The following is a 55,509-nucleotide window of genomic DNA, read 5'->3' as shown; positions in this document are numbered from 1 at the left end:
GCAGTCGAACGACCATTTCCATCTCCAGCTGCAAGTCGGGCGCGGCGAGGGCGGCAACGCCAATGCCGGTCAGGCTCGGCTGTGCACCGGCAAACATGGCGGTGAGATGCGGCATCACCTCTTCGATCCGCCCGGGGGTCAAGTCGACCATGTAGACGCGCACCATGACGAGGTCTTCCGGCGACGCGCCGATGGCATCGAGGGCTGCCTTCGCATTGGCGGCGACGAGTTCCGCCTGTTCCGCGAGGCTGTCCGGCGCGGGCTCGCCGCCTGGCCGCCAGGCAACCTGCCCGGAAATGAAGGCAAGCCGGCCCGGCTCCACGGTTGTGATCTGCGAATAGCCGAGGGCACCGGCATCGGGCAGGGTGGGCGGGTTCAAACGCGTAAGTGACTGTGCCATTTTCGTTTTCCTGTCGTTGTAAAAGCGCCGCGGCGGTGGCTCGAAGCTGCAAGCGTCCGCCACGAGGTGCTGGTATCCATAGCCGGTTGATTGACGAATGGACGTCGATACAGAAGCGAAATGCGCGACGCAGCCTGCGCCTTGTCCGGGGTTGCCGATCCGAAGCCTTGAATCGATTGCATCGACAGGTCGTACTATAGGTACGCTCGGCAGTATGAAGCCTCTGCCACGCCCGAGTTGCTGGAGTTGCGTAATGCTGCGTGCGAATCTGAACGATATTCAGGTCTTCATGGCCGTCGTCGATGCAGGAAGCTTTGTTGCCGGAGGGCAGGCCATGGGCCTCTCCCGGTCGGCGGCCGGAAAAGCCGTCATCCGCCTGGAAGAAAGGCTCGGCGCGCGCCTCCTCAATCGCACGACAAGAACGCTGAGCCTCACCGACGAAGGGCGGATGTTCTACGAGCGCGGGCTGGAGATCCTTGCCTCGATCGACGAAGCGGAGGCGAGCGTAGCCGGGCGCAGCGGCACGCCGCGAGGCGTCCTGCGGCTCACCGTTCCCGATGCCTTCGGGCGGCTCGTGGTCCTGCCGCTGATCAGGAAATATCTTCAGACCTGGCCCGAGATGCAGGTCGAGGTGAGCTTCACCGATCGCGTGGCCGACCTCGTCGAGGAAGGCTTCGATCTGGCGGTAAGGATCGGGGTCACGACCTCGGACACGCGGCTCGTCTCCCGCGTGGTCGCCCGGTACAGGGCCGTGCTCTGTGCCTCGCCATCCTACATTGCCGCGCGCGGCGAGCCCATGGACATGGATGATCTCGCCGCCCACGACTGCCTGATCTTCAGCAGCCGCAACCAGAGGCAAAGCTGGCGCTTTCGCGGGGAAGGCGGTGCCTGGATCAAGGCGCCGGGTCGCAGCCGCCTGAGGCTCGACAGCGGAGAAGCGATCCGGGATGCCGCCATCGCAGGGCTCGGCATTGCGTTTCTGCCGGAGTTCCTGGTCGCGGAGGACCTCGCGGCGGGCCGCCTCCGGCAGGTTCTGTCCGACCTCGAGGCCGACGACGCGAAGATCGTGACGCTCTATCCCAACAAGCGCCTGCTGGAGCCCCGCGTCCGGCGCTTCATCGATCTCATGGTCGAAGAGCTTGGGACGTGATGTGAGCGGGGCTAACGTATGACGCAATCCCGGAGGGGAAAACCGTTACACTTTTCCTGAAATTGCTCTAGCGACCGGCGCGCGCCAGCCCGTGTGCCACCAGCCGGTCGATGACCTCGGCATAGCCGACGCCGCTTGCCGCCATCGCCTTGGAATACATGCTGATATCGGTGAAACCGGGAATGGTGTTGAGCTCGTTGACGAGGAAGCGCATGTCCGGCGTCAGGAAGAAATCGACGCGGGCCATGCCGTCGCAGCCGACCGCCCGGAAGGCCTTTGCGGCCACCGCGCGGATATCGGCTTCGACCTTTTCCGGCAGCTCCGCCGGCACTTTCAGGGCGGCGCCATGCTCGTCGATATATTTGGCGTCGTAGCTGTAGAAACCGTGGCTTTCGGTCGGCACGATCTCGCCGGGGCGGGAAACGAAGAGGCCGCCTTCGGTATCTTCCAGCACGCTCAGCTCGATCTCGCGGCCCCGGATGAATTCCTCGGCGATGAGCTTGCGGTCGTGTTTGAAGCCCTCCTCAAGCGCCGCCGTATAGTCCCGCTCGGTCGCGACCTTGCTCACGCCGACGGAGGAGCCTTGCCGGGCTGGCTTGACGAAAAGCGGAAGCCCGAGAGCGCTCTCGAGCTCGGCAAAGGTCGGGGCCGTGCCGTGATGGATCGTGACGGACCGGGCCGTTGGGACGCCTGCCTCGTTCAGGAGGCGCTTGGCGATGTCCTTGTCCAGCGCGGTGGCGGAACCGAGAATGCCGCAGCCGACGAGCGGCACGCGCGCCACCTCCGCAAGCCCCTGCACCGCGCCGTCCTCGCCATGAAGGCCGTGCAGCACCGGGAAGAGGATTGCGATCTCCGGCAGCGCATAGGGCGCGCCATCGGCGGGGATCGCCAGCATTTGCCCCTTGCCGCCCGGCACGAGGCAGACTTCCGTGCCGCCCGAAGGTTTTGCGAGCGTGCCATCCGTAAAGCTGCTCAACAGCCATTGTCCCTCGCGGGTGATGAAGACCGGAACGGCATCGTATTTTTCCGGCTCCAGCGCCCGCATGACATTGGTTGCCGAAAGCACCGAAACGTCATGCTCGGCGGAGCGTCCGCCAAAGAGCACGGCAATGCGCAGTCTGTTCGAGGAAACGGCCATGAAAGGCTCCAGGGAATCGGGTTTTGAACGCCTCCTGCATTTCCTCAAATCGCGACCGATTTAAGGAGATTGGGGCGATTTCAAAGCGCTGTGATCCATCCCGCCTTAACTCCTGTGTTCGTCACAGGAAAGACGGAGCGCTTGGCAGCGCTCTCGGGCCTGTCGCTTGATCGTCGCGCCTATTGGAACAGCGACCTGAGCCTGCCCCACAGGCCGGGCTCCAGCGATTTTGAAGGGTCGGCGAGGCCCTCGAGATAAAGAACCATGTTCTGCGGGTCGAAGCGCAGGCCGTGAAACTTGGCGGCGAAGCGTCCGCCCCGGTCGATGACGTGGGTGACGATTCCGTGCATCTGCTGCCCGTCCTCGACCGGCTCGAAGCGGAGATTGTAGGTTTCCGCCAGCTTGCGCGTCCTGTCCTCCGGCTCGCCGGGCCGCGTGGTCAGGAACATCCAGTTGCGCGCATCCAGCCCATGCGCCGGACCATAGGCCTTCAGCACGTCAGGCGTATCCTTGGCGGGGTCCGTCGTGATCGCCAGGAACTGCACCCGGTTCTTCAACGGCGTGGCGTTGATCTTCTTCTGGATGTCGGCGATCACCTCGGAATGAACCGGGCATATGTCGGTGCAGCTCGCGAAGATGAAATAGAGCACCACGATCTTTTCGGAAAAGTCGGAAAGGCGAACCGCCTTGCCGTTTGCGTCGGCGAGTTCGAAAGGCGGTGCCGGCTTGTCTATCACCTGGAAGAACTTCTCCTCGCTGCCCATCAGCTTGTCGAGGTCGGCGCCCGGATGGTGGGCGACGGCCGGCACGACAAGGGCCGCCAGCAGGAAAACCGTCAGAAGAAACGGGTTGGCGCGGCGCTGCGGGCGCATGATCACTCTCCTTACTCGCGACGGGTCATTTCCGCCTGATACTGGCGCTCCTGTTCCGGCCAGGTGCTCTTGATGAAGGCGAGCACGGCGCGGATCTCGTCATCGCTCATGATGCTTCCGAAGCCCGGCATGTCGCTTTGGTAGCCTCCGCCGACAACCGCCGCCGGTCCTTCCCGGGTAATGCGAAAGAGCACGCCATCCGGATGATGCCAGGTGTGGCCGGATGCATCGTGCGGCGGGGCGGGCATGCGGCCCGAAGGCAGCGGGCTTTTCCAGTCCCGTTGACCTTCGAGCTTGGCGCCGTGACAGGCGGCGCAGCGCTCGGCATAGAGCGCCTTGCCGAGCGCGATCGTGGCGGCCGAGGCATCGCCGCCTGCCGTCCGAGCGGCAAGAAAGGGCGGAGCGGCGAAAAAGGGACAAGCCCAGGCGAGCCCCAGACCTGCCGCAGCCGCGCCGAGCGCTGCGAAAAGCACGGATGTCCTTCTCATTTGCCGCCGCCGAAGAACAGGTACTTGACGAGCGCCGCCGCCCCAAGGGCGAGCACGATGACGGCGAGCAGCCAGACCAGACCCATGCCGAACATCATCATGCCGCCCATGCCGTCCATCATCGCGACCTCCTATTCGCTCGCGTAGACGCCGCCGACGCCGCCGGATTTTTTGATCTCCAGCATCTCGAAGGGGCCTTCCTTGGTGCCGCTCATGCCGGGCGAACCCATGGGCATGCCGGGGAGCGTCACGCCCTTGATGTCGGGCCGTTCGGTGAGCAGCTTGTTGACCGTGCCGATCGGTACGTGGCCGCTCACCGCATAGCCGTCGATCATGGAGAGGTGGCAGCCGTGGAACTCGTCCGGAATGCCGGCCTCGCGGCTCATCGCGGCAAGATCATGCGTCGGCTTGACGGTCACGTCGAAGCCATTCTCGCGCAGATAGTCGGCGTAGCCTTCGCAGCAGCCGCATTCGGGAGTCTTGTAGAGTGTCACGTCCTTTTCGCCGGCGAGCGCCGAGGTGGCGCCGAACAGGACGGAGGCGAGGACGACGGCTTTCAGAATCTTGGACATTGCTTTTCCTTTCAGATTGTCAGGCGACACGGAAGACAGCCATCATGCCGCCGGTCTGGTGTTCGAGAACGTGGCAATGGAACATCCAGTCGCCGGGATTGTCGGCGACGAAGGCGATCTCGACCTTCTCGCGCGGCGAGAGGAGCACCGTGTCCTGCCATTCGCGATGACGGGTGGCCTGGCCGTTGCGGGAAATCACCCGGAACGAATGACCGTGCAGGTGGATCGGATGATGCCACGCGGTGGCGTTGGTCATGGCGATCACGTGGCTCCTGTTCCGTTCGAGCGTCAACATCGGCTTCATGTCGTGGCCGGACTCGTCGGCGGCGACACCGTTGATGAACCAGGCGGCGCCGGAGTTCATCATCCGCATCATCCCTGCCGTCATCGAATGCGCGTGGCTCATCCTGCCGCCCGGCGCGCCCGGGCCCATCATTTCACCGCCCATGGTTTCCCCCATCTCCTCAGCCACCATTTCCCCCATCATGCCACCGCTGAAGAGGACCTCGTTGCGGGATGCCGCCTTGAGGTCCGGTTCCGGCAGCGGGTTGGCGGGCAGGGCGAGCGGCCAGTCCGGCGCGCGCTCCCTCAGGGGCGTGCCGTCGTAGACCAGATCGATGAGCTTGTATTCCAGCCCTTCATAGAACCGGTCGGTGACCGCGTCCCGGCCGCCGGCAGTGCCCGTCATGTCGAGGATCAGGTCGACACGCATCGCCGGACCGAGAACCACCAGCCCTTTCTCCGGCGCATGCGGCGTGACCGGCTGGCCGTCGAGCGCGATCACGATCGGCTCGTGGCCCGCGAAATCGAGGCTGAAGATACGGGCGTTGGCGGCGTTGATCAGCCGCAGGCGGATGCGCTCGCCGTGCCGGACGGCAAAACCGTCCGGCAGGCGGCCGTTGATCGTCACCGTGTTGCCGACGCGGCCATTGTGGTGGATGTCGTGCCGGTTGCCGAAATCCTCGCTGATTCCGCCCGACTTTGTCAGCCGCCAGTCGCCGAGCATCCAGGTCACGTCACGATCGACGCGCAGCGGTTCCGGTTCCTCGACGATCAGCGGGCCGTAAAGCCCGCGCCCGACCTGCTCGGAGCTCCTCTGGTGCGGGTGATACCAGAAGGTGCCGGCATCGATCGCGTCGAACTCGTAGACGAAGCGTTCGCCCGCGCCGATCGGCTTCTGGGTGAGGTGCGGCACGCCGTCCATCGCGTTTGGAAGGCGCAGGCCGTGCCAGTGGACCGTCGTTTCTTCGGCAAGGGCGTTGTCGACCGTGACGCGCAGCCGCTCGCCCTGGCGGAGGCGGATCTCCGGACCCGGAGCAGCGCCGTTGTACAACCAGGCGGCCGTCTCGCCGGGGCTCACGAGCCGGAGGCGCCCGGCGGCGGGCCGCAACGAGACGTCGCGCGTGGCGGCAGTGGCCGGCGAGGCCGGCAAAAGAGGAAGCATCGCGCCGGCCGCGCTTGCGGCCGCCGATGCGAGAAGGGCTCGACGCGTCAGCGCCGGAGCAGGATAGCGGGACATGGTTCAATCATCCTGAAAAGCCACTGCATGATTCCTTAAATCGGGATCGATTTCATGCAGCGATTCAAAGTGCTACAGCGAGCCTGGCGCGTCCGACTGGACGCGCGGCGCCGTAGTGGTGTTTCGCATGGCGCCGGAAGGCATCATGCGAGCCGCGACCACTGGCGGCGGACGGATCCGCCACGCATGATCGTTGGCGCCGGCAACCGGGCGTGCCCGGCTAAAGGATAATGGTTCGAGGGGGAGGAGACTCGGGCGGGCCGATGAGGCCGGTCAATTCTTCTGCCGGCGAAGCGGTAACATCGGCTGCCATAAGGGGAAGCTCGAAGCCCGCGGCTGCGGGAACCGCGATGAAAGGCGCAAGACAGGCCTGAACGCAGAGCGAGGCCTTGCCGTCGTCACCGGGCGGACAGCCATCACAGTCGCCCATATCTCCCGCGCCCATGTCTCCCGCGCCCATATCTCCCGCGCCCATGTGCCCGGCGGCCATGTGCCCGCGGTCCACGTTTCCGGCGGCCATCGCCGCGGGGGACATTGCAAACGACATGCGCGTCGCACTCGCTGCATGCGCGACAGTGCCCGCGGCAAATACCGCGAACAGGACAATCGCAAGGATGCGGCCAAGTCTCTCCATGCCCTCATGCTATTCCGTTTTCGCGGCATGTCCAGTTACAGGCTGTCGCAGCCGGCCCGAAACCGCAGCCAGCCCGAAACACATTGGACGCTTTTGGGCGACATGCCTTTTTCATTGAAGCGCTGAAAGGATCCAACTCTTGAAACGACGCATTCCCGACGGAAACCGCTACACACTTTTCCTGGAATTGCCGGGAGTGGATTCGGCCGCTTCCTTGTCAGCCTCGCCGGTTCCGGCGGCGCTCCATCGCTCCGCGGCAAGCTCGATGAATGCCTTGACCAGCGGCGAAAGGTGCCGACTGCTCGGATAGACGACATAGAGGCCGCCCGCCGGCGTCGTGTAGTCGTGAAGAACGCGGCGCAGCTGCCCGTCATCGATAAGTCCCTCGGCCATCCTTTGGGGCACCTGCGCGATGCCGTAACCGGCGATCGCGGCGGCAACCACCGCCTGCATTTCGTTGGCGGCGAAGCGTCCGGCCACGGTGACCGTTTGCTGGCCATGCGGTCCGTCCAGCATCCAGTGGGCGCTGGCTGCCGACGGACCTGCGATGAGGCACTGATGGCGGGTGAGGTCCGCCGGTTCCTCCGGCACTCCGCATCGCGCGAGATAGTCCGGGCTGGCGCAGAGGAGCCTGTGCGTGGAGCCGAGCTTGCGGGCGATCAGCGTGGAGTCGGCGAGAATACCGGTGCGGAAGGCGAGGTCGATGCCGTTCTCGACCAGGTTGAGGCTATCGTCGGTCAGGCGCAGTTCGACCTTGGTTTTCGGATAGATCGCGAGAAAGTCGACCACGGCGCGGGTCAGGAAATGGCCGCCGAAGCCGACGGGAGCGGAAATGCGAATTGTGCCTGACGGCTCCGCCCTCGCTTCCGCGAGGCGCAGATTTGCTTCCTCTATCGTCCGCAGCGCCTGGCTGCTCTGCTCGTAGTAGAGACGGCCGGCGTCGGTCATGTTGAGGCTGCGCGTCGTGCGCTGAATGAGACGGACCCCGACCTCGCGCTCGAGCGCGGCGATGCGGCGGCTCACGGTCGTCTTGGGCATGCCGAGCAGGCGCGCGGCGGCGGTGAAACTGCCGGCTTCGACGACGCAGGCGAACACCGCGATATCGTTGAGATCGAGCATTGTATCGAGCCACGGGACAAAGTTTCCCAATTATAGGCTATTATGGATCAATGTGGCAGGCCCTAACTTTGCTCCAGTGGAAAAAAAAGGAGCAGACACATGAGCACCAAACGAAACGTTCTCGTTACCGGCGCGACCGGCCAGCAGGGAGGCGCCGTCGCGCATTCGCTGCTCGCCAGAGGACACCGCGTCAAGGCGTTGACGCGCAAGCCTGACAGCGATGCCGCGCGGCAGCTGGCGTCGGCGGGTGCGGACGTCGTGGCCGGCGATCTCGGCGATGCGGCCTCCATCGTGAGGGCCGCAGGCGGCGTCGACACGATGTTCCTGATGGGCAACAGCTACGAGGCGGGGACGGAGGAGGAGACCCGCCAAGGGATCATTGCCGCCGATGCGGCAAAGACCGCCGGCGTCGGGCACCTGATCTATTCATCCGTTGCCGATGCTGACAAGAAGACGGGCATCCCGCACTTCGAAAGCAAGTACCTCGTCGAGAAGCATGTCGCCGGGCTCGGCATTCCCTACACCATCAGCGCGCCGGTCGCCTTCATGGAGAATATCGTCGCGCCGTGGTCGATCGGTGCGCTGCGCCAGGGCACGTATGCTTTTGCGCTACCCGCCAAACGCGCCCTCCAGCTGGTAGCCCTGGCCGACATAGGGGCTTTTGTCGCCGCCCTGGTCGAGCGGCGCGATGATGTGTTCGGCAAGCGTTTCGATATCGCCGGGGACGAGCTGTCCGGCGAGGAGCAGGCGAAAATCCTCTCGCAAGCCGTCGGTCGCCCGATCGACTACCAGGAAATCCCGATCGCTGCGGCGCGCCAGCAGAGCGAGGACGCGGCGCTCATGTTCGAATGGTTCGACCGCGCCGGCTACGACGTCGATATCGCCGCCTTGCACCGGGATTTTCCGGACGTCCGTTGGCACGGCTTTGCCGACTGGGCGCGCGCTTTCGACTGGAGTGTTCTGGAGCGGACTTCGTCGCAAACCTGAGTTCCTCTGCGGCAATCGTCATTCCCGTGCTCGTCAGAGAGAGTGCGATCGAACGTGAAAGTCCTCTGCGCCGTGGACGCGGCGCTGCTGGACTCCTGTGACAAGCACAGGAGTGAGGGGGAGGGTGTTGCTCGGTGCCTGCCAGCCAGCAAACCAGGTACGAGAAAGGCCGCGCAATGATGCGGCCGCCCCTCCCGCCCGTCATCCCTGTGCTTGTCACAGGGACCGAGGCCACGGCGCGTCGGCGCCGTAAATGACTCGGGTTTCGGGAAAGCGCAGACGCGGGGGACTTGCTGCCAGCGCGCCGGCGTCTCTTGCGCCCAAGGACTTGGGCGCGCTGGACTCCTGTGACAAGCACAGGAGTGAGGGAATTCGGGACCATGGCCGAGCCGGACCGCGCCAACTCATTCACTCCGTCGTCAGCCAAGAAAGTCCCGGATGACGGCGGCGATTTCGGTCGCGTGGGTTTCCAGCGCGAAGTGGCCGGTGTCGAAGAACGTCACTTGTGCCTCCGGGATATCCCGCTTGAAGGCTTCGGCGCCGGGCGGCAGGAAGAAGGGGTCGTTGCGGCCCCAGACTGCGAGGAAGCGCGGCCGGTGGGTGCGGAAATACTCCTGGAACACGGGATAGAGCGCGACATTGCTCTTGTAGTCGCCCATCAGGTCGAGCTGGACATCGGTCGCTCCGGGGCGGCCGAGGTAGTGGTCGTCGAGCGTGTAGCCGTCCGGCGAGACCTTCGCGGCGTCGGGCACGCCGTGCGTGTATTGAAAGCGCGTCATCTCCGGGGTCAGCATCATGCGAAGCGCCTGGCGATTGGCGTCCGACGGCTCCTGCCAGTAGGCGCGCAGCGGGTCCCAGCCGTCGCTCAGGCCCTCGGCATAGGCGTTGCCGTTCTGGGAGATGATCGCGGTGATCCGCTCCGGATGGCGGACGGCGAGACGAAATCCGGTCGGTGCCCCATAGTCGAACACGTAGACGGCAAAGCGATCGAAGCCGACGAGCTCGGTGAAGCGCTCGATCGTCTCGGCGATCGAGTCGAAGCTGTTTACCTTCGGATCGTCCGATTGGCCGAATCCCGGCAGGTCGGGCGCGATGATGTGGTAGCGGTCGGCAAGCAGCGGGATCAGGTCCCGGAACATGTGGCCCGACGTCGGAAAGCCGTGCAGCAGCAGGAGCTTTTCAGCTCCGGTCTGGCCCGCCTCGCGGTAGAAGATCTTCAGTCCATCGACGTCGGTGCTTCGATAACGAATGTCGGTCATCATGCTTCTCCTGGATCGCTGCCGCCGGATTGCCCGGCGCCGTTGAGTTCGATTGAGGCAAGATATAATCTTCCGTCATCCGCCATAATCGGCTACTTGCAAGAGATACTATTTTACTGGGTGAGATAATCGTGGACCGTTTCGAAGCCATGTCGATCCTCGTTGCGGCGGTGGAGGCGGGCAGTCTCACCGGCGCCGGCCGGCGGCTGAACATGCCGCTGCCGACCGTCAGCCGGAAGCTCGCCGAGCTGGAGGAGCATCTCGGAACGCGGCTGCTGACGCGCACGACGCGCAAGCTCACGCTGACCGATGCCGGCAACGACTACTTCCACTCCTGCAAGTGCATCCTCGAGGAGGTGGGCGATGCCGAGCGGAAGGCGGCGGGCGAGCAGAGCGCGCCGAAGGGCGAACTTGTGCTGACGGCACCGATCGTCTTCGGCCGGCTGCATGTCTTGCCGGTTGTCAGCGCCTTCCTGTCGATCTATCCGGACATCAATGTCCGCATGCCGCTTTCCGACCGCAACGTGCATCTGCTGGAAGACGACATCGATCTTGCCGTCCGCATCGGCCCGCAGCCCGACAGCTCGATGGTGGCGAAGCGCGTCGGGTCCGTGCGCCGCGTGGTTTGCGGAAGCCCCGGCTGTTTCGAGCGGCACGGGGTTCCCGCAAGCCCCGCCGACCTTAAGCGCCTGCCATGCGTCACCTTCGACATGATGGCGTTGCCGAACGCATGGGCCTTCGGCAAAAGTCCGAACGCGCGGGACCTCAGCGTGGAGATCCGTCCGCGCCTCTGCGTCAACACCGCGGAGGCGGCGGTGGACGCCGCCATCGCCGGGATCGGCGTGACCCGCGTTCTCTCCTACCAGGCGGCCCGCGCGGTGAAGGAGGGCTCGCTGCAGGTGGTTTTGCAGGACTTCGAGCCAACCCCTCTGCCGGTCTATATCCTGCATCAGGGTCAGGGCGAACTGCCGTTCAAGATGCGCAGCTTCCTCGACTTTGCCGCGCCGCGCCTGCGCGAGCGGCTGGAGGAGATCGCGCTGTCGTGATGCGGGGCGGTGGATTTGGACGCTAATCCGAACCATGCTCATCAAACATGTTCCGTCCGATTTCGTCATAGCCATCGAGTATCTTTTGCATCATTCGCTTTTCAGGTTGTTGCCCGAATTGGGTTCGTATGAATGCCGCCTGACTCAAATCCGCTGCATACACAAAGCGCCGCGCGGCATGCACAATTTGTCGATTGCATTGCATTACTACGCTTCTAATGGGTGCTTGCATGAGCCGCTCAATGAAATCATGTGACCGGCTGGCGACAAACAGGCGATGCGGACCGATGGGGAGCGCCATATGCCCATGAGGTAATTGCAATCCGTGTGTACGAACTACCGGATTATCGGACGTCAATAATTGGAACTTCGCTGTGGAGGTATCGATTACGCGCCAGATCAGGTTATTGATGAACTCTCCCATTTTCTGGTTTTCGATGAACAGCTGGAAAGTCTGGAACATATATCTTTCGACTTCAGCCTCTGGCCGCAGTTTGAGCCAATCGGCGAAGGACGGAGGATCATTTTCGCGACGGATCGCCAAATATCTCTCTTCTGCGTAACGATTCGAGCGGATGAAATCGGCCTTGTACCGGCTCCTAAAGATCTCGATATCTTCAGGGCAGCGGGTCAGCAGCGAAAGTAAAAACCGCGTCCATGCGCTTCGCGACGCTGTGGTCCACTTGGCGCGATTTCCTCTGAGCTCCATTTCATTGAGTGCCTCAGCCGCTCGCGTATCGATCGGACGAAAAAATAGTTCTTCCATCTGATGCGCTAGTGAGGGTTCGAAGCCCCGCAGCGCCTACAGGCTATTTTGATATCCGGTCGCATCCGGATGCCGCCAGCGATCGATCACGTCCTTATGCGGGCGGCTAAAAACAACCAGTCTCCCGTCATTGGCCGCCCAGCGCTTCGAATAGAAGACGGGAATGTAATGGTGTTTGGCTGGCGGATTTTGACCAGACCTCGAATCGTGCATCATGCAAGTTAGTTTGCGCGACTCGCTCGCGCTGTGAATGCGAGAACTCGGCCTTTCCCCGCAATTCTCGCGCGATATCCGTTCAATCCTTCTCGTCAGCGCGAGGTGCTGGGAGCTAACCGACTTCATTCGGAAGGCTGGTCAATTTTCGCTACTTTGAGATGTGATGCTTTGGCGGCAAACTAAAGCAAGACGGGAAATTTTCTCCCGCTTTTCGCCCACACCAGGGCCTCCTCCCAATGGGCGACAGACCTTGTGGCCTGCCGGGGCCTTTTTCGTTACTGCATGTTTCCTTAAATCGTAGCCGATCTAAGGAGGCTCGACTCGCGAACCAAAAACGTCTCGACAGCCGGTTGGTCTTCAGACCCGCGCTGCTTGCCCTTCACTCGAAGAACACAAGGCTCGCGGGCGAGGGCGGCAGCGGTTTTGTGGTGGCGTCGGCAAAGCCGGCGCGGCGGGCCATCTCGGCAAGCTCCCTCTCGGTATAGGCTTCGCCCCTTGGGGTGGTGGCGAGCATTTCCCAGGCGAAGGAGGCCGGGAAGGGCGGCGAGACGCGATCCTCGTTCGGCACGAATTCCACCCCGACGACCCGGCCGCCGGGGGCGAGCGTGTTCCTGCATTTCTTGAGAAGCCCGGCGCAGGTTTCGATGTCGAAGTGATGCAGGAAGTTCGGCAGCAGGATGAGATCGTAGTCGCTGCCCCAGTCGACCTCGAAGGCGCTGCCGGGAATGGTGCGGTAGCGCCCGCCGACGCCGAATTGCCTGGCGTTCTGGCTCGCAAGTTCCAGGACGGCCGCCCAGTCGACGGCGACGATCTCGGCCTCGGGAAAGGTTTTCGCGATCTCGAGGCCGAAAAGCCCGTGGCCGGCGGCGATATCGAGCACCTTTCTCGGCTTTCTCGGCCATTCGGCCACCTCCGCTGCCAGCGCCATGGCGCTCGGCGCGACGAGCGGGCCGACGGCGCGGGCGAACTTCACCCAGACCGGATTGTCGGCCGAGATGTTCGCGAGCCCGAGGGCGCCGCCGTTGCGCACGCAGGCCGCCGGGTCGTCGAGGTGCAGCGAAAGCATCTCCGGTGCGGCAACGAATTCGATGGCTCCGCCGATATAGGCCGGCGAGTGGCGGACGAGGAAGGTGCGGCTCGATGGGGTCAGCCGATAGGTGTCGGCCTCCTTGATGAGAAAGCCGTTGACGACGAGATAGTCGCAAAGCACGCGTACGCCGCGCTCGGAGGCCTTCGCCGCCGCCGCGAGCGAGGCCGCCGTGCCGCCGTCGCCGATCAGGGTGAAAAGATCGAGCTCGATCGCCGCCTTCATCGCGGCCGTCTTCCGGCACGCAAACATCACGTCCACAGCGAGATCGGGCGAGACTTCGCTGATGTCTGGGCCCATGTCTGTGCCCATGTCCGTTTCTACCGTCGATGCCATTGAGTTCTCCCCCTTGAGTTCGCGACCTGCAAGGCATCGACTCCAGATTGGCGAAGCCAAACCGCAGGTCGTAAAGCGATCGCTACAATACACTGGGCGACCGCGGCGTCGAAGGAAAAAGCCTCGGCATCGTAGAAGTGCCGGCGCGTCACACTCGATACTGCTAGTGGTGAAGATCCGACGCTTGGTACCCGCCACAGGCTCCCGCCTGGGGTGGAGAGCCGTAGTCCAAACGCAGATGCCGTACGGCAGCCTCGCGCCAAACAGTAGCCATTCCATGACGGCAACGACGCTTCGCCTCTTTGAAGCCGCCGTTGCCGTACTTCAGCGCGTCGCCTCTCTTATGAGGTCATCAAGTCGATGACCCGCATGATCGCCACCGCACTGCTCGAGTTCTGGGTGCCTTCTGTCGTGTCGGCATTAGCGCAGGTCCAAACATCACCCTTCTTGACCGTGAATTTTTTCCCATTCTGAACAACCGAAAGTTCCCCCTCAGTCATGTGGCAGAGCATATCGTTCTTCATCACGTTGTCCGGCGTCTTCGCACCGGGTTGGATAACGACATCACGCAGCTTGACCATTTTGTAAGCTGGTATGACCGAAGCCCTCTCACCAAGCGCGACAACTCTGACACCGGGACCAACCTCCTCACCCTCATCTGGGCCATAAGTCTGGGCGGCCGCTGGCGTTGGCCAAGCGATCAAAGGTGTGGCGGCCATTGTAAGACCGAGTACGAGTGTGGATCTACGATTGACGGCTTCCATTGCTTCCTCCCTAGCCAATTCGTTCTGAAAAAGTGGGAAACCAATCAGTTTTGAGCCGCTGCCACCAAGAGTCAACGGCCATTCCCATTTGGCCTGTCTCGTCGCGCTCGTGGTCCGCGAGAGGCTCCATCAGTACAGCGCCGCGCATCTTATCAGACGCGCAAAACTCGCTGTGGCACTTTGATTTGCGGCATGTTTTTGTCCTTTAATCGGCTACGATTAAAGGAAACAGGCAGTAGGTCAGCGAACGTGTCCAAGCGATATTCTTGACGCATCGTTCAAAGACAAAGATCGGTGCCGACATCGGCAATGTCGTAGCGCGTGACTGCCGTACATGTTGCGCTCAGCCCGGGCTGCCCCGGCGCAGGACCCATAGGAGGGCGGCGGCGATGGCGAGGCCGAGGAGTGGCCAGACGGCCCAGAAGGTTCTGTCGAAGGTGAGGAGGTTGACGGCGACGACGGTGAGGGCGGCGATGGCAAGCAGCCCGCGGGTGCGGTCGATGTCCTTTCTCCGGCGCAGCCAGAGGAGGGAGTAGAAGATCGATAGGCCGAGTAGCGGCCAGACGGCCCAGAGAACACCGTCCCAGGTGAGGAGGTTTATCGCGACGATGGCAGCGACGATCACGGCGATGACGCCGAATTTGCGGTTGCTGAGCGCTGCGGGAGAAGGGGGCGCTTGGGGCCGCGTAGCTTCCGGGGCGGGTTGCTGGTCCCGGTTTCCGGGTGAACGGCCGGCGGGCTCGCCTGCCAGCGTGTCTTCTGTGGCGCTCGCCCGCCCGGCGGGCGCCTGCGGCTGCACCGTCCCGGGCGCTGATTGCCGGCCCCAACTGCCGGAACCGCGGGCGGGCTCCGCCGTTGCTGCTCCGTCCTCCCGAGAGCCGTCTTGCCGAACGCTGCTAGTCCCGAAACCGCTCTCCCGGCCAAGGGCCTCCCGTGCGTCATCCCCGGCGCCGATCCTGACGGCATAGCTCGGGACGCCGCCCTCGATGTTCTTCACCTCGAGCTGGCCGAGGAAATCGAAGCCGACGGCGACCTTGTTGCGCACCTGGTCGTATACGGTGTTGGAGATGACGATGCCGCCGGCCGGCGCGGTCGCCTGCAGGCGGGCGGCGATGTTGACGCCGTCGCCATAGAGGTCGTCGCCCTCGGCGATGACGTCGCCGAGGTTGATGCCGATGCGAAACAGCATCCGCGTCTCGCTGGGGCGCTCGGCATTGAGGCCCGCAAGCTCGTTCTGGACGTCGACGGCGGCGCGCACCGCCTCGACCACGCTCGGAAATTCGGCGATCAGCCCGTCGCCCCAGGTGTTGACGACGCGGCCGTCATGCGCCTCGATCAGCCGCGCCATGGCGTCGCGGTAGCGCTTCAGCGTCGCGAGCGTGCCTTCCTCGTCCGCCCCCATCAGGCGCGAATAATCCTGCACGTCGGCGGAGAAGATCGTCGTCAGCTTGCGACGGATTTCGGACATGATGGTTCGTCCTTGCTTCGGTTCCGCCGGGTGGCAGACGAAAGAGCGGCGGGGCGCTTGCGCACGACGGGCCCGTGCCACCTTGGATTGCGCGCAAGCCTGACCTTACTGCATGTTTGCTTGAATCGAAGCCGATTCAAGAGCGGCAAGTCAAAAGTGCTGCAGCGAGCTTTGTGCGTCTGTAAAGATACACGGCGCTGTAGATCGATTCCGTGGGAAAGGCACTCTGCCTGATTTTGCCCTTAAATCGATTCCGATTTGAGGCATCATGCGGCAGCACAGACGAGGTCAAGGCCATGCACAAGTTCACAGTCACCGTCACGGAAGAGTTCGAGGCCGACACTGCCGAGGAGGCCGCCTTGCTCATGTATCAGCAACTGACCAAAGAGCCGGCCCCTCTGAATTATTCGGTCGCGGACGAGACGAAGATTGCGACCGATCTGACGCTGGACCGGGAAAAGGCAGATGAGTTTGCCAGTGTCGATCACACGGCAGATCCCGGCAACTGGTAGCTCGCGGCGAGACCTGTGACGATGCATGAAGCGTCCAGTGTTCCCGTCGAGGCGCGGCAGGCGCTGCCGGTCATCCGGCCCGCTTTCGGCGCTTCGCTGGTGGCTGCGTATCTCCATGGCTCGGCGGTCTCGGGAGGGCTGCGCCCGGACAGCGATGTGGATGTGCTCGTGGTCATCGACCGGCCGACGACGCATGCGCTGCGCGCGGAGCTCGTCGGCGAGCTGATGAAGATCTCGGGGCGTCCCGGCGACAACGCCTCCCGCCCGCTTGAGCTGATTGTCTTCCACCGCGCCGACCTCAAGGCATCGGCCTATCCGGCGCGCAGCGAGTTCGTCTACGGCGAGTGGCTGCGCGAGGCTTTCGAGGCAGGGGAGGTGCCGGCGCCGGTATCCGATCCCGAATTTACGCTGTTGCTGGCACAAGCCCGGCACGAAGCCCGGTCCCTCATCGGCCCCGATCCGGCGGAACTCCTGCCGATCATTCCGGAAACAGACATACGCCGCGCCATTGGCGACGCGCTTCCGGCGCTCATCTCCTCACTCGAGGGGGACGAACGCAATGTTCTTCTGACGCTCGCACGCATGTGGAGGACCTTGGCGACCGGGCAGTTCGTTCCGAAGGACGTGGCGGCCGAATGGGCCATGTCCCGCTTGCCTGCCGAGTCGGCAATGCTGGTCGCCCATGCCCGGGAGGCGTATCTCGGCGCAACGCGGGATGATTGGCGGCCTCGCCGGCAGGAAGCCCGGCGCGTGGCCGGCGACCTCAGCGCGCGGGTGGTTGCGATGCTCTGACGGGCCTGCCGATTGGCGCTTCCGACAAATGCGACGCTCGTGGGGGAGCGGGCTCAGGCGCGGTCAATAAGCGCGACCACGTCGTCGGTTGAACGCACATCGCCGAAGCTGCGATAGATGTTGTGAAGCGCGGCATTATGGTCCTGATCGCGTCTCGCTGCGGTGGCGTCGCCGACCACGATCACGCGAAATCCCGATGCAAAAGCGTCTCTTGCCGAGGATTCGCAGCATATGTTGGTGACCGCGCCGGTGATGACGACGTTTTCCATACCGCGGTCCCGGAGCGCCGCCGGCAGCGGCGAGGCGCCGGGGTAGAATGCGCTATAGGCGTTCTTCTCGAACAGGAGATCGCCCGCTTCGGGACGAAGGGCGGGCCACAGTCTTTCGGCGATCGGGCCGGACCCGCCGGACGCTCGAAACAGCTCCGCGATATCCTTGCCGAAAAACTCCTCCGCGAGCGCCGGGTGGCGATGCTCCGGGGCGGGGACGATCCAAGAGACGACACCTCCGGCCGCCCGCAGGCAATCGGCGATGCGCAGGATGTTGGGCACGATCCCCCGGCAATAGCCGTTCTGCTCCAGGAAGAACGGCACCATGTCGATCACGACCAGCGCCGTGCGGGCGGGCGCGATGCGCTCGAACGCATGCCGCCGGCCCCTTCGCTCCTCCTGGCGCGCGTATTCGCGCGGCTCGATGGCCCAGTTGTGGTGTTTCGGCGGGGGATATTCCATGGACACGCTCCGGACGGATCGCCTGAGAGTTCGGGGTCGAATCTCGCGGCGGTACGACATCATCGCACAGATTTGACGAGCATCGGGATGAGGGAGGGCGTGGCCACGGCGAGGCATCCCGAGGGTGCCGGTGACCCATCGCAGGCATCAGACCGGCGAAACAACCCGTTCGCCGTAGTGGTGCGTGTACTCGCCCGTTTCAAAGCTGTCGAAGCCCTGGGACCAGCGTTTTCCCGGCCAGATGTAGTCCACCCGGCCTTCGTCGGGCCGGTAAACGGCCGTGTAGAGCGTTGGGGAAGGGCCACGCGCGGAATAAAGCGGCGGCTCGAGAAAACGGTCGGTCAGCGTCGAGAGCGACATGGAAGGGTCCTCCAGCGCTTGCAAAACCGCCAGCTGCCGCGCCAGCGAAGACGACGAGGGTCTTCCGGTCCGCTGATGGTTCGTGCATGCCTTGAGGCGCGAGACGATTGGTCGCTGGCCCGGGCCGAGGAGCAGGGTGGCATAGTGGCCGGAGCGGTCGAGCACGGTCACGTTCTGCGGGAGCGCCACCGGTATCCGGCACAAGGCCGCCACCGCCTCGCGCACCTGGCGGCAGGTCTCGAGCACGTAGCGGATGACGAGAATGATCGAGAAGCCGACGCCCTGGGCGCGGCTTCCGCCCAAGGTCACGCTGGCGACCAGCCCTTCCTCGTTCATCCCGTCCAGGCATCCACCCCAGGGGCGCTGCGCCTTCGCAATCACCCTCAGGCCCGACCACGCGGTGATTTCGAAGCGTTCGGAGACGATATCGGGCGGATAGTCGAAGTTGCGGATGAGCGCCGGACCTTCTTCTCCCAGCCAGACGGCCTGGCTGCAGCCATAGCGCTCCGGCGCCGGGCGGTAATGGCTCAGCACCCGGTGAGCGACTTCGTCATCTCCGACGAGGCCGCAGGCGTCGTCATAATAAGGGATAAGCTCGGGCATGTGCTGCCACAGGGCGGCGCGACAGTCCCTGGCGTTCGGGGTCGATGCCACCGCGCGGCCGAAATACCATTTCTCGGCCTCGGCCCGGCCGGCGGTGAACCGGGACAGCCAAGCTTCCCCGGGCCGGTCCTCCCGCGCTGCGACGAACGTCTTGTACATGGCGGCAGGAGTATAAGGAGGGAAGGGGCCGGGTGGCAACGTGGCCCCTACTGCAGGCCTCCTTGAATCGGGCGGGTTCAAGGAGAAAAAAGATGCAGCAATTCAAAGTGCCACAGCGAGTTTCGTGCGTCTGGGAAGACGCTCGGCGCCGTCGTTGCCAACCGCTGAGCGGAATGTCAATTGAACGTGTGCAGCTTGATTTTCAAGCTGCCATCGGCCTGCCGCTCGAAAACATGCGTGGCAATTCCGCCCCACGGCTGGTCTTTGCCTTGAGCATCCTTGCCCTTGGCCGACCATTTTGCCGCGCCGTAGATCAATTTCTCGTCGCCGTCCGCCCTGATAATTTCCAGTTTGTGACCGGTGGCGCCCATGCCGAATATGCCGCTGAAAAACTTTTCGACGCCGGAAGGTCCTTCGACCACGTCGTGACTGGGGGGAAGAAGGAGCGCGTCCTCGGTGTAGAAGGTGGCAACCGCCTCGGCGTCCCCCTTTCCGAAGGCCTCGTCCCAAGCCGTGTAGGCGGCCTTGACATCGTCTTCAAGGGGACCGGCACGAACCTCCATTGACGCCATGGAGATGGAGCATGCTGCGAGCGCAATTCGCCAACCAACACGTGTTGTGAACATGGCTTACCTCCTCCTGATTGTTATTATGCCCCTGGGAAGTTCATAATATACCTCTGTTCGCATGGAGGCGACGTCAGAGGCACGGATCGTCAAAAACTACATTTCATACGACCAGGCTGCGTTGAGCGGTCTAACGCACTGTATCCCAATATGTCCAAACGGCCGGCCGCTACACAGGCTTTCAAATCGGCTGGGCGCCAAAACAATGGAGATACATGTCGGCCGTCTTTTGTGACCGTAAGTCATCCAGTCACCGAAGAGGTCAACGACCATGTTCATCAGGACGCTTGCGGCAGCCGCCGCTGCCGCCGTGCTCGCCACGAGCGCTTTCGCAGAAGGCTCGGGGGAGGGCCGCCCGGCGCCGGTGTTCTTTCCCATCAAGAACGAGCCGCCGCCGAAGCTGATCGTGGAGCCGCCGCTTGCCGGGGCGCTCGCGCGCGGCGCCGTGCTCATCCCGTACCGGACCGAGAACTTCCGCATCGTATCGGTGTTCGGGGCGGGCGCCAGCACCGTGTCTCCACGGGTCGGGCATCTGCATGTCACCGTCGATGACTCGCCCTGGCGCTGGGCGGAAACGGGCGACACCAGCACGGTCGTCGTGGTCGGGCTGCCGCCCGGCGAGCACAAGGTGCGGCTCGAACTGGCGAGCCCCGAGCACCAGGTCTTCACCGGAGAAACGGTGGCGTTCACCGTGCCCGAGACTGCGGCTCACCCGCATTGAAGACAGTGCAATCGAGATCAACGATAGAGGTATCGGAGACAGGCAATGAGAAGCTTTTTCAGAGCGGCATGGCAGACGAAGAACGGAAGGCGCAGGCGGGCGGAAATTTGGCGGCAGCTCCGACTGGCTTTGACGAAGGCCGAACGGGAGGAGACCGGCGCCGCGGCAAGGCGCCCCGATTTCAATCCGGAAATTCCGAGAACATTCGATCCGGTGAGGGTGCCCACGCCGCCGCTCGCTTTGAATTGCTTGTACTGACCTCGGCAGCCGGCAGCCTACTACTGCAGGATCCTGTTCGTCATCAGCCATTTCGCGGAGCGGGGCCATGCGTGGTTCGCACCCATGCGAAGATTGGTAAAGCCCTGCGAAACCGGTTTCCCGGTTTCAGCGTCGAGGATGCGGATGAACATGGTGTGCTCTGTTCGGTTGACGCGCGTCACGACGCCCAGCAAGGCAAGTGACGCGCCGTGCTCCCTGGCGATCTTGCCTTCACAGCCCCCGCAGTTGCGCAATCCGTGCGGCGCCGCCTGCTCATCCAATTCCGGCGCGTCGATGACGGCAAAGCGCCCGGACTTCGACAGCATGTCCTTCGCAACTTGCTCGGACTCGGACAGATAGCGCCGGTCATGTTCGTCCGGGGGAATTATTCCTGCCCCGGCGCTCTTGTCTTCCAATTCGAAGGGAAACACCTCGATTGCCATCGGCTTTGCCTGCTGAGCCTGCGCAAATGAACAGGTTCCCGCAAGCAGCGTCATCACGACAGTCAACGTGCGAATACGCATGGTCGTCCTCCCGTCAATGTGACCGCCATTGTACACGGCTGCCGCATGTTTCCTTAGCCGTCTCACGGACAAAGGTGCAGCAGGCGCTACAGCGCGTCTGATCCCCGTACAGGGCAGCAGCCTGCCGCGCCTCGTCGGTTGCGTATGGGGCGGGCGCGAGCGCCGCGAAGTGCTTCGTATCAAACTGTGTCCGACCGGCATTCGCCCGGCAATCGCTTACACAGCGACCCCCATCCCGAAACATCCGAGATACGTAAGGAGCGCGATATGTGCTTCGACGGGCGGTTCGGGCAATCAGGCCTCGGCATCGCCCTGGGGGAAGGACGCGGACGGACCCTCCTGACGTCCGCGTCCTCACCCTTGGACCTTAAGGAGCTGTGTCGGCGACGGCGCGTGTCCGAAATCGCTGTATATATGACATTTGAGACATCGGCGCTTCGCCCTAGTATCGAAGCAGTTCAACCAAATGGAGCCTGTCATGACCCAGAACTCGAAAGGTACCGCGCTGATCACCGGCGCTTCCTCCGGCATCGGGGCGATCTATGCCGATCGCCTGGCGCGCAGAGGCTATGATCTGATCCTTGTCGCTCGCAACAAGGCACGCCTCGATCAACTGGCCAAGCGCCTCAGCGACGAGACCGGCCGCTCTGTCGAGGTGGTTGCGGCGGACCTCGGCGACCGGGCCGATCTCGCCCGCATCGAGACGGTGCTTCGGACCGACGCCAGCATCACCACGCTGGTCAACAATGCCGGCGTCGGCGCGACCGGGCCGCTCCTGGCCTCCGATGTCGACAAGATGGAAGAGATGATCACGCTGAACGTCACCGCGCTGACACGGCTGAGCTACGCCGCGGTGCCCGGGTTCGTGGCGCGTGGCGCCGGCACCATCATCAACATTGCTTCGATCGTCGGCATCGCGCCGGAAGTGCTGAACGGCGTCTACGGCGGCTCAAAGGCCTTCGTGCTCGCCTTCACCCTGTCGCTGCAGAAGGAGCTTGCCGACACGAATATCCGCATCCAGGCCGTGCTTCCGGGCGCGACGGCAACCGATTTCTGGGGCCTCGCCGGTACGCCTCTGGAGCATGTGCCGAGCGAGATCGTCATGCGCGCCGAGGACATGGTGGACGCGGCGCTTGCCGGCTTCGATCTCGGCGAGCGGATCACCATTCCCTCGCTGCCGGACGCAGGCGATTGGGAAGCCTACGAGGCGGCGCGCCAGAAGCTCATACCGAACCTCTCCTTGAGCGTGCCCGCCGCGCGGTACCTGACCGTGGGCTGATCCCGCGGCCCACGCCTTCGAATTTCAGGAGTCCCGCCGGCGGCGTGCCGCCGGCCCCACAGAGCATGTCGGCGGCGTGCCGCCGACCCCTCACGGAACAGGAGAATGACCATGTCCGAAGTCTTTTCGCTGATTGGCAAGCGCCATTATCTTGCGGCCATCGCCTATGCCGGCGGCATCATGAACACGGCCGTGTCCTCGGCGCGGCTCTATTGGGAAAACAAGTCCGCGTTCCTTGCTCCGAAGAGTGTTACCATACCCGTCGCTGTCAGAGCGGGACGAGGAAAAGTGTTTGCGGTTTTCCGCCCGCATCCGCGCTGACTTCTTGGGATCGATCACGTTTATGATTTGGGTCGATCCGACCCAAATCATCGTGATGCAGTGCCTTTCCGGACGAAACAAGCACCCGCGTTCCTGGACAGAAAAAGCGTTTCCCAAGCTCATTCACTACAACCGGCTCGAGAAGGGCGGACACTTTTCCGCCTGGGAAGAGCCGGAGGTCTCCGCAAAGGAGATCCGAGGCGGATTCAGGTCGTTGCGTAAGTCGACTTGAGAAAACACGAGTTGAGAAAAACACGAGTTGAGAAAAACAGGGGGGCGCGCGTGTGCGTACTCGCCGCCGCCCTTCCGAATTCAAGGAGAAAACCATGACAACTGAAACCAGCAGCGAGAGAACCGTGGACTTCAAGCTCGAGGTCGTCGTCATCCCCGTTTCCGACATCGACCGCTCGAAACGCTTTTACAGCGATCTCGGCTGGAGGCTCGACGCCGACTTCGTCGTCGGCGACACGTTCCGGGGCGTCCAGTTCACGCCTCCGGGCTCGCCCGCTTCGATCCATTTCGGCAAGGGCATCACGTCAGCCGCGCCGGGCTCGGCAAGCGGCATGTATCTCGTCGTCCCGGATATCGAGGCGGCGCGCGCCGACCTCATCGGCCGTGGCGCCGAGGTGAGCGAAATCTTCCACCGCGCCGGCCCGGGACAGCCGGCGACGAGAGGCCGGGATCCGGAGCGGCGCAGCTACTTCTCCTACGCCACGTTCAGCGATCCAGACGGAAACAGCTGGCTGTTGCAGGAGGTAACGACGCGCTTCCCCGGACGCGTCGACCCGGGCGCCACGACATTCGCCTCGGCGGCTGATCTCGCCAATGCCTTCCGCCGCGCGGAGGCCGCCCACGGCGAATACGAGAAGCAGCTCGGCCGCCGCGGCGAGGACTGGCCGACCTGGTATGCCGACTACATGGTCCGGGAGCAGAGCGGCGCGGCCGCCGCATGACGAGCGTCCGCGGCGGTTCGCCGAGGTGAGCCGCGGTCAACACCCGCGGGCTGCGGCCCGCGGGGAGGGCATGAACATCGACCTTCCTGTCGCGACTGCAGGCAGGCTTGCACAGGGCCGGCATTGCGGAAGTTGCCGGCGAAGTGACCTTCCATCCACCTTGATCCCATTCTGTCGCTGCCAGGAACAGGCGGACCGAGGCAAAGCGCCCGGCCTGCGTGCTGCGGACATCGACACGACCTTTCACTGTGTCCGTCGTCGCCGCGATTACATCCGCTTACAAAAGTCCCGCCCGGCCGACACATCGGCAATACACGCCAGCACTCAAATGACGACGCTCCTTCGAAGACGAAGGCTCGACGAGAAACAATAGCCAGACACAATGGAAGGACGACGCTTATGAAAACCACTCGGATCATCGCGGGTGCGCTGCTGATCGTCGGCAGCGGATTGATGCTCGACGGGGCCGCGGCCCAGCAGCCCGGAATCCACCGCACCGATCTTATCAAGAGCGATCTGGGCGTTCCCGGACGCGAGACCCTTCAGGTGCGCGTCGACTTCGAACCGGGCGCCGTCTCGATCAAGCATTCCCATCCGGGCGAAGAGGTCGCCTATGTGCTCGAAGGCTCGCTGGAGTATCAGCTGGAGGGCAGGGCGCCCGTGACGCTGAAGGCCGGCGAGGCCCTGTTCATCCCGGCCGGCGTGGCCCATGTGGCGAAGAACGTCGGCAACGGCAAGGCCTCGGAACTCGCGACCTATATCGTCGACAAGGGCACGCCGCTCGTCGTTCCGGTCGAGTGAGCTCGTCCTCGATGCATTGTGGAAGCGTGCGGCGCGGCTTCTCCCGCGCCGCGTCTGCGCCGTGAATGACGCGCAATTGGGTAGCAACTGCCACCAGTCCCCCCGGTCGTTCCCTGACAGGCTTGCACCTTCGATCGGTCTTGCTGGCAAAGTCAAAAAGGATCAAATTGATCTTTGATGCCTGTTCATCGGGGAATGTCGGATAACCAGCGCCGGGAAGCCGGCAGCTTTCTGCCTGGCGGAGAAATTACCCGCTTCGTCAGGGAGAAACATTGATGGTGAATGAACTGCGATAATTCTCAGGAGTTCACAAAATGGCAAGCACCCAACGGCCCTATGACGAGTCACTTTTGCGGAAGGCCTTCGATGTGGCGCGGCGTTCGCGCGAAGGCGGGGACCACCCATTTGGTTCAATTCTCGCCGACCGTGATGGCAATGTCTTACTGGAACAGTGCAATGGCTACAGTTCGGAAGGTGGCGACCGCACGGCCCACGCGGAGCGGCTTCTCGCCACGCGCGCCGGCAAGGCCTATGAGCTGGCTTTTCTTGCCGGATGCACGATGTACACCTCCGCGGAGCCATGCGCCATGTGCTCAGGCGCGATCTATTGGGCAGGCATAGGGCGCGTCGTGTTTGGCCTTTCCGAGAGAGAGATGAAACAACAGATCGGCGACAGCCAGGAAAATCCGACGCTCGATCTGCCCTGCCACATCGTGTTCGCGGCCGGTCAGCGTCCAACGGAAGTGGTCGGCCCCATGCTTGCGGACGAGGCGGCAAAACTCCACGAAGAATACTGGTCTCGCCGCTGATGGCCCTTCTGCTTCCTATGGAAGTTCTATTTCGCCGTCGACCACGTGGTTGAGGTCGGTGCCTTCCGCCGTCAGCGTCATGCGGACCTTCAGCTTCTTGCCGCCGGTCCGGCCTTCGCGCACCATCTCCTCGATCTCGCGCTGCGACGTTACGCCGACTTCCTTCAGGAACTTGCGGACCGACATGTTGAAGGCGTCTTCGCTCATGGCGGAACTCCTCTCTATCCGGAAGGGATTGTAAGGGAAGGCGAGTGGTCAAGGAAGCTACGCTTTTGACAATGGCGAGGATCGCGCGTACGGCGAGCGAAGCGTCTCGCCAGCGTGCCGCTCCCTAGAGAGAGTCGAATTTTGAAGCTCAACATCTATAGATCGTGTTTGATTATTTGTGTCGCAGCGGTCGTGTATTACTGCGGAATTAGGTAGCAAATGCCACAAGATTCCGACCGCAGGACGGTCGCACGTCGATCAAAGAGGGCGATAGCGCATTTCAGCCCAAAGATGAATTAGCGGAACCCCCAAGGTCAGGCCGTAGGCCAGGAAACCGAATACCCTCTCGTCGATCAGGTGCATTGCATTATCTGGAAAAAGAGCGTTGGTCGCAATGAGCGGAAGGGCTGCCCATGCAAGGCAGCGCCAGAGTTCCTGCCGATGCCTTCGCAGTTCGGCCGTGCCGCGTCTCACGAAGATCGCCGACAAGGATACGAATTTCACGAGCGCAGTCGCGCCCATACCTGCTAGACCAGCGCCCCCCCCGGAAAGTGCCATCAATAGCAATGCCTCTCCAGGCGTCTGCTGAATGTCAAATAGAGTGCTGGCCGCTAACATGGGAAAGGAGGAAAGAAACACAAACAACGCGCTGCTACCTACCAAAACTGTCCATGCCGCCAGAACAAAGGTCGGAAACGCCGCGAAAAGAACGAGTTCCACGACGTAAAGTGCTCGGCTCGATCTTTCGGAAATGCTCACCACGCCCTCACGCTGTCACTGACGCCTCGCTTCCGCTACCACAACTTGGTGGAGAATGTCAGTATATCCCAAAGCCAGTTGCGCAACTTCAGGGACCGCCCTGCAATGAGGTTAGCTTTTGTGTGTTCACTCCAGAAGGCTTCGCGCGCAAAGTCCGATGTTGCGAACTAACGGTTTCGAGAGCCGTAAATACGGCGAGTCAATCTGCCAGAAGAGCAAACCGAGACGATCATGATCGACGGGCTGCCAACCTTGTGGCATTTGCTACCTAAATTCCGTATTACTGGAACATTGCGGCCATTCTCATCATGGGTTGGTGGGTGGGGGCCTTCATTGGTCTTTTGGTAAAAAAAAGCGATCCCTCACGTGGTAAGAGTTCAACCTTTCAGATCATAAACACCGAATCTCTCGGACTATTGTCGACCTGGCGCGCTCTTTGGAATGGCTTCTACGTCTGGAAAGACCTTGATCACGACTATCATCGTCGAAACCGCGAGTGATCTTCTAAAGCTGAAGTCGGCGAGGGGGCGAATGCCGCTGTTCGTCGCACTCGTGGGAACGAGCAAGGAGCGTAGCACCGGTCATTGCTCCTCCTACAGCGCCGCGCGTCTTATCAGACGCGCAAAGGACGCTGTAGCACTTTGAATTGCTGCATGTTTTTGTCGTTAAATCGGCTACGATTTAACGAAACATGCAGTAGAGCGAATGGGCGCAGAAGGTGATCGGACACTCGCCCGGCGTGTAATTACACCTAACTACACCAGGCCGGCCGCGCGAAGCCCGTTCACGACCAACTCGAAATCGTCAGGGTTCTTGTGGGGCAACACTTTGCGGCGATGTTCCAGAGAATAATCAGGGTTGACGCGGAACACTTCCTGCCACTCACGGCGCGCGTCTTCGAAGCGTCCCAGATGGCCGTAGCTCGACGCTAGGAGCACGCGTGAGACGTCGGTATCAGGGTTACGAATAAGTCGCCGCTTGAGCATCCCGATTGCCTCTTCATACCTGCGCAACTGGAACATCGCTTGTGCCTGGAAGTGGAGGTATATGTCCGGATAATACGGGTTCAGGGCCATTGCCCGATAGAAACACCCGAGTGCCTCCGCAGGCCTGCCGGAATAATGCAGTGCAATTCCGAGATTTTCGTGCCCTTCGGGAAGATTTGGGGCGAGGGCGATCAAGCGTTCGGCCGCGCCGATGGCGACATCGTGCCGTCGCGAATACAATTCGACAATACCCAGCACCCAATGCGCGTAAGGATATCGATCGTCGAGCTCCACTGCGCGTCTTGCAAGCACTTCCGCTTGTTGCATTGATGTCGATGGCGACGGGCTCCACTGGTTTCCATAGTCCAGCATGTTTGCGAAGGCGAGGAATGCGTAGGCGGGAGCGAATTTCGGGTCCAGTTCGATTGCGCGTTGCAACAGTTCCCGACCCTGGATGTTTTTCTCTCTCGTGAACCGCCACAGCTGCTCTCGGCCACGCAGGAAATAGTCGTACGCTTCCAGGTTGTCGGTCTGCTCGGTCGCGAGCCGCTGCTGGTCGCCCTCCGTAAGGTTGAGCGCGAGCGCGCCGACAATTTGCTGCGTCACGTCGTCCTGCACGGCGAAGATGTCGGTCAGGTCGCGATCGAAACGTTCCGCCCACAGATGTCCGCCCGTGGTCGCGTCGATAAGCTGTGCGGTGATCCGTACCCTGTTTCCGGATTTGCGGACGCTGCCCTCCAGCACATAGCGCACGCTGAGGTCCCGGCCCACCTCCTGAACGTTCACGTTCCTGCCCTTGAAGGTGAAGGACGAATTGCGAGCGATCACGAACAGCTGCGACAGCTTTGAGAGAGCTGTGATGATGTCTTCGGAGATTCCGTCGGCGAAATACTCCTGCTCGGCATCACCGCTCATGTTGACGAAGGGCAGCACGGCGACCGACAACTTCGGCAGGGGCGCTGTCGGAGGCAAGGCTGCCGGAGATTCGGGAGCCACTGCCTTCGCGTGAGCCGCGGTTCCGACTCGGAGCGAATAGACCCGGATCGGCTCTGCGATGTTCTTGAGCTGGGTGTTGCCGAGATCGCTGACCGAAAGGTCGAGTCTGGTCTTGACCTGGCGATAGGCATCCTCCGACAGGCAGATGCCCCCTGGGGCAGCGACGCCCTCAAGGCGCGAGGCGATGTTGACGCCGTCGCCCATCAGGTCGCCGTCGCTTTCCTCGACTACGTCGCCCAGATGAATACCGATCCGAAACTCGATGCGGCGGTCCTGCGGCACGCCGGCATTGCGTTCGAGCATGCTGTTCTGCACCTCGATGGCGCAGCGCACGGCGTCTACGACACTGCGGAACTCGACCAGCGCCCCATCGCCTGTGCGCTTGATCACGCGTCCGTTGTGAACGGCGATGGTCGGATCAATAAGATCGCTGCGCAGCGCCCGCAACCTGGCCAAAGTACGGTCTTCATCCGCGCCGGCGAGGCGGCTGTAGCCGACCACGTCCGCGGCCAGGATCGCGGCTAGCTTGCGGTTCTCGCTCACAGGGGGCCATCTCCTCGTCTCCATAATAACAGGAAGACACGGGGAAGAGGAAGTTCCGGTGTCCCGTTCAGAGCGACTTTGGGTGAGATCAAGGCTCGCCATTTGCACGCAGCAATCGTGAATGCTCACAATGTCGAGCACCGATCGGGAGGAGCGGTTGCCCCGCAACCCCGGTGGCATTGAACAGCCGACGTCCTGCCTGGGCGATGACTGCCCTGGCAACTTTGCAAAACGCGTCATTCTGACAGGTGTTGGACAGCTGACAGGTGTTGGACAGGTATCGAGGACGACATCCCGTCCCCGAGCGCGATCTGCTCGTGATCTTTCGAAAGGGAATATGAATGGAAAGGCGTGATTTCCTCAGGGGCTTGGCCTTGCTTGCGGCCTGCCCGCTCTGCGTCAAGACGGCATACGCGGCCGAGGGCGTGCACTGGGGCTATGAAGGCGAACAGGGTCCTGAGCATTGGGGTACCTTGAGCACTGAGAACAGTGCTTGTTCGGCCGGTTCGCAGCAATCACCGATCGACATCCGCGGCGCGATCAGGGCCGAAATCCCCGATCTGGCGACGGACTGGAGGCGCGGCGGCACGATCCTCAACAATGGCCATACGATCCAGGTGAAGGCCGCCGGCGGTACGCTTCGCCGCGGCGACAAGACCTTTGATCTGGTGCAGTATCACTTCCACGCGCCGAGCGAGCATCTTGTCGACGGCAAAAACTTCCCGATGGAAGCGCATTTCGTTCACAAGAATGCGGAGACCGGCGCGCTCGGCGTGCTCGGCGTTTTCCTTGTCCCCGGCGCGGCCAACCCGACCTTCGCGAGCCTTGCGGCGAAGTTCCCGCAGAACGCCGGCGAAGAAACCCGGCTCGATGCCGTCGACCCGAAAGGCCTCTTGCCCGCCTCGCTGAAGTATTGGAGCTATGAGGGATCGCTCACCACCCCTCCTTGCAGCGAGATCGTCGACTGGATGGTGGCGATGGAACCGATCGAGGTCGATCCGGCCGACATCAAGAAGTTCACCGGGCTTTACTCCATGAACGCACGGCCGGCGCTTCCCGGCAGCCGCCGCTACGTTCTGAGCTCCGGTTGATCGATGAGACCAACGGGGGCGCTTCTCCTCACGGCCGCAGGGCCACCTCGGCAAAAGCGTCGCTTTTGTAGAGGTGGCCGCCGCGAGGAGCGGGACCGGGCGAGGGTGCGCAGCGGGAGGAACTGCCCGCGCCTTTGACAATGGCGAGGATAACCGCGCCGCGCGTCCTGTCGCAGAGCGCATCATCTCGACAGCCGCGCAGAGCGGAACTTCGCACCAGCATGCCGAAGGTCGAAACCGCGCCCGAAGCGCTCATTCATACGGTCATGCGCCCTCATGGTTGGACGCGAACGCGCTTCCTTCGGCGGCCGAACAACATCAAGAAGGTAGCTCCAAGGATACCCGAGGCCACCGAGCCTAACAGGATGCCGATCTTGACGTCATCCTGCATTGCCGGATCATCGAAGGCCAATAGCCCAATGAACAGCGACATGGTGAAGCCGATGCCACACAAGAAGGCAGTGCCCGTCATCTGCCCCCAGCTTGCATTGGCAGGGAGATCGGCAAGATCAAGCCGCACGAGAACGGCAACGACCCCCAGCACCCCGATCAGCTTGCCCAAGAGCAGCCCCGTCGCTACCCCCATGGTGAGCGGCTCCGTAAAGACGGCCGTTGAGAGGCCGGTGAAAGACACGCCTGCATTGGCAAAGCCGAAGATCGGGACGATGACGAAGGCTACCGGCTTGTGGAGACTGTGCTCCAGCCTGTGAAGCGGCGAAGCCGCATGATCAGCTTCGGGTCTTCCTGGCGTGGCCTCCAGCGGTATGGTGAGCGCGAGCATGACACCGGCCATTGTCGCGTGGACACCTGACGCAAAGACGAGGATCCAGAGGGCCACGCCCAGCGCGAGGTATGGCCACAGCGCTCTGACGCCCATCCGGTTGAAGATGAGGAGATTGCCGATCACGACGGCTGCCCCGCTTAGCGCGAGAATGTTCAGATCAGCCGTATAGAACAGGGCGATAACGATGACTGCCCCGAGGTCATCAATAATGGCCAATGCCGCCAGGAAAATCTTGAGCGATGCAGGAACGCGGCTTCCGAAGAGGGAAATAACGCCGAGAGCAAAGGCAATGTCGGTTGCCGTGGGGATTGCCCACCCGCGAAGCGCCGCAGGGTCGGACCAGTTGAAGAAGACATGGAACAGCGCCGGGACGAGCATTCCTCCGGCTGCGGCAGCGCCCGGCAGAATGCGTCTGCTCCAACTCGATAACTGACCATCCAGCATCTCGCGCTTGATCTCCAGCCCCACGAGCAGGAAGAAGACCGCCATGAACGCGTCATTGATCCAGTGCTGGAGGCTCAGAGGCCCGATATGAATGTGCAGGGCCTGGAAGTAGCCCTCTGCCAAAGGCGAGTTGGATATCAGCATCGCCAGCACGGCAACCGCCATGAGGATGACGCCGCCGGATGCCTCGTTGTCGAGGAAGTGGCGAAGGGTGGATCGATTACGGCCTTGCGCAGATGTCGAAGACATGGGTTCACACTCCCGGATTGGAAGGTTGATCGAAGTCTCCGTCGATTTCGGGGAACCCGCAGCGCACGCAGCACACGCCGTAACGTCCAATATAGGGCGAGGCCTGCGCTGTTTCCAGTCGAACATTCCAGATGGACAGGGGACTGTACCGACTACGCGGGCGCATGTTTGGCCGCTATGGGCCGGAAGCGAACCGACTGCTCCTGTACTCTCAGGCCCATTGACGGACATTTGTCGTAGTATGAGTTAAGCTGAGCTTTGCGTCCAACATGGCTCACCTGCTCGTATGGGTCTCGCGGAAAAGTCGAGGCGTCACGCCGAAGCGTCTTTGGAAGACCTGCGTGAAGCGTGCGGTCGGCGCAAGTCCCACCCGCCTTGCGATTTCCTTCAACGGAAGTTCTTGGGAGAGCAAGATACGCGCCGCGTCCAGCCGCACGGTCTCGATATACTGTGCCGGCGTCTCGCCTATCGCAGCGACAAACCGTCGGTAAAACGTCCGCTCCGAGAGGCCGACCCTGGCCGCAAGGCTCGGCACATCCAGCGCGGTATCGAGATTGGCCTGTGCCCACACCAGGAGATCGGCGAAAGGACCATCGGCTTTCGCCTGGGCACGCAGCAGCGGGCTGAACTGAGACTGATAGCCGGGACGGCGTGCGTAGAGGACGAGGCGCTTGGCGACCCGGCTTGCAAGCGCGCTGCCGAGATCCTCGCTGACCATGGCGAGCGCCATGTCGATGCCGGTGGTCACTCCGGCCGATGTCCATACGTTGCCGTCGACGACATAGAGTGCATCGGCGTCGACCGTAAGGGAGGGGTAGAGCCGCGCGAGCGGTTCGCAGGCGCTCCAGTGTGTGGCAACACGCTTACCGTCCACCAGTCCCGCCGCTGCGAGCACAAAGGTGCCGGCGCAAACCGACCCGAGTCGTCTGACGGACGAGGCGCTCTGCGACAACCACCGCCCTAATTCCGGCGTCCGGGTTGCTGCGGTGACCGCGCCGGCCTCCGCCCCGGCCACCAGGATCGTGTCAACCTGTCGTGGCACCTTCGCCAGTGCTTTGGTTTCGACGACGACACCGCTGCTACTCGGCACCGCACCGCCTGTCGGCGAGGCCAAATCCACGGCATAGCGTGCAGGCTCTCCATCCTCTGCGAGTGCGTGGTTGGCGGATGCGAAAACGGAAGCCGGGCCGGTCGCATCCAGCAATTCGAAGTCTTGATAGACGGCAATGACGATATGATGCAGCATTGGCAGGAATTACCATTCTTTTGTCATTCCTGCCAACTCTGTGCGCCTGCTAGTGTTCACCTGGTGGTCGGCCCAGGACCGCGCCACCGCAGGAGGAGCAATCATGACTGAAGCATCGGAAGCATCAAAGTCAGTGCCCGAATCTCCCACGTCGGGGTGGCGGTCGATACAATGGTGGCCCGCGGCTATTGGCCTGGCATTCGCGGCTTTCGTTTCGATCGATCTGCTCAATGGTTCGGAGCACGGCACGGACTTGGCTGCGATCGTCGTCGCCTCGGGCCTCGTGTACCTGGCAGCGGCTGCCTTGGAGGTTCCATGGGTTTCCTGGCCGGTATTCCTGCTATCGGTGGTCGTGATCACCGTCGCAAGGTTCGGCCTGATACCGTTCGATGCGACATGGGCGATGCTTATCGTCGCCGCCCTCTTTGCGGTCTATGGCGTGATCCGGGCTTTGAGACGTCCTAACCGCGAACTGCCGCTGCAAGCCATCGCAATGGTCGTCTTCGGCGGTTTAGCCACCGTGGCCCTCTTCATCAGCCCCTTTGTGGGAGCGCTGCTGGTAGCGGCGGGACTGGTCGCACATGCCGGCTGGGACGTCTATCACCACGTCAAGAACAAGGTCGTCGTACGGTCGATGGCCGAGTTCTGCTTCGTGCTGGACATTGCTCTCGCGATCGTCATCGTCTTGGCAACACTCAGAGGCTGAGACGGGCACCCCGCGGTACGTTGCGGCGTTGAGGTTGATCTCGATGCGCTCGCGCTGCGACGCCCTTCGGACAAACCCGCGCAGTGTCCGCTGTGACGCAACCTTGTCATGGCGTTGACGCTGCTATGTCTGCTTCTGCAGGACGGGAAGGGACGCCAAGGGCGGCAATTGGGCCGCGCGACGCGATGAGGCGTCGCCTCGCGCGGGACGCGCATCATGTCCGCAACGGGTGGAAAGCCGAAATGAGGCAGCAGCCATCGTGACAGCATTGCGTTCGAGGCGGCCGCGTATCCATTAGCGTCTTGAACGTCCGCTAACGTGCCCGATTGCGAACATCACACTTGCGCCGCCTTCAACGCACCGCAGAGAAACGCACGGAAGCTCATCTCAAATTGCTCTTCGGAAACAGCACACGATCGGGTTCTGCATTCATTCGCGCCAGCATTTCCTTGATCAAGCGTGTTTTGGTCCGGCCCGCTTCCTTCGGCGGCACGAGGTAACGCACGATGGCCTCCAGCCAAGTGTTTTCACTGACACGAAAATGAACCACGGGATGCTCCCTCACTTCGAGTTCGTCCACCGGCGTTTTCGATAGCATGTGCTTATAGACCTTCACTTTCTGGCCCATGACGTCGCCGATCTGCTCTTCGACGACCTCTCTCATCGTTAGCGCTACGAATTCCAGGTCGCTTTCATAGGCGAGCTGGAACTTGATTTCGTTCCAGACATAGGGAAACAGCGGCCAGGAGTAGTTGAAGACCGGCGTGTCAAACACGGTGGAGTTCGGAAACTTGATGATGCGTCCACTCGGATGATCGGTCCAAAGATATTCGCCGCCGAATTCCCATAACGTCGTGTCGAGATAGCTGACATCAACGACATCGCCATGGGCATCGCCGATGCGAATGCGGTCACCAACGCGATAAGGCGCCCTGGCCAGAATATAAATCCACGCGATGAAGCTGGAGATCGGCATTTGCAGCGCAAAGCCGAGAATCAATGAAATCAGGCCGAGCGAAACAACCGCGGCGTACCAGTTCACAAACAACACTGAAATGGCTACGAAGACGATGGCGACGCCGACGATCAATCGAAAAATGCGTTTCAGGTTGAAACGCGATACACGATTGGGAATTCGGCCAATGAGAAAGACTTCGACAACATTCGCCACGGTCAGCAAAACGAAAATGAGAAGGCCGCCCTTGACGTAATTCAGCACGCGAACCCGCAAAGGCGCGTCAAGCCATTCCAGGCGCCAATTGATCAGGACCTGGATGCCAAAAAGCAGCAAGGCACCGGCAGCGAAGCCAACCGTCCACCAGAGGTCTGTTTTGCGAAGGCTGAAGTGAAATTTGTCCTCGGGCTTTTTCGCCTTCCGTTGCATCGTTTTTGGATCTGCAGTCTGTTGCGCGGCCCGTTCGAGCCGGGAAAGGTTCTCCTGTTCCTTGTCGCGTCGTTCCATGGGTTCACCCCGATGTGGCCATCCACGCTCAGCCAGTGCCTTCTCGTTCTTCGACGACGGCATGCCGGTATGCCTCGCCACATGGCAATGTTTGAATGGACAATCCGGGCAAGCCGGTCGTTGTTTCGCAGGCCTATGCTTGATCTAATTGCCACGCGGCCGAAGGCAGCGAGTAATCCATTATACCATTATCAAACACCAAATATGGGCACTTGCCGCTCGGCGCTCCATTCATGATTGGCATTCGCCAAGCCGATGGTTACCGTCCGCTAATGGGTCGGTTCCAGCCGCCGCTGAACGGGTAGCGGCAACCGGCTGCTTCTGGCGCTTCCTTCGCGCTCCTCGCAAGGCAAGACAAGGCAGAAAGCCACCCTCTTGCGCACGCTCAGGAACGTGAAAGATCGACCCGAAACGGACCTCGCACGTCAGAATGCAAAGGTCCGCAAGGGGTGACGCGCTCTGGCGGCAGCTGGGCCGCATGACGCGATGGCGTCAGCCGCGCCGCGCCGCCTCGATCGCGGCGACGTCGATTTTCCTCATGTCCATCATCGCGTCGAACGCGCGCTTTGCTTCGGCGCCGCCCGCCGCCATCGCGTCGGTCAGGACGCGCGGCGTGATTTGCCAGGAAATCCCCCACTTGTCCTTGCACCAGCCGCATGCGCTCTCCTGGCCGCCGTTGCCGACGATGGCGTTCCAGTAGCGGTCGGTCTCCTCCTGGTCGTCGGTGGCGATCTGGAACGAGAAGGCTTCGTTGTGCTTGAACATTGGCCCCCCGTTCAGGCCGATGCAGGGAATGCCCGCAACCGTGAAATCGACCGTCAAGACGTCGCCCTCCTTGCCGGACGGGTAGTCGCTGGGTGCACGGTGCACGGCATGCACCCTGCTGTCGGGAAAGACCTCGCAGTAGAAGCGGGCGGCAGCCTCGGCGTCCTTGTCGAACCAGAGGCAAATCGTATTCTTCGCCATTGAGTGTTCCTTTCGCTTTGAAGCCATACGGCTTGTTTCCCCACCCCCCGAAAGTGTCCGTCTCGCCAGGCCCGGGTGGAGGCCGCGGGAGCCGGAAGTTAACAGGCAAGCGCGCTTTCGTCGGCCTTGCCGCCAATAGGTTACGCGAACCGTGCGGCGCTTCTCGCGCGCGCCTTTGCGGCTTCCTCCTCGCGGTTGCGTGGCGGTTGCGATGTCTCCATGGAATCGAGCAGTTCGCGGGCGCAGTCCGCGATCGAACGCACCGCGCGATCGAACGCCGCTTCATTCCGCTTCGACGGCCTGGTCGTTCCGGCGAGTTTACGCACGAACTGCAACGCAGCGTCCTGTATTTCGTGATCCGTCGCCGGCGGATCGAAATTGAACAGGGGTCTTATGTTTCTGCACATGACTTGCTCCCGGTCATCCTCATCAAGCATCGAAGGCAGGATACGCCATCGAAGCATTTGCGCCAAAAAAGCCCGTATGACTGGCATGGCGGCGGGCACGGTGCGAGCTTGGTCGCCTGCGACGTGGCCTGCGTGAGAAACCTCCCGATCACTTTCCCGATCATTTGCGCCACCTCCGGCCCCTGGGCGAGGTTGTAGTGCGAATAGCCGGGAATGATTGCCAAGCCGCGCGCGCGAACCGCGTATCGATCCAGCCCGGCTCGCTGACGCCGCCGCCGAACAGGGCGAGGAATTCGGCGATGAGGTCAGTTGTGCGGTCAAACAAGGACTCGGTCAACCCCCGTGCCCGTCACAGGAGCCACGGCGCGTCGCGCCGCCAGCCGCGCCCTTTGCCGCAGGTCGATTGCCGAATAGCCGGGTCCGGAGCGCGGCCGCGCAAAAGTCGTGAGGGACTTATTATGAAACCAAAGGACGCGCGGCCCGTTCTGCTAAAAGACCAAACGAACGGGAGGGCCATCCGACATTCATCGATGCGGGGCAGTTCGTGCCGGCAGATGCCGTGGACTGACACAATTCGAGTTTTGCGATGGCGCTGGGTCGCAGTTGTGGCAAGCGGAAATCACAGTAGAAATCGACTCCTCGCCGCCCTTCCGGACGCGGACTGGGAGTCGGTTCGATCCGGGTTCCAGCGGACCGAGCTTGCCGCCCGAACGGTGCTCTATGAACCGGGCGACCGGATCTGCCGCTTGTACTTTCCAACGACGGCCATCGTATCGAGTGTCTGCGCGTTCGAAGACGGCAGCGCCGTGGAAATGGTTGCCACGGGGCGCGAGGGAATGATTGCCGTAGAGGCGGTTCTTGGCAGCGAAACGGCCTTGTCGCGGCAGGTGGTCCAGGTCCCGGGGTCCTCGCTGATGATCGATCTCCGCCAGTTCAGGCGCGCCCAGGACGAATTGCCTTTCTTCAGCGATGCGCTCCTGGCGTATAGCCAGGCCGTGCTGGCGCAGGCCCTCCAATCGGCAGCATGCAACGGAGTTCATGCGGTCCAGGAACGAGCGGCGCGCTGGCTTCTGATGTGCCATGACCGAAGCGACAGTGCCACCTTCGCGCTTACGCAGTCTTCTCTCGCGGAAATGCTCGGGGTCAGCAGGCAGGCGGTCAGCATCGTCGCACGGGCACTCCAGCAAGCGGAGCTGATCCGATACCGCAGGGGAGAGGTGACGATCCTGAGCCGGCGCGGCCTGGAGCAGGCGTCGTGCGAATGCTACGGGATCATACGTCAGCACTACGACGAACGGCTGCTTCCCTCGCAGCAACAGGGACGAAGAGCCTCCGCAGCGGCAGATTCGTAGCTTGTGTAAACTTCTTGGCAGACAGTTCTTCCAAACTCTGGGCATAAAGCCGAAAAGCTCTAACCTGCAGCACTGAACAGGGCGGGTCGAAGAGGGCGTTTTCCAAAGCGAATTCGAAAAGCGGACCAGTCGCCGAACTGGTCGCCGGCCTCATGCTGCGTCTAACAGGAAGAAACAGAAACGAATGTCGAACGTACTTCGCGCGAGGCGCGATCTTGCGCGCCGCCAGGAGATCGCGCCCGCTCGGGCCGTCGTCAAGCTGAGCGGATCCGTCCGGGATGCCGCAGAGTACCGGCGATCCGCCGACGCCCTGCACATGGCCGAGGAACGGCAGCGGCTCGCGGTGGAGGCCGGCGAGATGGGCACCTGGTTCTGGGACCTGACGGCGGATGAACTCGTCTTCTCGCCCAGGGCCAAGGCGCTGTTCGGATTCCCGCCCGAAGCGGAGATAGACTACCAGTCGTTTCTCGAACGGCTGCATCCCGACGATCGCCAGGACACTCATGCGGCGGTGCAGCGTTGCCTCGATGATGGCATGGACTACGACGTCGAATATCGCGCGCTCCGGGCGGGCAGCGGCTGGCGCTGGTTGCGGGCGAGAGGGAGCAGCGATCGTGATTCTTCCGGAAAACCGATACGCATGCAGGGCGTCGTCTACGATATAGACGCACACAAGACGGCTATCAGGAAACTGACGGAAAGCGAAGCACGCTTCGCGGCGCTCTTCCAACAGACGGCAGTGGGCATCGCGGTGACGGACACGGCGGGCCGGTTCGTGATGGTGAACCCCTCCTTCTGCGAAATGCTCGGGCGCAGCGAGGACGAACTCCTTTGCTTGTCCCTCCGGGACGTGACGCATCCCGACGACGTGCCGGAGAGCCTCGAGCGCACGCAAAGGCTTGCAGGCGCGGGAGAAAGCTTCGCCATGGAAAAGCGGTACCTTCGCAAGGATGGAGCGGAGGTCTGGGTGAACGTCTCGGTGTCCACGTTCGAGGATGGAACGGGCGAACGTCACGTGAGCGTGGCCCGCGACATTTCGGAGCGGAAACACGCCGAGAATGCGCTGCGCGAAGAGACCCGTGTGCTTGGCATCCTGAACCGTACGGGCGCGATGCTGGCGGCCGAACTCGATCTCGAACGCCTGGTACAGGCGGTCACCGATGCCGGCGTGGAACTGTCCGGGGCTGAATTCGGGGCGTTCTTCTACAACACCGCCAACGATGAAGGTGAGCCTTACACGCTCTATGCCCTGTCAGGTGCGCCACGGGAGGCTTTCGAGAACTTTCCGTTGCCCCGCAACAGTGCGCTGTTCGGTCCGACCTTCCGGGGGAAAGGCATTGTCAGGTGCGATGACGTTCTGGCGGACCCGCGCTATGGAAGGAACAAACCTTACCGCGGCATGCCCGAGGGGCATTTGCCGGTGCGCAGCTATCTGGCGGTTCCGGTCATTTCCCGCAGCGGCGAGGTCCTGGGAGGGCTTTTCTTCGGCCACGGGCGACCGGGCGTATTTAGCGAACGGGTGGAGCGCCTCATCAGCGGCATCGCGGCACAGGCTGCGATCGCGATGGACAACGCCCACCTTTACCGCCAGGCCCAGGAGGAAATCGCGCAGCGCAGCCGCGTGGAAGAGCAACTGCGAGAGGCTGTCGAGCGTCAGACCCTGCTGGCGCACGAGTTCCATCACCGGCTGCAAAACAAGCTGACGATCGTGCAGGCTGTCATCAACGCGGCTGCGCGGCGGGCGAAGACGATCGAAGAATTCAACGCAGCCGTTGGGCATCGCATCGCTGCGCTCGCCAGGACGAACACCTTGCTCCTGCAAGGCGGATTCGAGGGCGCGTTCCTGGAGCATATTCTTCGCGTGGAATTCGAAGCGCACCAGGGCGGCGGAAACCGCATTGTTTGCGAGGGACCGACCGTCATGCTCCCCTCCGACCTGGTGGTTCCCCTCGCCATGGCGGTTCACGAGTTGACTACGAACGCGGCAAAATACGGCGCTCTTTCAAATTCCACGGGGCAGGTGTCGCTTGCGTGGCAAAGCAACGCCGAGGGCGACGAACGGACTCTGGAGCTGAACTGGATCGAACGGGGAGGCCCGCCGGTCTCCGTCCCCGCGCATCGGGGCTTTGGTTCCGCGCTGCTGGAGCGGGTGCTTGCCAGCAGACAAGGCGCGTCGGTCGAGACGGAGTTCGCGCCCGAAGGGCTTCGCGTGCGCTTCAAGCTTGCGCTGACTTGATGCAAGCCGTGGGGAATGCGGTTAGCAACCTGACCTTGACCGAACCGCCTATCGGGCGCGCGTTCGGCTATGGCGAGTGGTCGCGCGAGGCGTTCGGAGCGGGCCAGTCGGGCAGCAGGGTGATGCCGAATTTCGGGGAAGCCGCCCTCAGGCGGTCAATCTCCTCCGGCGACGGTGGCCCGACCACTTCGCCAGGCCTCAGTTCGTGGCCGGCTTCCGCCAGGAACCTGTCGAAGAGCGCCGGCGTACCGATCAGGATATAGCGTGCTGGCCGGCCGCTCGTATTCATCAGTTGATGCGGCACCCGGCGTTCGAGAAAGATGCTCTGGCCAGCGGTCACCCGGCGCACCTCGCCGTTGACGACAGCGGTCATTTCGCCCTCGATGACGTAGACGGTTTCATCGTCCTCGGCGTGGACGTGGATCGGCGTCGTCGTGTTTCCACCGCTAATGTTTTCGAAGAGGCAGAACTGGCCGTTGGTCTCGTCGCCGGACAGCAGGCGCTTCATGACCACGCCGGCGAGCACGAACTCTTTCGGTTCCATGCTGCTCATGGCATTCATCCTTGTCGGTTTCGAGCGGTGTCATCTGCTGTTGTTGCAGGCTTCCGGCCACGATGGCAGATGCCGTTTCCGGACAAATCCGCCATCCAAGGAATGAGCAGTCAAACGATATCGTGTTCCAGACGGAAACGCGACACCCAGTCTTGATTTGTCTCATCGGCGAGCTTTGCGACACCGGGTGCCACGCCAGTTGCGGCGTCGCGATGCAAGCCCAGTCGGGCCAGTATTTCGCGCAAAGTTTCAATAGGATCGGAAGAAAGCGTTTCATAGGTGATCCGAAGGGGCTCAATTCCCTGCACCTCGAACCAGTTCTTCCAGTCAAGATCATAGGTCGTCAATCTATCGCAGCAGGCGCGGATTACTTCCGCGTTGTAAACCGGCGTGCTTGGCGGCGCGAGGCGTTCCAACTCCGTCCCGTCCGGCGCCATATGCCACAATCCGGTTTGCTCCGCCTTCACATTCGAGACTGCCTGTTGAATCTTGTCCAGCCGAGTGAGGTGAATAAAGAGCGTTCGTCCAAAGGCGGCTTCAAAACGTTCCAGATCACTCGCTCGTTCCGGGTGCAGCACCGCCAGTTTCCGGACAAAAAAATCAAAGCTATGTCTTTGCAGCCGCAGGCCAAACATGCCGGTATCGAGGCTCCCCTTCGCGATTGCCGCGCGAAATATCAGGGCCAGAAGATCCGCTTCCGGAGTTGAAGCCTCTGAAGCCAGGTCGAAATAGGCAAGCCATTCGGAAATCGAGGCGCGATGAAAGTAGGACCCCGGATTTCCGGAGACGCCGGTCGCAGCCAGGAGTTTGCACAACAGTGTGCTGCCACTGCGCGGGGACGTGCAGATCACGTAGGAGTCAAATTTCGACATTGCTGTTTTAAAAACCAAGGGGGATCCTGACAAAGTTCCAACGCCTTATCAGCCCCGTGTTGCAGTGGCACGACCGCTTTTGGCGTGAAGAAGAAAGCTTCCCCGGATCGATCCCGCAGAGCCGTTGCGTTCGCATGTCGGCGGCAGGCGCTTTACTGCGAGATGGCGATGATCTCGAGCTCCTGGTCGCCCACGCTCACGACATCGCCAACGGCCTTGCCCATGAGAACCCTTGCCACCGGCGATACGTAGGAAATGGACCCGGCCTTGGGATCAGCTTCGTCCTCTCCCACGATGCGGTATTTCTGCACCCGCCCGTCGTCGCGGCTGAAGGTGACCGTGCTCCCGAAGGCAACGGTGTCACTCGAAGTCGGGTCGGGGACGACCTGAGCCGTGCGAACGCGTTCCGCAAGATAGCGCAGGTCACGCAAGGGGCCCGCCGCCTCCCGGCGTCGTTCATTCACGTCCTCGATTTTGCTCGTCGCATCATAGGCCTCGCGCGCTTGCTGGAGCTGCAATTGCAGCGCCTTCAGTCCCGCTTCCGTGACAAGGTTCGGGTGCGGTGAAATCGGGCGGTCAGGCAGCAGGGTTTCCGAGGCCGTTTCGGCACTTTCTTCCTTGACGAAGGCAACGCTCAAGATCGAACTCCGTTCAGACGCGGTGCGCTCTGACAACTCCGGGGAAACAGCAGTTATCAGAACCGGTGGTGCGGCGACTTCGGTGGCCGACGCGGATCAATGGTATACGATGTTTCCGATGCGGACCATTGATTCCGCCCGATGCTCAATGTCCGCCCTGCGGCCAAAGCGTCATTATCTCGGGGCCAGGCCATCGAGCAGGAAGTCCAGGCCTTTCCTGAAAGCGCCGTCCCAATCGTTATCCAACAGCAGGCGAGTGCGTTCGATTGTCGGATAGCGTTCGCTGAGACGTGTAAGGCGCTGCTGTGCGGCGGCCCTGTCGTCGTCCGAGAGGTCGAAGCTCGCCCGGGTGGTGGTAGCGCCGATCACATAGTTCCAGAGCGACCATATTGCGACGTTCAAATCCGCGTCCGCTACACCGGCTCCGGACAAGGTCTTGCTCAACAGTTCCAGGCGACCAAGGATGTTCGGGCCGAGCGCCCGGCGCGGCAACAGCGATGCCGACCAGGGATGGCGCAGCATGCTGGCGCGCCAGTCTTCGAGCATATGAACGACTTCCCCGCGCCAGTCTTGAGACTCAACTGTTTGCGCCGGTGCGCGATATTCGAGCACCGAGTCGAGCGCCAGATCAAAGACCTCCTCTTTGTTGCCGACGTGCCAATACAGGCTCATTGCGCCCGAGCCGAGGCGATCGGCCAGCCGACGCATCTTCAATCCGTCGACTCCCTCGGCGTCCAGCAGCTCTACCGCGGTCGCCACGATCCGTTCCAGAGACAGAGGCGGTTCCCTCGACGCTTCCTGCACGGACCGGGGCGATGCAGTCGTCCGTTGAGACCGTTTGCTCTGAGCGCCGCTACGTTTGGCTGCCATCCGTCTTCCTCGCTACTGCATGATTCCTCAAATCGAAATCGATTTGAGGACAAAATCATGCAGAAATTCAAAGTGCTACAGTGATCTTTGCGCGTCCGATTGGACGCGCGGCGCTGTAGTCACAACGTCGAGTTTGACCGGCAACGCGACGAATGTCGACCCTGACCGATTGACTCGTACGGCGTACGATGCGATTGAATCGTACGTCGTACGAGTCAGAGCCAAGAGAAAATCATGTCACGCGCAATCAAGCATTTGCTTATCGGAGGGCTAATCATCATGACCATCGCAGTTCCCAATGCGGCGACAGCGAATAAGAAGAATCTCGAGCTGACCATCGTCAATCCGAAGAACCTCTACGACCCGACGCCGAATGGCTACAGCACGGCGGTGATTGTGCCCCGCGAAGCCCGGGTGGCCTACATCTCCGGACAGGGCGGCCAAGACAGCACGGGAGCCTTGTCGCCCGACTTCGCTGTCCAGGTTAAGCAGGCCTACGCAAATTTGCGCACCGCCCTCGATGCGCTCGGTGCACGGCCGGATCAGGTCGCCAAGCTCACGGTCTTCGTGGTCGATCACGATATGTCCAAGCTTGAGGTGCTGAGCAGGAACGTAAAGGAAATGTTCGGCGGGGCGCTGCCGGCACAGACTCTGATTCCTGTCCCCAAGCTTGCAATTGACCCCATGCTCTTCGAGGTCGAAGCCGTCGTCATGCTGGACTAGCGCATCGGCCCGAAAATCGGACTCGATTTTCGGAAAGCACGATGCGTAGATTCAAAGAGTTACAGCGTCCTTCGTGCGTCCTAAAGGACGCACGGCGCTGTAATGCATGTCGCCCAAAAGTGTGCAGCGGTTTTCGGACAACGACATGCATAAAAACAAGGACCTAAAGCGCGTCGCATGAGTCCGATTGACGCGACGCGCTTTAGAGCAATTCCAGGAAAAGTGTGTAGCGGTTTTCCGTGCGGAATTGCATAATTTCAAAGAGTTGGATCATTCGCGGGCGCTGTAGCAGCTTGAATTGCTGTATGTTTTCATCCTTATATCGGAAAGGATCTAAGGAAACATGCAGCAGGTTCAAATGAAAACCCTAGGACTGGCAGCCTTCAGCCTGATCGTCTCGACGCTCCCTTTCTCATTCGCCGCGGCAAACGAAGACGCCTTCCAAGCGAAAGCGCGCGCCGCCTTTGCAAGCGCCATCGAAGAATACAAAATTCCCGGGCTCGTCGTGGGTATGACGAGGAACGGCGAGCACAGCTTCTATGCGATAGGCCTCGCATCGCGCGCCGATAACCGTCCGGCAACGCCCGACACTCTTTTCGAATTGGGGTCGATCAGCAAGGTCTTCAACGTGACGCTGGCGGCGCTGGCCGAACAGCGCGGGCAGCTCTCCCTTGATGACAAGGTTTCCCGGCATCTGTGCGCCGACACCTGCTCGATCGGCGACGGCATGACGCTCATGGACCTCGCGACCCATCATTCCGGCGGGCTGCCGCTGCAGGTTCCCGACGGCATCGAGGACACCGACGCGCTTGTAAACTGGCTCAAGGACTGGCGGCCGCCGCAGCCTGGAACGCGCAGCTACTCCAACGTCAGCATCGGGCTTCTTGGCCATATCGCCGCACGTGCGATGGAAATGAACTACACACAGGCGGTCGAGACGGTGCTGATCCCCGAATTCGGTCTTGAGAACACCTTTATCGACGTGCCCCCCAAGGCGATGGACAACTACGCCTTCGGCTACGAGCGCAAGACCGACAAGCCGATCCGCGTGACGCCGGGCGTCCTCGACGCGGAAGCCTACGGCGTCAAGTCGAGCGCGCGCGACATGCTGAAGCTGCTCGATGTGGAACTCGGGGAGGGGGCTGTGTCCCCGGAGCTGAAAGCGGCCGTCCGGCGTACCCAGGAAGGCCAGTTCAGGACCGCGAAATTCACGCAGGACATGATCTGGGAGCAGTACCCATGGCCCGCTGATCTCGAGACGATGGTGGCGGGGAACGGCTATGACTTCATCCTTCGCCCGCAGAAGGCAGACCGGATCGAACCGGCGCTCGCGCCCGAGAAGAATGTCATCATCAACAAGACCGGATCGACGAACGGCTTCGGCGGCTATGTCGCGCTCATTCCGAGCGAGAAGCTCGGCATCGTGGTTCTCGCGAACCGGAATTATCCGAACGAAGCGCGGGTGAGGGCAACCTATGCGCTGATCGAGGCGCTGCTCTCGAAATAGGCTTGCGCGCGGGTACCGGACGCCGGGAAGGTCACGACACGACCCGTTGCGAAGTTCATCTGAGCCGGCCAAAATCTCACTTTCGGCCCAAAGTGGCCATCGCGGTGACGACTAGCCGACGAGGACGTTTGGAAACGTCGGGGGCTTCGGGCGCACGACCGCAGCGTCGTCGGCATGGCGCAGCCCTGATCGCCAGAAAATAAACGCTGACGGTGTGTGTTACCCCGACGATGCGCTAGGCCTTCTGCCTGAGCGCGTCGAGGATTACCTTGAATGCCGCAGACGGTTGCCGGCGGCTCGGGTAATAGAGGTGATACCCAGGATATGACGGGCACCAATCGGCGAGCACCTGAACCAGCCGACCGGCTTCGATGTCAGCTTTCGCCAAGCCGTCAGGCACAAATCCGAAACCGTAGCCGTCGACCGCGGCGTTCAAAATCTGCCTGATGCCGTTGCAGGTAATCTGGCCGTCCACTCGGACCCTCAACTCTTCGCCATCCCTTTCAAATTCCCAGGCGTAGGTTCCGCCATGCGTGGGCAGTCTGAGGTTAATGCATTTATGCGACGTCAGCTCCTGAGGCTTTATCGGAATGCCTCGCTCTTCGACGTATGCTGGGCTAGCAATGACGATCATCCGTTGATAGGGGCTGATACACACCGAGATCATGCCTTGTGACACGATCTCCCCAAGTCGAACGCCCGCGTCGAACCGCTCGGCGACAATGTCCGTCAGTCCGTAGTCGACGATCAACTCGACCTTGATGTCGGGATATCGACGCAGGACTTTCTCGAGTTTCGGCCAGAGAACCGTGTCAATCGCGTAGTCTTCGGCGGTGATCCGGATCGTGCCTGCGGGCCTTTCTCCCAACTCGGTGATTGAAACGAGTTCGTCTTCGATCTCCTCGAACCGGGGAGCGATCACGTTCAAGAGACGCTCACCTTCGGCCGTGGGCGACACGCTGCGCGTGGTGCGGGTCAGTAATCGAAGCCCAAGACGTGCCTCGAGTGCCCGGATGGCATGGCTAAGCCCCGATTGCGACATGCCTAACTGGGCGGCGGCCTTCGTGAAGCTGCGTTCCCGCGCCACGACGATAAAAGCCAAGAGGTCGTTTACGTTCGTACGCAGCATGCATCCGCTCCTATACACGTGATCGACAAAACATACTGGCTGCAACGCGCAACATCATTACCGATTACTGCTCCTCACGAATAAATTGATCCGAGTTGAGGTAGCCGAGAATGCATAATGAACGGTGGTTAAGCAGGTGAACCAGCCCGTTTTCTGCACGTTCGCGATGCTTCAAAGCCACGGAGCGTGGCGTCTCCATGTCAATCAATTATGCGCACGGTACATAAGCGCTTGCAGCTCGGAGGCGATAATCAGTCAGGTCCGGACGGCCTATATTGCTCCTGCAACCAATTAGACGGCGTGGAGCATGGCTATGGAAAATGGACCCGTTGGATCAACCGACCGACAGGAAACGATCGGTATCGGTCGGCGCGATCTTCTGAAACTGACCGGGGCAGGCGCTGCCGCTGCAGGCGTCATATCGCTCGCGGCCAGCCCCGCGTTCGCACAATATGCCGGAACGTGGGACAAGACCTTCGCGCAAAGCGATCGCGTGGAGCATCAGAAGGTATCGTACGTTAACCGCCTCGGCATCAATCTCGTCGCCGACATGTATGTCCCGAAGAACATCGATGTCTCGCAACGCCATCCCGCGCTGATAGTCGGCCATCCCTATGGCGGTGTTAAAGAGCAGACTTCCGGGCTCTACGCCCAGACGATGGCGGAACGCGGCTTCATCACCATCGCACACGATGCGTCGTACAATGGCGAAAGCGGCGGCCAACCTCACTTCATCTCGTCGCCGGAAGCCGTTGTCGAAGACTTCAGCGCAGGCGTCGACTTCCTTGGTCTTGACCCGCGCGTCGACCGGAATCGCATCGGCGTCATCGGCGTTTGCGCAAGTGGCGGTTTTGCGCTTGCCGCTGCACAGATCGATCCGCGCGTGAAGGCGGTCGCAACGGTGAGCATGTACGACATGGGCGGCGCAAAATGGGCATGGAAGGGCGAAGAAATGAAGGCCGACGCCCGGATCGACATGCTCACCAAGATCGGCGAACAGCGCTGGGCCGAGGCTGCGGGCGCGCAGAAGCAATATGGCGCGTTGCCTGAAATATTGACGACCGAGACGGATGCTATCACGCGGGAGTTCTTCGACTACTACCGGACGCCCCGTGGCGCTCATCCGCGCGCGACAACCGCGATGACCGTTTCCGGAGACCCGTCCTACCTGCATTTCAGGCCGTTCGACCATCTCGACATGGTCTCGCCGCGGCCCGTTCTGCTGATCGCAGGCGAGAATGCGCATTCGCGCTTCTTCAGCGAGCAGGCGATCGAGAAGGCGGCCGAGCCGAAAGAGCTGTTCGTCGTTCCGGGAGCTGGTCACGTTGACCTATACGACAAGGTGGAGCTCATCCCCTGGGACAAACTTAAGTCCTTCTTCGACCAACATCTCTCAGCCTAATCGGCGGTCCGTTTCCCAACGGACCAGTTGCTGACTGTGGGACGGGGGGCTTTTGATCCGCTGAAGATCAGGAAGCCGCCCTCCGTCCAATTTCTCGGCTGCAAACGCCTATTCCATCCGGCGCGCGATCAGGAGGCGCGAACGGCTGGCCAACCCTTCGCATCGGTGACCATCATGACGAAACCTCTGTCATCGACATTCTTATTGGCTTGCATCCTCAGCGAGACCGTCATCTCCATCGGCTGGGCGAAGGACACGTCGCCTCCGCACTCCGTCCTCGGCATGTCCACCAACGACTGGGTCGTCGAAACCGTCGTCGACGAGCTCGACTATCCGTGGGACATCGAAGCCAGCGGCGAAAGGGTCTTCGTGACCGAGGCCGCCGGCAACATCGTCGTCGTGCAGGACGGCCAGATGCGCAGATATGACTTGCAGACCTCAGTGGGCATAGCCCGCGAGGGCGGTGGTGGTCTTCTCGGCATGGCGCTGGCCAAGGAGTTCGAGACCTCGGGCGTGGCTTACTTCTACCACACGTATCGGACGGACGGCGGACTGCATAACAAGGTCATCGAGGCCGCCTTCGATGGCGACTCCTGGCGGGAAACCCGCACTCTCCTCGACGGAATCCCTGGACACAGGCTCTACAATGGAGGCCGTCTGGCGATCGGACCCGATGGCCACCTCTACGTCACCACCGGATGGACCGAGGACGGCGATCTTCCGCAAGACCGTGACAGCCTCGCGGGAAAGGTATTGCGGATGACCTTCAACGGCGAGGTGCCCGCCAACAATCCCTTCCACGGGTCCTATGTGTATTCTTTTGGCCACCGCAATCCCCAAGGTCTGGCATGGGACCCGGATGGCAAAATGTTCGTCGCTGAACACGGTCAATCAGCCCATGACGAGATCAATCACATCCAGCCCGGCCTGAACTTCGGCTGGCCGCTGATCGACGGTGACGACCGACAAGAGGGCATGGAGACCGCACACCTTCATTCCGGCAACGACACCTGGGCACCCTCGGGGATCACGTTCAGAGGGGACGAACTCCTCGTGGCCACGCTGGTCGGACGGGGCATCTACGTGCTCGACGAGCGAGCGAACGATCTGAAGCCGATCTATGCGTCCGGCGATCGGTTTAGGGACGTGCTCTCCATCGGCGACGACATCTACGCCATCACAACGAACCGATCGCCGCGAGGTGAAGGTCCATCGGACGATCATCTCATCAAGCTGTCGCCCAAGCTCTAGCGGACGACACGACAAGTCTCCAACACAACAACTGGTGAATGCTATGAATATCTCTTTCGAAAACAAGGTCGCTCTCGTCACGGGTGCCGCGTCCGGCATGGGGCTGGCAACCGCGCAAGCGTTCGCGAAAGCCGGCGCTGCTGTTGCGCTGGCCGACGTCAATGAGACCGCGGTGCGCGCTGCGGCGGACTCCCTGATCTCTGCAGGACATCGGGCGATCGCCATCCAGTGCGACGTCGCCGACATGGAGCAAGTGGCTGCGATGGTCGAGAAGACGGTCTCGGAGTTCGGCCGGCTCGACGCCGCTTTCAACAATGCCGGAGTCCAAAGCCCCGTGGCCGAGACCGCCGACGCGAACCCCAGGGACTACGACTTCGTCATGGGCGTCAATTTGCGCGGCGTTTGGAACTGCATGAAGTACGAGCTGCTGCAGATGCGCAAGCAGGGTTCCGGAGCAATCGTGAACAACTCCTCGCTCGGCGGCTTGGTCGGCATCGCGGAACGCGGCATCTACCATGCCTCGAAACATGGCGTGGTCGGTTTGACCAAGAGTGCCGGGCTCGAATACGCCGCCAAGGGAATACGGATCAACGCAGTCTGCCCAGGCATCATAGAGACGCCGATGGTGACCGGAATGCTCGAGACCCAGCCGGAAGCGATGGATGCATTGATGCAGGTCGTTCCGATCGGCAGGCTCGGCAAAGCCGAAGAGATCGCCGACGCCGTTCTCTGGCTTTGCAGCGACGCGGCGAGCTTCATCGTCGGGCATGCCTTGCCGGTCGATGGTGGCTACACCGTCCAATAGCCACCGAGCCGCCCATGCCGGTTGGCACGTCGGATGAATGTCGCTTCGGAAAACTGTCTCGGTATGGTGCGTTTCGATCTTCTTCGTGCGGCATGCCCCTCCTCTGCAATGACCGCAATTGGCGCACCCTGCTCATTCCGTTACCAGACGAATGGCCTTCTTCCACTCACCTGAAACGATGCTGGTGAAGACGAATTCTCGACCCAAGGCAGTCGTCTGCGACCAAGGTAATGAAAGGCTCGAATGAGCCCAAAGCTGCCATAGCGAGCGGCTCCCAAGGTATCATCCTACGGCCCGGCAAGCGCCGCTTCGCTGTCGCCCGCGTGAAATGGAAGTGGTTCGATTTCAAGCGCAGTACCGTCCCGCTGCTCGCTCCAAGAACGGTACTGGCCTGCCGCGATTTTCAGTTCGCAACGGGTTCAGCAAGCCTGATATCGTTTGCCGCTACTCTGCTAATCTGTCGGTACGTTATCTGAGCAATTACCAGCGCAAGCGCGATGAATGCGGCGCCGATTAGACCGAGTTGGTACCGATCGAGCAATGTGATGCCGGCGGCACCAATCACGCCTGATGCGGATACACCTACGTAGAGAGCCGCCGAGTTCAACCCCAACAGAAGGGACGCTGAACCGGGTGCCAAGCTAATCAAGCGGTGTTGTTGTGGTACAAGCAGCCCCCAGCCGCACACACCCCAGACAACGAGTGCCAGGGCCGAACTCCAAAGATGAGCCGTCGTCCATGGCAGCAACGCGAAATTGATCGCAGCAGCGGCAAGCGAGCCATTAATGGCAAGCCGGCTTCCAAAACGATCGGTGATATACCCGGCGGCGAAATTGCCGGCCGTCGCCGCGATTCCCCAAAGCAGGAGCAGCGCGGCCAACACGTCAGGCTGTCCGCCGGTGGCCCGATCAAAGGTCACGCCGACGTAAGTATAGACCGCAAAAAAACCTGAGTAGGCTACCAGCGTCGTCATCAGAGTGAGTGCGATGCGGCTGTCCCTGAGCGGAACGAGGCGCTCACGCAGGGAGACTGCCGGCAGCGGAGGTATCGTCGGCAAAAACATGTAGACGCCAGCGCCGGCAATGAGTCCGACCGCGGTCACAAACCACATCGTGGTTCGCCAATCGCCGAGCCCGCCTATAAACGTCCCAATTGGCGAACCCAGCGCCGTTGCAGCAGACAGGCCCGCAATCACGATCGCCAACGCACTTGCACGTCGCTCCGGCGCGACAAGCGAGGCGCCGGTCGCCGTCGCTGTCGGACTAAACATCGCCGCGCCAAGCCCTGCGATAAAGCGGCTCGCCAAGACCCACCCGATAGAAGGTGCGATTGCAGTAATGAGGTTGCCAAGTACGAACACCGCCATGCCGGCAAGCAACAGGCGCTTTCGTGGCCAGTGTGCCGCTGCTGCCGCAATGACGGGAGAAAGCAGGGCGAAACTCAAGGCATATACAGTAACCATCTGGCCTGCGACCGCGATGGACACGCCCAGGGATTCTGACACCTCCGGAAGAATTCCAGCAATGACAAAACTGTCAGTGCCGATAGCGAACATGCCGGTGGCAAGCACGACCAAGCGACGATCCATGGAGATAATCCTTCAAAAAGACCCGTCAACGGCAACCGGAGATCCGGGCCGCGGGAATACCGGGGAAAGGTTCAATGCCGTCGATTTTCGCTGACAGCCAGCTCGGCTTCCAGGATCGCAGCGCTTGCACTGCGACAGACGTCAGGCGCCCCTTGCCTCCGGCTCCTTCGCCAGCATTAACGCTGCGTCAACACCAGCCTCCAGGATGTCTTCCGCGAGAGACGCATCGGAAACGGCGCGGGCGATTTGCAGGGTCCCGACCATAAGACTGAAAATCGCCATGGCGCGTCTGGTTGACGCTGTCGTGCCGGTTTCCGGTAGCTGCTCAGCGAGGTTCTTGATGTAGGGGAGAAGATTATTTTCGTAAGCTTCTCGCGTCGACTGGGGTTGCCGCCCGATCTCCGGCAACAGTGCAGCCGAGGGGCAGCCTTCTTCGCTCCGTCCAAGATGGGACTTGTTCAGGTATCCCCGGATTGCACCTTCGATACCGCGGCCGTCAGCACAATCCTGCTTCGATCTGGCAGATTGGTCAGCCAAGGTGTTCACGAGAGCCTCTCGGAGGAGGGTCTCTTTAGACTCGAAGTGCGCATAGAACGCCCCATTAGTCAGTCCTGCCTCGGCCATAATCCCAGCCAAGCCCGTCGCGGATGCGCCATCCTTTCGGAAGCGTCGCGAAGCGACATCGATTATCCGCTTCCGCGTAGTCTCCTTGTGACCTTTCTCATAACGCATCGTGCTCTCCATCTTTCGGTATGTTGAAGGGTAACTGCGTAGCGCTTTTATGCTCGCAACGATAATTTCCTGCCCATTGGGTTTCCACGTATCCAGGCGACACGCCCCAGGGCCAGGCTCAAGTGCCGTTCAGACCGGCGTCGACAGCATGCCAACGGATGCTTCGACACGGCGCGCGAGTTGGAGAAGGCTTCTGTCACGACCCTGCTCGCCGTCGAGCTCAAGCCCAAACGGAAGCCCATTGCCAGACACGCCTGTAGGAATGGTGATGCCTGGCAGGCCCGCTATGCTCGCGGTGATAGTGTGTCGTGCCAGAACCAGATCACTGACCTCATGACCCGCGATCAAGAATTTCGATTGATGCTCGATTCGCGGCGCCGTGCTGGGAGTTGTCGGAAAGAGAAGGGCCGTAGCTCCGCTGCGAGCCAATGCTTTTCCGAACCGACGCTGAATTTCGGGGCGGTCGACTGACACGGAGGTCTGATACGCCTCCGGGCTAAATCCCGGCCCGCTCGGCAATACGACATGTCCCCACGCGTCCTTCAGGCCCGATTTAAGTCCATTGTAAATTTCGTCGAAGGTGGTCGGAACGTCGTTGTGCAGAAGGAATTCCGAGATGGCTTCCATTGTCTCATGGAAAAAGATGCTCCAAGTCGACCTCTCGGTGATCGATGAAAAATCTTCTCCGAGGTCTACCTCCACAACCTCGGCACCAACTTGGCGTAGCCGGTAGATTGTATCGTTGAAATGGGCCTCGATATCAGGCTCTATCAGATCAAGATATTGCCGAGGCGCATAGGCCAACCTGACGCCCTTCAGATCAGAATGATCGGAGGATGCGACCGTCTCGGCCTTCGTCACGATTTGATCGACAAGCATGCAGTCGTCGACGCTGCGCGCAAGCACACCGGTTGTATCGAGGGTATGCGAGATCGGGGCGACGCCGTTTCGCGGCCAACGTCCTGTCGTCGGCTTGAAGCCAACGACACCACAGAGCGAGGCAGGCACTCGGATTGAACCTACCGTATCACCCCCTAGGGCCGCGGGCACGATCCGAGCTGCGACAGACGCGCCGGCCCCGCTCGAGGAGCCCCCGGAAATATGATTGCGATCGTGCGGGTTTCTCACCTGGCCATAGGGGCTGTTGTTGCCGGTCAAGCCATAGGACATCTCAACGAGGTTATTTTTGCCAAAGACGATGCCGCCAGCCTTTTTCATCGCACTAACAACATCGGCGTCCTCGCTCGGCACGAAACTGTCCAGATTCTGCACCCCGAGCGTCGTACGGAGTCCTTGAGTTAGATAGCTGTCCTTGACCGCCAACGGAACGCCCAGAAGGGGAGCGGTAGAGCCGGCGGCGCGGGCCTTGTCCGCATTTCGAGCCGCATTCAGCGCGGCTTCTTCATCTATCGTGATGAAGGCATTTAGGTCTGAGTGGGTCCGGGCGCGCTGGAGGAGGGCGGCCGTGTATGACTCTGACGAGATATCTCCTTTACGAATGGCTGCGGCCGCTGCAACGAGCCCAAGCCCCGCGAGCCAGTCTGATACTCCGTCCGAGGCTGCTCCGACGAGTTCGATGTTCTCTTGCATGATAACCTCACTTGAACGCTGCATGGAAACCTTGGATTGGTCGCCCGATCGTCGCTATCCTGTTGCAGCGAGTTCCGTTGAATTACGATCATAATATAATATTGCATCCATAATGCAATAGAAAACTTCGTGTCGTGAGAGAAGTTGACGTTGCGCTGCCAAATCGCGCCACTGTTGTCCTCGGAAGGCACAGTTGGCGACTGGCCGTACGCCGCGCCCGGGCGCTAACGACCACTATGAGTCTATCCGCCTGAGTGCACTTCTGCGGGAGGATGGTTGTCCGGCCTTCCACCAGAATAGACCGCATGAGAGGCGGGCCAACAACCGTTGGCCCGCACAGCAGCTACATCTCAAAGGCAACTTCCTGTGGCGGCCGGCTACGGAGGCAAGGCTGAGGCAGGCAGCCAACATTGATCCTGGGAGGGATCGAGTGTTTCGCCCGGCTAGCAGCAGTCCGCTACCGAGCTTCCCAACAAAACATAGCCCGATCTAGGCTAAGGCTCGCAGGAGCTTTAGCTCGACAGGTCCCTCTGTCAATGATGCAACCGTCGTTGACCACTCGTTCACGTGCGGGGTTTGTTTATGAGCTTCAAGCGCTGCGGTACTCTCGAAGATTTCATAAAACACAAAAAGGCCGGGCTCTTCCAAACCCTGGTGGAATTGGCAGAGGAGATTTCCGGCTTCCTGCCGCACCTTTGGGACAAGAGTATTCGTCGCGCGGACGAGTTCAGCCTCTTTACCGTCTCGTGCCCGCAGCGATGCCACGACGGTAACGGCTCCTTCGGGGAGCGCCACCGTCTGAGCTGCGTGAGACGCCATCGGGGCAGAGATCGCGCCAGCCGCGGCAATCATTCCGAACGTTGTCACCAGGCTGCGTCGATTCATTTGCAACTGGTCTTTCATTTCAACTCCATCCGATCGAGTTTCAGGGCGAGTATCATCAGCGCGGCGCGGAGCGCCGTCATGAACCTGTTTTGGCATCTGTTATTCCTATTCGTTGTGTTTCCAGCGTAGAGCGGTGGGCATGGCCCCCCTCTTCATCTGCAACTGTGAGTAAGGGAACATTTGTTTCTATCGGGCCGCCGGCGATCTCTCGATCCCGCACGCCGAGCCATCTGACAGCTCGGCGTGCGTAGTCCAGATTGGCGCCAGACGGGCCGTTCTCGCTCCTGTGCGGAGCCGAGTCATGCTCAGTGCTTGTGAGCAGTCACGGTATCGGGCACGGTGAACGTATGCGTCACTTCCTGTCCGGGGATGGCGTTGTGATTGGCGTCGACCAACACGATTCTTACCTTGTGCGGACCTGGGGGGAAATTGGCTATATCGACCGTGTTGTTGTCGCTCGCGTCAGCCCACCACCACGGCAAATCATCGACGATGACGTGGAGATGCCCGATACGTGGAGAAACGTTAAGGCCGCCCTTGCCGAACACCTGAACGATGCGCAGGTTCTCCACCCGATATTGAGCCCAATAGATACCCTGCTCGATTGCCTCGGCAACCGGGGGATCGACGATCAACTTTGGCGGGGGCTCGTTTTCGATGGCGATGTAGGGGGAAGGGCCGCGGATCTCCCGCGCGCTCTGGGCGAAAGCGCCAGTGGCAAGCAATGTGGCGGCCGTGGCGGCAGTGAAGGTCTTGATGAGCATGTTCATGGCATTCGTTCCTTTGGTTCAGAAGGCAATTTGCCTGAGGGCAGTTCTTACCCGGACGCAAACAAGCGTCCGGCGTGAGGAGACTTTGATTCATCGCCCGATGGCTCGGATCTTTTAAATTATGGTCATAATACCATATTACACTCGTAATGCAATGCGAATTTTAGCCATCGTTAAAGGAGCGAAGGTTGAGCGCAGTGAGATCGCGCCACGGTTGTTTTCGGAATGACGCTTATTCGAGGGGGGGTGCCGTTCATCGGAAGATTGTCGGCTCGAAAGCGAAATCGCGCGGCGACAGAACAATGAGGTTTTTCGCGACCAGGAAAACGTCGACAGTGACCGCTATCTCCGCATTACAGTCGCTCTGCGTGCCGACTACGGCCTTCCGCTCTCCATCTGTGGACGCCCCGCAAGACGCAAGCGGTTTTTTCGGCGGTCGGCACGTTGTCGGATGCTGCCATCTGTCCGGCCTCTTGGTGCAGCGCAAAGG

At 61.5% G+C, this 55,509-nt stretch carries 57 protein-coding genes and 1 pseudogene (1 of these 58 only partly in view); 21 read left to right on the top strand and 37 right to left on the bottom strand.

Annotated elements, in window-relative coordinates:
* Positions 1-400: the 5' portion of a RidA family protein gene (locus QN224_RS24555; RefSeq protein ID WP_283978746.1), read on the bottom strand. It extends 8 nt beyond the left edge of the window; the window shows 400 of its 408 coding nt (coding positions 1-400); its start codon is at positions 398-400; the stop codon falls past the left edge of the window.
* A 253-nt stretch (positions 401-653) separates the two neighbouring features.
* On the opposite strand from QN224_RS24555, the gene QN224_RS24550 reads away from it, so the two are divergent.
* Positions 654-1,550, top strand: a complete 897-nt coding sequence (locus tag QN224_RS24550; RefSeq protein WP_283978745.1) for a LysR family transcriptional regulator — start codon at positions 654-656, stop codon at positions 1,548-1,550.
* A gap of 67 nt (positions 1,551-1,617) precedes the next feature.
* On the opposite strand, the gene QN224_RS24545 is transcribed toward QN224_RS24550, so the two are convergent.
* From QN224_RS24545 to QN224_RS24510, 8 genes are all read right to left on the bottom strand, one after another.
* Positions 1,618-2,688, bottom strand: coding sequence for a D-alanine--D-alanine ligase family protein (locus QN224_RS24545; RefSeq protein ID WP_283978744.1), 1,071 nt, complete (start codon positions 2,686-2,688; stop codon positions 1,618-1,620).
* 179 nt (positions 2,689-2,867) lie between these two features.
* Positions 2,868-3,560 (bottom strand): SCO family protein, encoded by a 693-nt coding sequence (locus QN224_RS24540; RefSeq protein WP_283978743.1) that lies wholly within the window; start codon positions 3,558-3,560, stop codon positions 2,868-2,870.
* Positions 3,561-3,571: 11 nt separating this feature from the next.
* The gene (locus QN224_RS24535; protein ID WP_283978742.1) at positions 3,572-4,048 is read right to left on the bottom strand and encodes a cytochrome c; all 477 of its coding nucleotides are present in this window, start codon (positions 4,046-4,048) and stop codon (positions 3,572-3,574) included.
* Positions 4,045-4,170, bottom strand: a complete 126-nt coding sequence (locus tag QN224_RS24530) for a hypothetical protein (protein WP_283978741.1) — start codon at positions 4,168-4,170, stop codon at positions 4,045-4,047. The genes QN224_RS24535 and QN224_RS24530 overlap by 4 nt, the downstream gene beginning before the upstream one ends.
* 9 nt (positions 4,171-4,179) lie before the next feature.
* Positions 4,180-4,620, bottom strand: a complete 441-nt coding sequence (locus tag QN224_RS24525; RefSeq protein ID WP_283978740.1) for a DUF411 domain-containing protein — start codon at positions 4,618-4,620, stop codon at positions 4,180-4,182.
* Between the two features lie 19 nt (positions 4,621-4,639).
* A complete protein-coding gene (locus QN224_RS24520; RefSeq protein WP_283978739.1) occupies positions 4,640-6,139 on the bottom strand; it encodes a multicopper oxidase family protein in 1,500 nt (499 codons plus the stop codon).
* A gap of 220 nt (positions 6,140-6,359) precedes the next feature.
* Positions 6,360-6,773, bottom strand: a complete 414-nt coding sequence (locus QN224_RS24515) for a hypothetical protein (RefSeq protein ID WP_283978738.1) — start codon at positions 6,771-6,773, stop codon at positions 6,360-6,362.
* Positions 6,774-6,941: 168 nt separating this feature from the next.
* Positions 6,942-7,892, bottom strand: a complete 951-nt coding sequence (locus QN224_RS24510) for a LysR family transcriptional regulator (protein WP_283978737.1) — start codon at positions 7,890-7,892, stop codon at positions 6,942-6,944.
* A gap of 99 nt (positions 7,893-7,991) precedes the next feature.
* Between QN224_RS24510 and QN224_RS24505 the strand changes: the two genes are divergently transcribed.
* A complete protein-coding gene (locus QN224_RS24505; RefSeq protein ID WP_283978736.1) occupies positions 7,992-8,879 on the top strand; it encodes an NmrA/HSCARG family protein in 888 nt (295 codons plus the stop codon).
* Positions 8,880-9,298: 419 nt separating this feature from the next.
* On the opposite strand, the gene QN224_RS24500 is transcribed toward QN224_RS24505, so the two are convergent.
* Positions 9,299-10,138, bottom strand: a complete 840-nt coding sequence (locus QN224_RS24500; protein WP_283978735.1) for an alpha/beta hydrolase — start codon at positions 10,136-10,138, stop codon at positions 9,299-9,301.
* 131 nt (positions 10,139-10,269) lie between these two features.
* Between QN224_RS24500 and QN224_RS24495 the strand changes: the two genes are divergently transcribed.
* Positions 10,270-11,184 (top strand): LysR family transcriptional regulator, encoded by a 915-nt coding sequence (locus QN224_RS24495; RefSeq protein WP_283978734.1) that lies wholly within the window; start codon positions 10,270-10,272, stop codon positions 11,182-11,184.
* 22 nt (positions 11,185-11,206) lie between these two features.
* Here QN224_RS24495 and QN224_RS24490 read toward each other — a convergent pair whose 3' ends face one another.
* The 4 genes from QN224_RS24490 to QN224_RS24475 all read right to left on the bottom strand — a co-directional run bounded on the left by QN224_RS24490 (position 11,207) and on the right by QN224_RS24475 (position 15,821).
* Positions 11,207-11,950 (bottom strand): DUF4238 domain-containing protein, encoded by a 744-nt coding sequence (locus QN224_RS24490; RefSeq protein ID WP_283978733.1) that lies wholly within the window; start codon positions 11,948-11,950, stop codon positions 11,207-11,209.
* Between the two features lie 595 nt (positions 11,951-12,545).
* Entirely contained in the window at positions 12,546-13,565 is a 1,020-nt protein-coding gene (locus tag QN224_RS24485; protein WP_283978871.1) for a class I SAM-dependent methyltransferase, read from the bottom strand.
* Positions 13,566-13,930: 365 nt separating this feature from the next.
* A complete protein-coding gene (locus QN224_RS24480) occupies positions 13,931-14,353 on the bottom strand; it encodes a hypothetical protein (protein WP_283978732.1) in 423 nt (140 codons plus the stop codon).
* Between the two features lie 343 nt (positions 14,354-14,696).
* Positions 14,697-15,821, bottom strand: coding sequence for an adenylate/guanylate cyclase domain-containing protein (locus tag QN224_RS24475; RefSeq protein ID WP_283978731.1), 1,125 nt, complete (start codon positions 15,819-15,821; stop codon positions 14,697-14,699).
* A gap of 296 nt (positions 15,822-16,117) precedes the next feature.
* Here QN224_RS24475 and QN224_RS24470 point away from each other — a divergent pair, with 296 nt between their 5' ends.
* Together QN224_RS24470 and QN224_RS24465 are read left to right on the top strand one after the other, a co-directional pair.
* Complete coding sequence (locus QN224_RS24470; RefSeq protein ID WP_173510068.1) at positions 16,118-16,333, top strand: hypothetical protein; 216 nt, start codon at positions 16,118-16,120, stop codon at positions 16,331-16,333.
* 21 nt (positions 16,334-16,354) lie between these two features.
* Positions 16,355-17,125: an aminoglycoside adenylyltransferase family protein gene (locus tag QN224_RS24465; protein ID WP_283978870.1), complete on the top strand. Its 771-nt coding sequence runs from the start codon at positions 16,355-16,357 to the stop codon at positions 17,123-17,125.
* Between the two features lie 53 nt (positions 17,126-17,178).
* Here the strand turns inward: QN224_RS24465 and QN224_RS24460 are convergent, their stop codons facing one another.
* The 3 genes from QN224_RS24460 to QN224_RS24450 all read right to left on the bottom strand — a co-directional run bounded on the left by QN224_RS24460 (position 17,179) and on the right by QN224_RS24450 (position 19,541).
* On the bottom strand, positions 17,179-17,856 hold the full coding sequence (locus tag QN224_RS24460) for an isochorismatase family cysteine hydrolase (RefSeq protein WP_283978730.1): 678 nt from the start codon (positions 17,854-17,856) through the stop codon (positions 17,179-17,181).
* 147 nt (positions 17,857-18,003) lie between these two features.
* Positions 18,004-18,978: a C45 family autoproteolytic acyltransferase/hydolase gene (locus QN224_RS24455; RefSeq protein WP_283978729.1), complete on the bottom strand. Its 975-nt coding sequence runs from the start codon at positions 18,976-18,978 to the stop codon at positions 18,004-18,006.
* Between the two features lie 176 nt (positions 18,979-19,154).
* Positions 19,155-19,541 (bottom strand): nuclear transport factor 2 family protein, encoded by a 387-nt coding sequence (locus tag QN224_RS24450; protein WP_336621125.1) that lies wholly within the window; start codon positions 19,539-19,541, stop codon positions 19,155-19,157.
* 334 nt (positions 19,542-19,875) lie between these two features.
* On the opposite strand from QN224_RS24450, the gene QN224_RS24445 reads away from it, so the two are divergent.
* A complete protein-coding gene (locus QN224_RS24445; RefSeq protein WP_173510073.1) occupies positions 19,876-20,325 on the top strand; it encodes a DUF6130 family protein in 450 nt (149 codons plus the stop codon).
* A gap of 278 nt (positions 20,326-20,603) precedes the next feature.
* Here QN224_RS24445 and QN224_RS24440 read toward each other — a convergent pair whose 3' ends face one another.
* Positions 20,604-21,107 (bottom strand): DUF2380 domain-containing protein, encoded by a 504-nt coding sequence (locus QN224_RS24440; RefSeq protein ID WP_173510074.1) that lies wholly within the window; start codon positions 21,105-21,107, stop codon positions 20,604-20,606.
* A 478-nt stretch (positions 21,108-21,585) separates the two neighbouring features.
* Between QN224_RS24440 and QN224_RS24435 the strand changes: the two genes are divergently transcribed.
* From QN224_RS24435 to QN224_RS24410, 6 genes and pseudogenes are all read left to right on the top strand, one after another.
* Entirely contained in the window at positions 21,586-22,386 is an 801-nt protein-coding gene (locus QN224_RS24435) for an SDR family oxidoreductase (protein WP_283978727.1), read from the top strand.
* A gap of 111 nt (positions 22,387-22,497) precedes the next feature.
* Positions 22,498-22,707, top strand: coding sequence for a hypothetical protein (locus QN224_RS24430; RefSeq protein WP_283978881.1), 210 nt, complete (start codon positions 22,498-22,500; stop codon positions 22,705-22,707).
* An 85-nt stretch (positions 22,708-22,792) separates the two neighbouring features.
* Positions 22,793-22,939, top strand: a pseudogene (locus QN224_RS24425) (epoxide hydrolase); the annotation flags it as partial.
* Positions 22,940-23,033: 94 nt separating this feature from the next.
* On the top strand, positions 23,034-23,660 hold the full coding sequence (locus tag QN224_RS24420) for a VOC family protein (RefSeq protein WP_283978726.1): 627 nt from the start codon (positions 23,034-23,036) through the stop codon (positions 23,658-23,660).
* 399 nt (positions 23,661-24,059) lie between these two features.
* Entirely contained in the window at positions 24,060-24,461 is a 402-nt protein-coding gene (locus tag QN224_RS24415; RefSeq protein WP_283978725.1) for a cupin domain-containing protein, read from the top strand.
* 314 nt (positions 24,462-24,775) lie between these two features.
* Positions 24,776-25,270, top strand: a complete 495-nt coding sequence (locus QN224_RS24410; protein ID WP_283978724.1) for a nucleoside deaminase — start codon at positions 24,776-24,778, stop codon at positions 25,268-25,270.
* A 15-nt stretch (positions 25,271-25,285) separates the two neighbouring features.
* Here QN224_RS24410 and QN224_RS24405 read toward each other — a convergent pair whose 3' ends face one another.
* The 3 genes from QN224_RS24405 to QN224_RS24395 all read right to left on the bottom strand — a co-directional run bounded on the left by QN224_RS24405 (position 25,286) and on the right by QN224_RS24395 (position 28,761).
* Positions 25,286-25,477, bottom strand: a complete 192-nt coding sequence (locus QN224_RS24405) for a DUF6494 family protein (RefSeq protein WP_283978723.1) — start codon at positions 25,475-25,477, stop codon at positions 25,286-25,288.
* 258 nt (positions 25,478-25,735) lie between these two features.
* Positions 25,736-26,236 carry a hypothetical protein gene (locus QN224_RS24400; RefSeq protein WP_283978722.1) on the bottom strand — a complete coding sequence of 167 codons (501 nt, stop codon included), beginning with the start codon at positions 26,234-26,236 and terminating at the stop codon, positions 25,736-25,738.
* Between the two features lie 755 nt (positions 26,237-26,991).
* Positions 26,992-28,761 (bottom strand): adenylate/guanylate cyclase domain-containing protein, encoded by a 1,770-nt coding sequence (locus tag QN224_RS24395; RefSeq protein ID WP_283978721.1) that lies wholly within the window; start codon positions 28,759-28,761, stop codon positions 26,992-26,994.
* A gap of 341 nt (positions 28,762-29,102) precedes the next feature.
* Between QN224_RS24395 and QN224_RS24390 the strand changes: the two genes are divergently transcribed.
* A complete protein-coding gene (locus QN224_RS24390) occupies positions 29,103-29,852 on the top strand; it encodes a carbonic anhydrase (RefSeq protein ID WP_283978720.1) in 750 nt (249 codons plus the stop codon).
* Between the two features lie 28 nt (positions 29,853-29,880).
* On the opposite strand, the gene QN224_RS24385 is transcribed toward QN224_RS24390, so the two are convergent.
* The 3 genes from QN224_RS24385 to QN224_RS24375 all read right to left on the bottom strand — a co-directional run bounded on the left by QN224_RS24385 (position 29,881) and on the right by QN224_RS24375 (position 32,575).
* On the bottom strand, positions 29,881-30,108 hold the full coding sequence (locus QN224_RS24385; RefSeq protein WP_283978719.1) for a hypothetical protein: 228 nt from the start codon (positions 30,106-30,108) through the stop codon (positions 29,881-29,883).
* Between the two features lie 18 nt (positions 30,109-30,126).
* Entirely contained in the window at positions 30,127-31,329 is a 1,203-nt protein-coding gene (gene nhaA, locus QN224_RS24380; protein WP_283978718.1) for a Na+/H+ antiporter NhaA, read from the bottom strand.
* 274 nt (positions 31,330-31,603) lie between these two features.
* On the bottom strand, positions 31,604-32,575 hold the full coding sequence (locus QN224_RS24375; RefSeq protein ID WP_283978717.1) for a GlxA family transcriptional regulator: 972 nt from the start codon (positions 32,573-32,575) through the stop codon (positions 31,604-31,606).
* Between the two features lie 103 nt (positions 32,576-32,678).
* Here QN224_RS24375 and QN224_RS24370 point away from each other — a divergent pair, with 103 nt between their 5' ends.
* Positions 32,679-33,281, top strand: a complete 603-nt coding sequence (locus tag QN224_RS24370; protein ID WP_283978716.1) for a hypothetical protein — start codon at positions 32,679-32,681, stop codon at positions 33,279-33,281.
* A 382-nt stretch (positions 33,282-33,663) separates the two neighbouring features.
* On the opposite strand, the gene QN224_RS24365 is transcribed toward QN224_RS24370, so the two are convergent.
* The 3 genes from QN224_RS24365 to QN224_RS24355 form a co-directional block, all read right to left on the bottom strand.
* Positions 33,664-34,743 (bottom strand): mechanosensitive ion channel family protein, encoded by a 1,080-nt coding sequence (locus QN224_RS24365; RefSeq protein ID WP_283978715.1) that lies wholly within the window; start codon positions 34,741-34,743, stop codon positions 33,664-33,666.
* A 492-nt stretch (positions 34,744-35,235) separates the two neighbouring features.
* Positions 35,236-35,709: a VOC family protein gene (locus QN224_RS24360; RefSeq protein WP_269282892.1), complete on the bottom strand. Its 474-nt coding sequence runs from the start codon at positions 35,707-35,709 to the stop codon at positions 35,236-35,238.
* Between the two features lie 140 nt (positions 35,710-35,849).
* Positions 35,850-36,116, bottom strand: coding sequence for a DUF2277 domain-containing protein (locus QN224_RS24355; protein ID WP_283978714.1), 267 nt, complete (start codon positions 36,114-36,116; stop codon positions 35,850-35,852).
* A gap of 746 nt (positions 36,117-36,862) precedes the next feature.
* Here QN224_RS24355 and QN224_RS24350 point away from each other — a divergent pair.
* Positions 36,863-37,468 carry a Crp/Fnr family transcriptional regulator gene (locus tag QN224_RS24350; RefSeq protein ID WP_173510090.1) on the top strand — a complete coding sequence of 202 codons (606 nt, stop codon included), beginning with the start codon at positions 36,863-36,865 and terminating at the stop codon, positions 37,466-37,468.
* Positions 37,469-37,652: 184 nt separating this feature from the next.
* Positions 37,653-39,704: a PAS domain S-box protein gene (locus tag QN224_RS24345; protein WP_283978713.1), complete on the top strand. Its 2,052-nt coding sequence runs from the start codon at positions 37,653-37,655 to the stop codon at positions 39,702-39,704.
* A gap of 67 nt (positions 39,705-39,771) precedes the next feature.
* Here the strand turns inward: QN224_RS24345 and QN224_RS24340 are convergent, their stop codons facing one another.
* The 4 genes from QN224_RS24340 to QN224_RS24325 all read right to left on the bottom strand — a co-directional run bounded on the left by QN224_RS24340 (position 39,772) and on the right by QN224_RS24325 (position 42,637).
* A complete protein-coding gene (locus QN224_RS24340; RefSeq protein ID WP_283978712.1) occupies positions 39,772-40,257 on the bottom strand; it encodes a cupin domain-containing protein in 486 nt (161 codons plus the stop codon).
* A 110-nt stretch (positions 40,258-40,367) separates the two neighbouring features.
* A complete protein-coding gene (locus tag QN224_RS24335) occupies positions 40,368-41,147 on the bottom strand; it encodes a Stf0 family sulfotransferase (protein ID WP_283978711.1) in 780 nt (259 codons plus the stop codon).
* A gap of 134 nt (positions 41,148-41,281) precedes the next feature.
* Positions 41,282-41,767: a transcription elongation factor GreA gene (gene greA / locus QN224_RS24330; RefSeq protein WP_283978710.1), complete on the bottom strand. Its 486-nt coding sequence runs from the start codon at positions 41,765-41,767 to the stop codon at positions 41,282-41,284.
* 174 nt (positions 41,768-41,941) lie between these two features.
* On the bottom strand, positions 41,942-42,637 hold the full coding sequence (locus QN224_RS24325; protein WP_283978709.1) for a TetR/AcrR family transcriptional regulator: 696 nt from the start codon (positions 42,635-42,637) through the stop codon (positions 41,942-41,944).
* Between the two features lie 234 nt (positions 42,638-42,871).
* Here QN224_RS24325 and QN224_RS24320 point away from each other — a divergent pair, with 234 nt between their 5' ends.
* Positions 42,872-43,360 (top strand): RidA family protein, encoded by a 489-nt coding sequence (locus QN224_RS24320; RefSeq protein ID WP_283978708.1) that lies wholly within the window; start codon positions 42,872-42,874, stop codon positions 43,358-43,360.
* Between the two features lie 358 nt (positions 43,361-43,718).
* Positions 43,719-44,867: a class C beta-lactamase gene (gene ampC / locus QN224_RS24315; RefSeq protein WP_283978707.1), complete on the top strand. Its 1,149-nt coding sequence runs from the start codon at positions 43,719-43,721 to the stop codon at positions 44,865-44,867.
* A 235-nt stretch (positions 44,868-45,102) separates the two neighbouring features.
* Here ampC and QN224_RS24310 read toward each other — a convergent pair whose 3' ends face one another.
* Positions 45,103-45,996, bottom strand: coding sequence for a LysR family transcriptional regulator (locus tag QN224_RS24310; RefSeq protein WP_283978706.1), 894 nt, complete (start codon positions 45,994-45,996; stop codon positions 45,103-45,105).
* Positions 45,997-46,309: 313 nt separating this feature from the next.
* Here QN224_RS24310 and QN224_RS24305 point away from each other — a divergent pair, with 313 nt between their 5' ends.
* From QN224_RS24305 to QN224_RS24295, 3 genes are all read left to right on the top strand, one after another.
* Positions 46,310-47,398, top strand: coding sequence for an alpha/beta hydrolase (locus QN224_RS24305; RefSeq protein ID WP_283978705.1), 1,089 nt, complete (start codon positions 46,310-46,312; stop codon positions 47,396-47,398).
* 174 nt (positions 47,399-47,572) lie between these two features.
* Positions 47,573-48,649: a sorbosone dehydrogenase family protein gene (locus tag QN224_RS24300; protein WP_283978704.1), complete on the top strand. Its 1,077-nt coding sequence runs from the start codon at positions 47,573-47,575 to the stop codon at positions 48,647-48,649.
* Between the two features lie 43 nt (positions 48,650-48,692).
* A complete protein-coding gene (locus QN224_RS24295) occupies positions 48,693-49,454 on the top strand; it encodes a glucose 1-dehydrogenase (RefSeq protein ID WP_283978703.1) in 762 nt (253 codons plus the stop codon).
* Positions 49,455-49,857: 403 nt separating this feature from the next.
* Here QN224_RS24295 and QN224_RS24290 read toward each other — a convergent pair whose 3' ends face one another.
* The 5 genes from QN224_RS24290 to QN224_RS24270 form a co-directional block, all read right to left on the bottom strand.
* Positions 49,858-51,042: an MFS transporter gene (locus QN224_RS24290; RefSeq protein WP_283978702.1), complete on the bottom strand. Its 1,185-nt coding sequence runs from the start codon at positions 51,040-51,042 to the stop codon at positions 49,858-49,860.
* Between the two features lie 141 nt (positions 51,043-51,183).
* On the bottom strand, positions 51,184-51,774 hold the full coding sequence (locus QN224_RS24285) for a TetR family transcriptional regulator (RefSeq protein WP_283978701.1): 591 nt from the start codon (positions 51,772-51,774) through the stop codon (positions 51,184-51,186).
* A gap of 129 nt (positions 51,775-51,903) precedes the next feature.
* Complete coding sequence (locus QN224_RS24280; RefSeq protein WP_283978700.1) at positions 51,904-53,364, bottom strand: amidase family protein; 1,461 nt, start codon at positions 53,362-53,364, stop codon at positions 51,904-51,906.
* Positions 53,365-53,853: 489 nt separating this feature from the next.
* A complete protein-coding gene (locus QN224_RS24275) occupies positions 53,854-54,345 on the bottom strand; it encodes a putative quinol monooxygenase (RefSeq protein ID WP_283978699.1) in 492 nt (163 codons plus the stop codon).
* 209 nt (positions 54,346-54,554) lie between these two features.
* Entirely contained in the window at positions 54,555-55,019 is a 465-nt protein-coding gene (locus tag QN224_RS24270; RefSeq protein WP_283978698.1) for a DUF6130 family protein, read from the bottom strand.
* Between the last annotated feature and the right edge of the window lie 490 nt (positions 55,020-55,509).

Origin of the sequence: Sinorhizobium sp. 7-81 (genome assembly GCF_030124405.1) — a bacterium.
GTDB lineage: Bacteria > Pseudomonadota > Alphaproteobacteria > Rhizobiales > Rhizobiaceae > Sinorhizobium > Sinorhizobium psoraleae.
Note: the sequence above shows the minus strand (reverse complement) of the source record. Positions and strands in the feature narration are given on the sequence as shown.

Bases quoted from the DNA above. Each gene is read 5' to 3' on its own strand.
- QN224_RS24405 (WP_283978723.1), bottom strand. From the start codon at position 25,477: ATGAGCGAAGACGCCTTCAACATGTCGGTCCGCAAGTTCCTGAAGGAA.
- QN224_RS24295 (WP_283978703.1), top strand. From the start codon at position 48,693: ATGAATATCTCTTTCGAAAACAAGGTCGCTCTCGTCACGGGTGCCGCG.
- QN224_RS24275 (WP_283978699.1), bottom strand. From the start codon at position 54,345: ATGCCAAAACAGGTTCATGACGGCGCTCCGCGCCGCGCTGATGATACT.
- QN224_RS24325 (WP_283978709.1), bottom strand. From the start codon at position 42,637: ATGGCAGCCAAACGTAGCGGCGCTCAGAGCAAACGGTCTCAACGGACG.
- QN224_RS24550 (WP_283978745.1), top strand. From the start codon at position 654: ATGCTGCGTGCGAATCTGAACGATATTCAGGTCTTCATGGCCGTCGTC.
- QN224_RS24410 (WP_283978724.1), top strand. From the start codon at position 24,776: ATGGCAAGCACCCAACGGCCCTATGACGAGTCACTTTTGCGGAAGGCC.
- QN224_RS24300 (WP_283978704.1), top strand. From the start codon at position 47,573: ATGACGAAACCTCTGTCATCGACATTCTTATTGGCTTGCATCCTCAGC.
- QN224_RS24430 (WP_283978881.1), top strand. From the start codon at position 22,498: ATGTCCGAAGTCTTTTCGCTGATTGGCAAGCGCCATTATCTTGCGGCC.
- QN224_RS24355 (WP_283978714.1), bottom strand. From the start codon at position 36,116: ATGTGCAGAAACATAAGACCCCTGTTCAATTTCGATCCGCCGGCGACG.
- QN224_RS24540 (WP_283978743.1), bottom strand. From the start codon at position 3,560: ATGCGCCCGCAGCGCCGCGCCAACCCGTTTCTTCTGACGGTTTTCCTG.
- QN224_RS24365 (WP_283978715.1), bottom strand. From the start codon at position 34,743: ATGGAACGACGCGACAAGGAACAGGAGAACCTTTCCCGGCTCGAACGG.
- QN224_RS24525 (WP_283978740.1), bottom strand. From the start codon at position 4,620: ATGTCCAAGATTCTGAAAGCCGTCGTCCTCGCCTCCGTCCTGTTCGGC.
- QN224_RS24545 (WP_283978744.1), bottom strand. From the start codon at position 2,688: ATGGCCGTTTCCTCGAACAGACTGCGCATTGCCGTGCTCTTTGGCGGA.
- QN224_RS24340 (WP_283978712.1), bottom strand. From the start codon at position 40,257: ATGAGCAGCATGGAACCGAAAGAGTTCGTGCTCGCCGGCGTGGTCATG.
- QN224_RS24510 (WP_283978737.1), bottom strand. From the start codon at position 7,892: ATGCTCGATCTCAACGATATCGCGGTGTTCGCCTGCGTCGTCGAAGCC.
- QN224_RS24375 (WP_283978717.1), bottom strand. From the start codon at position 32,575: ATGCTGCATCATATCGTCATTGCCGTCTATCAAGACTTCGAATTGCTG.
- QN224_RS24535 (WP_283978742.1), bottom strand. From the start codon at position 4,048: ATGAGAAGGACATCCGTGCTTTTCGCAGCGCTCGGCGCGGCTGCGGCA.
- QN224_RS24490 (WP_283978733.1), bottom strand. From the start codon at position 11,950: ATGGAAGAACTATTTTTTCGTCCGATCGATACGCGAGCGGCTGAGGCA.
- QN224_RS24460 (WP_283978730.1), bottom strand. From the start codon at position 17,856: ATGGAATATCCCCCGCCGAAACACCACAACTGGGCCATCGAGCCGCGC.
- QN224_RS24480 (WP_283978732.1), bottom strand. From the start codon at position 14,353: ATGGAAGCCGTCAATCGTAGATCCACACTCGTACTCGGTCTTACAATG.
- QN224_RS24270 (WP_283978698.1), bottom strand. From the start codon at position 55,019: ATGAACATGCTCATCAAGACCTTCACTGCCGCCACGGCCGCCACATTG.
- QN224_RS24445 (WP_173510073.1), top strand. From the start codon at position 19,876: ATGTTCATCAGGACGCTTGCGGCAGCCGCCGCTGCCGCCGTGCTCGCC.
- QN224_RS24320 (WP_283978708.1), top strand. From the start codon at position 42,872: ATGTCACGCGCAATCAAGCATTTGCTTATCGGAGGGCTAATCATCATG.
- QN224_RS24305 (WP_283978705.1), top strand. From the start codon at position 46,310: ATGGAAAATGGACCCGTTGGATCAACCGACCGACAGGAAACGATCGGT.
- QN224_RS24465 (WP_283978870.1), top strand. From the start codon at position 16,355: ATGCATGAAGCGTCCAGTGTTCCCGTCGAGGCGCGGCAGGCGCTGCCG.
- QN224_RS24390 (WP_283978720.1), top strand. From the start codon at position 29,103: ATGGAAAGGCGTGATTTCCTCAGGGGCTTGGCCTTGCTTGCGGCCTGC.
- QN224_RS24285 (WP_283978701.1), bottom strand. From the start codon at position 51,774: ATGCGTTATGAGAAAGGTCACAAGGAGACTACGCGGAAGCGGATAATC.
- QN224_RS24520 (WP_283978739.1), bottom strand. From the start codon at position 6,139: ATGTCCCGCTATCCTGCTCCGGCGCTGACGCGTCGAGCCCTTCTCGCA.
- QN224_RS24435 (WP_283978727.1), top strand. From the start codon at position 21,586: ATGACCCAGAACTCGAAAGGTACCGCGCTGATCACCGGCGCTTCCTCC.
- QN224_RS24440 (WP_173510074.1), bottom strand. From the start codon at position 21,107: ATGCGTATTCGCACGTTGACTGTCGTGATGACGCTGCTTGCGGGAACC.
- QN224_RS24475 (WP_283978731.1), bottom strand. From the start codon at position 15,821: ATGTCCGAAATCCGTCGCAAGCTGACGACGATCTTCTCCGCCGACGTG.
- QN224_RS24500 (WP_283978735.1), bottom strand. From the start codon at position 10,138: ATGACCGACATTCGTTATCGAAGCACCGACGTCGATGGACTGAAGATC.
- QN224_RS24485 (WP_283978871.1), bottom strand. From the start codon at position 13,565: ATGGGCACAGACATGGGCCCAGACATCAGCGAAGTCTCGCCCGATCTC.
- QN224_RS24310 (WP_283978706.1), bottom strand. From the start codon at position 45,996: ATGCTGCGTACGAACGTAAACGACCTCTTGGCTTTTATCGTCGTGGCG.
- QN224_RS24370 (WP_283978716.1), top strand. From the start codon at position 32,679: ATGACTGAAGCATCGGAAGCATCAAAGTCAGTGCCCGAATCTCCCACG.
- QN224_RS24345 (WP_283978713.1), top strand. From the start codon at position 37,653: ATGTCGAACGTACTTCGCGCGAGGCGCGATCTTGCGCGCCGCCAGGAG.
- QN224_RS24530 (WP_283978741.1), bottom strand. From the start codon at position 4,170: ATGATGGACGGCATGGGCGGCATGATGATGTTCGGCATGGGTCTGGTC.
- QN224_RS24280 (WP_283978700.1), bottom strand. From the start codon at position 53,364: ATGCAAGAGAACATCGAACTCGTCGGAGCAGCCTCGGACGGAGTATCA.
- QN224_RS24505 (WP_283978736.1), top strand. From the start codon at position 7,992: ATGAGCACCAAACGAAACGTTCTCGTTACCGGCGCGACCGGCCAGCAG.
- QN224_RS24290 (WP_283978702.1), bottom strand. From the start codon at position 51,042: ATGGATCGTCGCTTGGTCGTGCTTGCCACCGGCATGTTCGCTATCGGC.
- QN224_RS24450 (WP_336621125.1), bottom strand. From the start codon at position 19,541: ATGGAGGTTCGTGCCGGTCCCCTTGAAGACGATGTCAAGGCCGCCTAC.
- QN224_RS24420 (WP_283978726.1), top strand. From the start codon at position 23,034: ATGACAACTGAAACCAGCAGCGAGAGAACCGTGGACTTCAAGCTCGAG.
- QN224_RS24470 (WP_173510068.1), top strand. From the start codon at position 16,118: ATGCACAAGTTCACAGTCACCGTCACGGAAGAGTTCGAGGCCGACACT.
- QN224_RS24385 (WP_283978719.1), bottom strand. From the start codon at position 30,108: ATGAGCGCTTCGGGCGCGGTTTCGACCTTCGGCATGCTGGTGCGAAGT.
- QN224_RS24515 (WP_283978738.1), bottom strand. From the start codon at position 6,773: ATGGAGAGACTTGGCCGCATCCTTGCGATTGTCCTGTTCGCGGTATTT.
- nhaA (WP_283978718.1), bottom strand. From the start codon at position 31,329: ATGTCTTCGACATCTGCGCAAGGCCGTAATCGATCCACCCTTCGCCAC.
- QN224_RS24415 (WP_283978725.1), top strand. From the start codon at position 24,060: ATGAAAACCACTCGGATCATCGCGGGTGCGCTGCTGATCGTCGGCAGC.
- QN224_RS24360 (WP_269282892.1), bottom strand. From the start codon at position 35,709: ATGGCGAAGAATACGATTTGCCTCTGGTTCGACAAGGACGCCGAGGCT.
- QN224_RS24455 (WP_283978729.1), bottom strand. From the start codon at position 18,978: ATGTACAAGACGTTCGTCGCAGCGCGGGAGGACCGGCCCGGGGAAGCT.
- ampC (WP_283978707.1), top strand. From the start codon at position 43,719: ATGAAAACCCTAGGACTGGCAGCCTTCAGCCTGATCGTCTCGACGCTC.